Annotated in this window: 57 protein-coding genes (1 of these 57 running past the window's edge); 38 read left to right on the top strand and 19 right to left on the bottom strand. The window is 35.7% G+C overall.

Annotated elements, in window-relative coordinates:
• Window positions 1–211 carry the 5' portion of a pyridoxamine 5'-phosphate oxidase family protein gene (locus tag BAU27_RS12135; protein WP_071745363.1) on the bottom strand. It extends 206 nt beyond the left edge of the window, so 211 of the gene's 417 nt are visible here — the first part of the coding sequence; it begins with the start codon at window positions 209–211; the stop codon falls past the left edge of the window.
• Window positions 212–389: 178 nt separating this feature from the next.
• Here BAU27_RS12135 and cax point away from each other — a divergent pair, with 178 nt between their 5' ends.
• On the top strand, window positions 390–1,445 hold the full coding sequence (gene cax, locus BAU27_RS12130) for a calcium/proton exchanger (protein ID WP_071771002.1): 1,056 nt from the start codon (window positions 390–392) through the stop codon (window positions 1,443–1,445).
• Window positions 1,446–1,526: 81 nt separating this feature from the next.
• Window positions 1,527–2,324, top strand: a complete 798-nt coding sequence (locus BAU27_RS12125; protein WP_002094746.1) for a YfkD famly protein — start codon at window positions 1,527–1,529, stop codon at window positions 2,322–2,324.
• Window positions 2,325–2,360: 36 nt separating this feature from the next.
• On the opposite strand, the gene yfkAB is transcribed toward BAU27_RS12125, so the two are convergent.
• The gene (yfkAB, locus tag BAU27_RS12120; protein ID WP_071771001.1) at window positions 2,361–3,488 is read right to left on the bottom strand and encodes a radical SAM/CxCxxxxC motif protein YfkAB; all 1,128 of its coding nucleotides are present in this window, start codon (window positions 3,486–3,488) and stop codon (window positions 2,361–2,363) included.
• A gap of 213 nt (window positions 3,489–3,701) precedes the next feature.
• Between yfkAB and BAU27_RS12115 the strand changes: the two genes are divergently transcribed.
• The 6 genes from BAU27_RS12115 (at window position 3,702) to truA (ending at window position 9,626) form a co-directional block, all read left to right on the top strand.
• The gene (locus tag BAU27_RS12115) at window positions 3,702–3,884 is read left to right on the top strand and encodes an SE1561 family protein (RefSeq protein WP_000513558.1); all 183 of its coding nucleotides are present in this window, start codon (window positions 3,702–3,704) and stop codon (window positions 3,882–3,884) included.
• Between the two features lie 206 nt (window positions 3,885–4,090).
• Complete coding sequence (gene fumA, locus BAU27_RS12110; RefSeq protein WP_083595978.1) at window positions 4,091–5,611, top strand: class I fumarate hydratase; 1,521 nt, start codon at window positions 4,091–4,093, stop codon at window positions 5,609–5,611.
• A gap of 125 nt (window positions 5,612–5,736) precedes the next feature.
• Entirely contained in the window at window positions 5,737–6,519 is a 783-nt protein-coding gene (gene pdaA, locus BAU27_RS12105; RefSeq protein WP_071770999.1) for a delta-lactam-biosynthetic de-N-acetylase, read from the top strand.
• A gap of 59 nt (window positions 6,520–6,578) precedes the next feature.
• Window positions 6,579–7,442 carry a DNA-3-methyladenine glycosylase family protein gene (locus tag BAU27_RS12100; protein ID WP_071745369.1) on the top strand — a complete coding sequence of 288 codons (864 nt, stop codon included), beginning with the start codon at window positions 6,579–6,581 and terminating at the stop codon, window positions 7,440–7,442.
• 10 nt (window positions 7,443–7,452) lie between these two features.
• Complete coding sequence (gene rlmD, locus BAU27_RS12095) at window positions 7,453–8,832, top strand: 23S rRNA (uracil(1939)-C(5))-methyltransferase RlmD (protein WP_000615190.1); 1,380 nt, start codon at window positions 7,453–7,455, stop codon at window positions 8,830–8,832.
• A 56-nt stretch (window positions 8,833–8,888) separates the two neighbouring features.
• The gene (gene truA / locus BAU27_RS12090; RefSeq protein WP_071770998.1) at window positions 8,889–9,626 is read left to right on the top strand and encodes a tRNA pseudouridine(38-40) synthase TruA; all 738 of its coding nucleotides are present in this window, start codon (window positions 8,889–8,891) and stop codon (window positions 9,624–9,626) included.
• A 51-nt stretch (window positions 9,627–9,677) separates the two neighbouring features.
• Here truA and BAU27_RS12085 read toward each other — a convergent pair whose 3' ends face one another.
• A complete protein-coding gene (locus BAU27_RS12085; RefSeq protein ID WP_071770997.1) occupies window positions 9,678–9,881 on the bottom strand; it encodes a hypothetical protein in 204 nt (67 codons plus the stop codon).
• 80 nt (window positions 9,882–9,961) lie between these two features.
• Window positions 9,962–11,365 carry a sigma-54 interaction domain-containing protein gene (locus BAU27_RS12080; protein ID WP_071770996.1) on the bottom strand — a complete coding sequence of 468 codons (1,404 nt, stop codon included), beginning with the start codon at window positions 11,363–11,365 and terminating at the stop codon, window positions 9,962–9,964.
• Window positions 11,366–11,666: 301 nt separating this feature from the next.
• Here BAU27_RS12080 and BAU27_RS12075 point away from each other — a divergent pair, with 301 nt between their 5' ends.
• From BAU27_RS12075 to BAU27_RS12065, 3 genes are all read left to right on the top strand, one after another.
• Entirely contained in the window at window positions 11,667–11,921 is a 255-nt protein-coding gene (locus tag BAU27_RS12075) for a biotin/lipoyl-containing protein (protein ID WP_071745373.1), read from the top strand.
• A 105-nt stretch (window positions 11,922–12,026) separates the two neighbouring features.
• A complete protein-coding gene (locus BAU27_RS12070) occupies window positions 12,027–13,448 on the top strand; it encodes an amino acid permease (protein ID WP_071770995.1) in 1,422 nt (473 codons plus the stop codon).
• Between the two features lie 108 nt (window positions 13,449–13,556).
• A complete protein-coding gene (locus tag BAU27_RS12065; RefSeq protein WP_071770994.1) occupies window positions 13,557–14,831 on the top strand; it encodes an acetylornithine deacetylase in 1,275 nt (424 codons plus the stop codon).
• Window positions 14,832–14,930: 99 nt separating this feature from the next.
• Here BAU27_RS12065 and BAU27_RS12060 read toward each other — a convergent pair whose 3' ends face one another.
• Window positions 14,931–15,584 (bottom strand): DUF1232 domain-containing protein, encoded by a 654-nt coding sequence (locus BAU27_RS12060; RefSeq protein WP_071770993.1) that lies wholly within the window; start codon window positions 15,582–15,584, stop codon window positions 14,931–14,933.
• Window positions 15,585–15,713: 129 nt separating this feature from the next.
• On the opposite strand from BAU27_RS12060, the gene ytaF reads away from it, so the two are divergent.
• Entirely contained in the window at window positions 15,714–16,325 is a 612-nt protein-coding gene (ytaF, locus tag BAU27_RS12055) for a sporulation membrane protein YtaF (protein ID WP_071770992.1), read from the top strand.
• A 159-nt stretch (window positions 16,326–16,484) separates the two neighbouring features.
• On the opposite strand, the gene BAU27_RS12050 is transcribed toward ytaF, so the two are convergent.
• Window positions 16,485–16,826 (bottom strand): DUF3969 family protein, encoded by a 342-nt coding sequence (locus BAU27_RS12050; protein ID WP_000766602.1) that lies wholly within the window; start codon window positions 16,824–16,826, stop codon window positions 16,485–16,487.
• Window positions 16,827–17,002: 176 nt separating this feature from the next.
• Window positions 17,003–17,932, bottom strand: coding sequence for a glutaminase A (gene glsA, locus BAU27_RS12045; RefSeq protein WP_071745378.1), 930 nt, complete (start codon window positions 17,930–17,932; stop codon window positions 17,003–17,005).
• 323 nt (window positions 17,933–18,255) lie between these two features.
• Here glsA and nagE point away from each other — a divergent pair, with 323 nt between their 5' ends.
• From nagE to BAU27_RS11985, 12 genes are all read left to right on the top strand, one after another.
• Window positions 18,256–19,749, top strand: a complete 1,494-nt coding sequence (nagE, locus tag BAU27_RS12040) for an N-acetylglucosamine-specific PTS transporter subunit IIBC (protein WP_071745379.1) — start codon at window positions 18,256–18,258, stop codon at window positions 19,747–19,749.
• A gap of 264 nt (window positions 19,750–20,013) precedes the next feature.
• Entirely contained in the window at window positions 20,014–21,264 is a 1,251-nt protein-coding gene (locus tag BAU27_RS12035; RefSeq protein WP_071770991.1) for a serine hydrolase domain-containing protein, read from the top strand.
• 135 nt (window positions 21,265–21,399) lie between these two features.
• Window positions 21,400–22,215, top strand: a complete 816-nt coding sequence (locus tag BAU27_RS12030; RefSeq protein ID WP_071770990.1) for a sugar ABC transporter ATP-binding protein — start codon at window positions 21,400–21,402, stop codon at window positions 22,213–22,215.
• A gap of 166 nt (window positions 22,216–22,381) precedes the next feature.
• Complete coding sequence (locus BAU27_RS12025; RefSeq protein ID WP_071745382.1) at window positions 22,382–22,783, top strand: LSm family protein; 402 nt, start codon at window positions 22,382–22,384, stop codon at window positions 22,781–22,783.
• 16 nt (window positions 22,784–22,799) lie between these two features.
• Window positions 22,800–22,994, top strand: a complete 195-nt coding sequence (locus tag BAU27_RS12020) for an LSm family protein (RefSeq protein ID WP_000899472.1) — start codon at window positions 22,800–22,802, stop codon at window positions 22,992–22,994.
• Window positions 22,945–24,555, top strand: coding sequence for a glycosyltransferase family 2 protein (locus BAU27_RS12015; RefSeq protein ID WP_071770989.1), 1,611 nt, complete (start codon window positions 22,945–22,947; stop codon window positions 24,553–24,555). Before BAU27_RS12020 ends, BAU27_RS12015 begins: the two co-directional genes overlap by 50 nt.
• Window positions 24,545–25,789: a nucleotide sugar dehydrogenase gene (locus BAU27_RS12010; protein ID WP_071745384.1), complete on the top strand. Its 1,245-nt coding sequence runs from the start codon at window positions 24,545–24,547 to the stop codon at window positions 25,787–25,789. The genes BAU27_RS12015 and BAU27_RS12010 overlap by 11 nt, the downstream gene beginning before the upstream one ends.
• Entirely contained in the window at window positions 25,786–26,751 is a 966-nt protein-coding gene (locus BAU27_RS12005) for an NAD-dependent epimerase/dehydratase family protein (RefSeq protein WP_071745385.1), read from the top strand. The genes BAU27_RS12010 and BAU27_RS12005 overlap by 4 nt, the downstream gene beginning before the upstream one ends.
• Window positions 26,744–28,288 (top strand): glycosyltransferase, encoded by a 1,545-nt coding sequence (locus BAU27_RS12000; protein WP_071770988.1) that lies wholly within the window; start codon window positions 26,744–26,746, stop codon window positions 28,286–28,288. The genes BAU27_RS12005 and BAU27_RS12000 overlap by 8 nt, the downstream gene beginning before the upstream one ends.
• A 340-nt stretch (window positions 28,289–28,628) precedes the next feature.
• Window positions 28,629–30,878, top strand: a complete 2,250-nt coding sequence (pflB, locus tag BAU27_RS11995; RefSeq protein WP_071745387.1) for a formate C-acetyltransferase — start codon at window positions 28,629–28,631, stop codon at window positions 30,876–30,878.
• A gap of 69 nt (window positions 30,879–30,947) precedes the next feature.
• A complete protein-coding gene (pflA, locus tag BAU27_RS11990) occupies window positions 30,948–31,679 on the top strand; it encodes a pyruvate formate-lyase-activating protein (RefSeq protein ID WP_071745388.1) in 732 nt (243 codons plus the stop codon).
• 504 nt (window positions 31,680–32,183) lie between these two features.
• The gene (locus BAU27_RS11985; protein ID WP_071745389.1) at window positions 32,184–33,350 is read left to right on the top strand and encodes a diglucosyl diacylglycerol synthase; all 1,167 of its coding nucleotides are present in this window, start codon (window positions 32,184–32,186) and stop codon (window positions 33,348–33,350) included.
• Window positions 33,351–33,724: 374 nt separating this feature from the next.
• Here BAU27_RS11985 and BAU27_RS11980 read toward each other — a convergent pair whose 3' ends face one another.
• The 4 genes from BAU27_RS11980 to BAU27_RS11965 form a co-directional block, all read right to left on the bottom strand.
• The gene (locus BAU27_RS11980) at window positions 33,725–33,844 is read right to left on the bottom strand and encodes a YfhE family protein (protein WP_000358484.1); all 120 of its coding nucleotides are present in this window, start codon (window positions 33,842–33,844) and stop codon (window positions 33,725–33,727) included.
• Between the two features lie 110 nt (window positions 33,845–33,954).
• On the bottom strand, window positions 33,955–34,512 hold the full coding sequence (locus tag BAU27_RS11975) for a GNAT family N-acetyltransferase (RefSeq protein WP_000914737.1): 558 nt from the start codon (window positions 34,510–34,512) through the stop codon (window positions 33,955–33,957).
• Between the two features lie 241 nt (window positions 34,513–34,753).
• On the bottom strand, window positions 34,754–35,884 hold the full coding sequence (locus BAU27_RS11970) for an amidohydrolase (RefSeq protein ID WP_071770987.1): 1,131 nt from the start codon (window positions 35,882–35,884) through the stop codon (window positions 34,754–34,756).
• Window positions 35,885–36,004: 120 nt separating this feature from the next.
• Complete coding sequence (locus BAU27_RS11965; protein ID WP_071770986.1) at window positions 36,005–36,910, bottom strand: TIGR01777 family oxidoreductase; 906 nt, start codon at window positions 36,908–36,910, stop codon at window positions 36,005–36,007.
• Window positions 36,911–36,991: 81 nt separating this feature from the next.
• Between BAU27_RS11965 and recX the strand changes: the two genes are divergently transcribed.
• A complete protein-coding gene (gene recX, locus BAU27_RS11960) occupies window positions 36,992–37,804 on the top strand; it encodes a recombination regulator RecX (protein ID WP_071770985.1) in 813 nt (270 codons plus the stop codon).
• A 13-nt stretch (window positions 37,805–37,817) separates the two neighbouring features.
• A complete protein-coding gene (locus BAU27_RS11955) occupies window positions 37,818–38,135 on the top strand; it encodes a YfhH family protein (protein WP_071770984.1) in 318 nt (105 codons plus the stop codon).
• A gap of 64 nt (window positions 38,136–38,199) precedes the next feature.
• On the opposite strand, the gene BAU27_RS11950 is transcribed toward BAU27_RS11955, so the two are convergent.
• Entirely contained in the window at window positions 38,200–38,352 is a 153-nt protein-coding gene (locus BAU27_RS11950; protein WP_000122093.1) for a YpzG family protein, read from the bottom strand.
• Window positions 38,353–38,398: 46 nt separating this feature from the next.
• Window positions 38,399–38,557 (bottom strand): small, acid-soluble spore protein K, encoded by a 159-nt coding sequence (locus BAU27_RS11945; protein ID WP_000517891.1) that lies wholly within the window; start codon window positions 38,555–38,557, stop codon window positions 38,399–38,401.
• A gap of 122 nt (window positions 38,558–38,679) precedes the next feature.
• Between BAU27_RS11945 and BAU27_RS11940 the strand changes: the two genes are divergently transcribed.
• Complete coding sequence (locus BAU27_RS11940; protein WP_000998161.1) at window positions 38,680–38,946, top strand: YfhJ family protein; 267 nt, start codon at window positions 38,680–38,682, stop codon at window positions 38,944–38,946.
• Window positions 38,947–38,971: 25 nt separating this feature from the next.
• Here the strand turns inward: BAU27_RS11940 and BAU27_RS11935 are convergent, their stop codons facing one another.
• Window positions 38,972–39,952, bottom strand: coding sequence for a metal-dependent hydrolase (locus BAU27_RS11935; protein WP_071745393.1), 981 nt, complete (start codon window positions 39,950–39,952; stop codon window positions 38,972–38,974).
• A gap of 149 nt (window positions 39,953–40,101) precedes the next feature.
• Between BAU27_RS11935 and mutY the strand changes: the two genes are divergently transcribed.
• Window positions 40,102–41,199 carry an A/G-specific adenine glycosylase gene (gene mutY / locus BAU27_RS11930; RefSeq protein ID WP_071770983.1) on the top strand — a complete coding sequence of 366 codons (1,098 nt, stop codon included), beginning with the start codon at window positions 40,102–40,104 and terminating at the stop codon, window positions 41,197–41,199.
• A gap of 82 nt (window positions 41,200–41,281) precedes the next feature.
• Here the strand turns inward: mutY and BAU27_RS32330 are convergent, their stop codons facing one another.
• The gene (locus BAU27_RS32330; RefSeq protein ID WP_002094743.1) at window positions 41,282–41,458 is read right to left on the bottom strand and encodes a hypothetical protein; all 177 of its coding nucleotides are present in this window, start codon (window positions 41,456–41,458) and stop codon (window positions 41,282–41,284) included.
• A gap of 125 nt (window positions 41,459–41,583) precedes the next feature.
• Here BAU27_RS32330 and BAU27_RS11925 point away from each other — a divergent pair, with 125 nt between their 5' ends.
• From BAU27_RS11925 to BAU27_RS11910, 4 genes are all read left to right on the top strand, one after another.
• Window positions 41,584–41,865, top strand: coding sequence for a gamma-type small acid-soluble spore protein (locus BAU27_RS11925; RefSeq protein ID WP_071770982.1), 282 nt, complete (start codon window positions 41,584–41,586; stop codon window positions 41,863–41,865).
• A gap of 186 nt (window positions 41,866–42,051) precedes the next feature.
• Window positions 42,052–42,306 carry a YgaB family protein gene (locus BAU27_RS11920; RefSeq protein WP_071745395.1) on the top strand — a complete coding sequence of 85 codons (255 nt, stop codon included), beginning with the start codon at window positions 42,052–42,054 and terminating at the stop codon, window positions 42,304–42,306.
• Between the two features lie 319 nt (window positions 42,307–42,625).
• Window positions 42,626–43,156: a nucleoside tri-diphosphate phosphatase gene (gene ntdP, locus BAU27_RS11915; protein WP_000506627.1), complete on the top strand. Its 531-nt coding sequence runs from the start codon at window positions 42,626–42,628 to the stop codon at window positions 43,154–43,156.
• Window positions 43,157–43,210: 54 nt separating this feature from the next.
• Window positions 43,211–44,971, top strand: a complete 1,761-nt coding sequence (locus BAU27_RS11910; RefSeq protein WP_071770981.1) for an ABC transporter ATP-binding protein — start codon at window positions 43,211–43,213, stop codon at window positions 44,969–44,971.
• Window positions 44,972–44,984: 13 nt separating this feature from the next.
• On the opposite strand, the gene BAU27_RS11905 is transcribed toward BAU27_RS11910, so the two are convergent.
• The 3 genes from BAU27_RS11905 to hemL form a co-directional block, all read right to left on the bottom strand.
• The gene (locus BAU27_RS11905) at window positions 44,985–46,073 is read right to left on the bottom strand and encodes an aromatic acid exporter family protein (protein WP_071745397.1); all 1,089 of its coding nucleotides are present in this window, start codon (window positions 46,071–46,073) and stop codon (window positions 44,985–44,987) included.
• A gap of 345 nt (window positions 46,074–46,418) precedes the next feature.
• Window positions 46,419–50,855 carry a glutamate synthase-related protein gene (locus BAU27_RS11900; RefSeq protein ID WP_071770980.1) on the bottom strand — a complete coding sequence of 1,479 codons (4,437 nt, stop codon included), beginning with the start codon at window positions 50,853–50,855 and terminating at the stop codon, window positions 46,419–46,421.
• Window positions 50,856–51,052: 197 nt separating this feature from the next.
• Entirely contained in the window at window positions 51,053–52,357 is a 1,305-nt protein-coding gene (gene hemL / locus BAU27_RS11895; RefSeq protein ID WP_083595974.1) for a glutamate-1-semialdehyde-2,1-aminomutase, read from the bottom strand.
• 121 nt (window positions 52,358–52,478) lie between these two features.
• On the opposite strand from hemL, the gene BAU27_RS11890 reads away from it, so the two are divergent.
• The 6 genes from BAU27_RS11890 to perR all read left to right on the top strand — a co-directional run bounded on the left by BAU27_RS11890 (window position 52,479) and on the right by perR (window position 56,769).
• Window positions 52,479–53,492: an ABC transporter ATP-binding protein gene (locus BAU27_RS11890; RefSeq protein ID WP_071745400.1), complete on the top strand. Its 1,014-nt coding sequence runs from the start codon at window positions 52,479–52,481 to the stop codon at window positions 53,490–53,492.
• On the top strand, window positions 53,485–54,276 hold the full coding sequence (locus tag BAU27_RS11885; protein ID WP_071745401.1) for an ABC transporter permease: 792 nt from the start codon (window positions 53,485–53,487) through the stop codon (window positions 54,274–54,276). Before BAU27_RS11890 ends, BAU27_RS11885 begins: the two co-directional genes overlap by 8 nt.
• A 4-nt stretch (window positions 54,277–54,280) precedes the next feature.
• Window positions 54,281–55,066 (top strand): ABC transporter permease, encoded by a 786-nt coding sequence (locus BAU27_RS11880; protein WP_071745402.1) that lies wholly within the window; start codon window positions 54,281–54,283, stop codon window positions 55,064–55,066.
• Window positions 55,067–55,138: 72 nt separating this feature from the next.
• On the top strand, window positions 55,139–55,543 hold the full coding sequence (locus tag BAU27_RS11875) for a potassium channel family protein (protein WP_071770979.1): 405 nt from the start codon (window positions 55,139–55,141) through the stop codon (window positions 55,541–55,543).
• A 44-nt stretch (window positions 55,544–55,587) separates the two neighbouring features.
• Window positions 55,588–56,043: a thioredoxin-dependent thiol peroxidase gene (gene bcp / locus BAU27_RS11870; RefSeq protein ID WP_071770978.1), complete on the top strand. Its 456-nt coding sequence runs from the start codon at window positions 55,588–55,590 to the stop codon at window positions 56,041–56,043.
• Between the two features lie 297 nt (window positions 56,044–56,340).
• On the top strand, window positions 56,341–56,769 hold the full coding sequence (gene perR, locus BAU27_RS11865) for a peroxide-responsive transcriptional repressor PerR (protein ID WP_000237831.1): 429 nt from the start codon (window positions 56,341–56,343) through the stop codon (window positions 56,767–56,769).
• Window positions 56,770–56,970: 201 nt separating this feature from the next.
• On the opposite strand, the gene BAU27_RS11860 is transcribed toward perR, so the two are convergent.
• Window positions 56,971–57,327, bottom strand: coding sequence for a YgzB family protein (locus BAU27_RS11860; protein ID WP_071745404.1), 357 nt, complete (start codon window positions 57,325–57,327; stop codon window positions 56,971–56,973).
• Window positions 57,328–57,671 lie beyond the last annotated feature (344 nt).

Here is a 57,671-nt window from a genome sequence, read left to right as displayed (position 1 = left end):
TTTTTCCTTCACGTCCAAGTAGTGCATGTACATTTGGATTTTTTTCAATATCTGCTATTTTTTTTGAATTTCGATCTGTTGCAACATATAGTACAAAATCTTCGTGGAAAAACATCATGAAGGCACTATGTGGCTTATCGTTACGTACAGTAGATAATACACCAGTGCGTTGACCTTGAATAATAGTTGCGATTTTTTCTTTTAAGTGCATGCTTGTAACCTCTTTTCATAATTTGTAATTGTTTCGTCTACACAAAACAATTTAAATATCTTTCATACTGTTTTCTTCAACCCGATTTTTTAAACGTAATTGTGATGAAATCGGACAAGTTAGGAGATGAATAATAATAATATCGAGGAGAAATACATACGATGGAAGGATGGAAAGCATGTTTAATAAAATATTTTTTATAGTAGCGCTGATTGGGGTACCACTTTCTGTACTTGGAAAAACGCTTCATTGGCCTCAAACAATTATGTTCGCCGTGTATTGCATTACGATTATTGCATTAGCGGGTTTTATGGGGAGAGCGACAGAAAGTTTGGCAATCGTTTCTGGGCCCCGGATAGGTGGCTTATTGAATGCAACTTTCGGTAATGCTGTTGAACTTATCATTTCAATTTTTGCACTTCAGGCAGGATTAACAGAAGTTGTTTTAGCTTCCTTAACTGGTTCTGTACTTGGAAACTTATTACTGGTAGGAGGGTTATCTTTCTTTATAGGTGGCCTTAAGTATAAAAGGCAAAGCTTCAATGTTTATGATGCAAGGCACAATTCAGCTTTATTAATATTTGCTGTTGTTGTAGCCTTTGTTATTCCAGAGATTTTTTCAATGAAGATGGATGCTGGAAAGACGTATCAATTAAGTATTGGTGTTTCTATTATCATGATTATTATGTACCTTGCTGCATTGTTATTTAAGTTAGTTACGCACCGTGGTGTATATCAACATAAAAGTGATGAGGTAGCGCATGAGGAAGAGCCAGAGTGGTCCAAAGGTAAAGCGTTACTCATTTTAGCGATAGCAACACTTGCAGTTGCTTATGTGTCAGAGGCCCTCGTACATACTTTTGAAACGGTCGCAAAGTCGTTTGGCTGGTCGGAGTTATTTATAGGGGTTATTATCGTTGCAATTGTTGGTAATGCAGCAGAACATGCATCTGCGATTATTATGGCGTATAAAAATAAAGTGAATATCGCAGTAGAAATTGCAGTAGGTTCTACATTACAAATCGCGATGTTTGTTGCTCCTGTATTAGTACTACTATCCATGTTCTTTGCACAAAGGATGCCTTTAGTATTTACAATACCAGAACTTGTGTCCATGATTACAGCCGTTTTCTTAACGATTGCGATTTCAAATGATGGGGATACAAACTGGTTTGAAGGAGGCACTTTATTAGCGGCGTATGTCATTATGGGAATTGGTTTTTATTTATTATGAAAAATAGGCATAACAATTGTGCCCAGAGAAAACAATAAACAAAGTAGTATATATACCTTTATGTAGGAAGGAGCCAGACAGGTGAAACGAGTATACAGCATATGTCTTTCAACCATGGTCTCGTTTATTTTATTATTTCCTAACAGTAGTTTTGCAAAGACAACGGTAGAAGTAAAAATGCCTTCATCTGTTTTAAATATTTCAAAAGATAATACATTTCCAAATGACGCACAAGATTTACCGCGTTTACAGCCAAGTAAGTTTGCGCAAGAACTATTGAAAACAGCAAATATCAAAATTGAAAACCCTGATTTAATTCGGATGTTTAATGAAACAACAATTTCGAATGCACCACTTGCGGTAGGATATCGAGCAAAAATTTATTTAGGTCAATGGGCATTAAATTATGAATCAATAGATACATCGATTAACTGGGAATATAAGCAAGTGAATCGAAATGTATATGACAATCGCGGAGGGGATCGCTTATACCCACTTCGCTATAAACAAGAAACCCAAAAGACAATCGAAGGTGATTTAACAGCAGATATGAAAGATGCTGCAGATGTGAAAAAAATGATGCTTTTAAAAGCGCTTGAAAAAGTACAATTGCCACTTTCATTTAAAACGACCATTGGTTATGGTACAGGACATGAGCGTGTGTATAATATTAGTCCGAGTCAACTTGGATATTTATACGCTTATACACCAGCAGTAAATGAAAAAGGAAAAGTAACATTTGGCGAAGTCTACCTTGTGTTAAAAGGGAATCAAAAAAGGCTTGTCGTGAAAAATATTACATCTCAAGGAATTGGGGCAGCTATTCCAATTCACGATCATTTGTTTTTTAAATTTATTTCTTCATCGCATTCGCAATAACATGAAAAACGTCAGCTTATAAGCTGACGTTTTTATTTATAATGTAATATTTGCTGTTTTTGATAAGAAATCTTCTGTCGGATAGTAGCTGTTTTTTACAAGAACATTCGGTCCAAGGCATTTTACAGCAGGACAGTGACAGCTTAATGATTTTGCTGTTTTTGAAGCGCTCCATTTTTCATACGCTTCTTGTAACGTATTTGTTTGTATGTTTCCTAGAAGTGGAACATCACCAAAGTCCGTCACAATAATATTTCCATCGAAAATATTTACATTTAAACGAGAACGGCCATCTGGATCATTACGAACTGTGACATTTTTGCTCTCTTGTAATTTCTTAAATGTGGCGACGTCTCGCTCGTCATCGCTACAAGCGTAGAAAGGTAGAGTCCCAAATAACATCCATACATTTTCATCGCGAATTTCTAGTAAATGCTCAATTGCATCACGAATTTCAGCTTTCGTTAAAATTTCTAAATTGCTCGCGAAGTCACTCGGATACATCGGATGAACCTCATGACGCTTACATCCCATTTCTTCGACAATTTGACGATGAATATGTTCCATATGTGGTAGGGTTCTTTTGTTCAACATTGTTTCTGCTGATACGAGTACACCTGCATTTGATAGAGCTTTACTATTTGTAATCATTCTTTCGAATAATTTTGCGCGTTGTTCATAGGTAGGTTTACGCTCCATCATTGCAAATCCGCCTTCAACGAAGTCATCAATTGTTCCCCAGTTATGTGAAATGTGCAATACATCTAAGTAGGGAATAATTTGTTCGTAACGTGCTAAATCTATAGTTAAGTTTGAGTTGATTTGAGTGCGAACGCCTCGTTCATGGGCATATTTTAAGAGTGGTGTTACATAATTGTCGACGGATTTTTTGGAAAGCATAGGTTCTCCGCCTGTAATACTTAAAGAACGTAAATGAGGAATCTCATCTAATCGTTTTAATAAAAGCTCCATCGGAAGCGGATTTGGATCTTTCGGCTGTAATGTGTAACCAACAGCGCAATGCTCGCAACGCATATTGCATAACGTCGTCGTTGTAAACTCAACGTTTGTTAATAGTAGTTTGCCGTACTCTTCAAGGTCCATATACGCTTCCCATGGATCGTAAGAAGGAGTAATCGGCTTCATTATTTGTGATATCGTCATATGAAATACTCCTTTGACTATTGAAATAACAATTTGTCCATTCTCTATAATAGAAGAATATGTGCTTTTTATAAAGTGAAACTTTTTTGTGGAAAAAGAGAGAGGGCTTACATTAGAATGAATTACTGTTACAAAATCGATGAAATTACATGCCCATAGCAATCATTTTTGCGGTATAATAAAAGTAACTCGAATTAAAAGGAGAGTGCCTTCATGGGAAAAGCAATTCAAGATAAAGATACACAATTAGTATATTTAAAAGAGCGTTTAAATATGTTCATTGAAGTAATTGATACAATTGAACCTGAAGAAGTAGAGTTAGAAGATGTAGATCGTCTTCTTGCGATGTTAGATGAATTAGAATTAAAATGTGAGCAATTTAAAAAAGACGAATAATATATTAAAAAGGCTGCCAATACAAAATTGGTAGCCTTTTTCTGTACGGATAATAGAAGGAATATAGAAAAAAAGGTATAATCAAGTTGTGAAAAATTTCATTTATACTTTAATAGCGTGAAATAAATAAAAAGCTGAAGAGCATAACAATGGAATTTTCATCTCATAACGTTTTGGTAGCGTTCACAATTGAGGGGGAAGTAACAATGGAAAAGCTTCAAGAAAGCATGTATCAACTAGTTGTTGAAACGTCAACGAACTTACCGAAAGATGTTCGTCGTGCGATTCAACAAGCGAAAGAGCGAGAAAACGCAGGGACTCGTTCAGCGATGGCACTTGGCACAATTACAAATAACATTAAAATGGCAGATGATAATATCTCGCCAATTTGCCAAGATACAGGGATGCCAACGTTTAAAATTTATACGCCAATTGGTGTGAATCAATTAAAACTGAAGGAAGCTATCTATAGTGCGCTTGAGCGGGCGACAAAAGATGGTAAACTTCGTCCTAACTCTGTTGATTCTCTTTTTGGGGATAATAGTGGAAATAATTTAGGACCGGGAACACCAGTTATTAAGTTTGAGCAATGGGAAAAAGATTACATTGATGCACGTTTAATTTTAAAGGGCGGCGGATGTGAGAATAAAAATATTCAATATAGCTTACCGTGTGAATTAGAAGGGCTTGGACGTGCAGGCCGTGATTTAGAAGGAATTCGTAAATGCCTTCTTCATGCGGTATATCAAGCACAAGGCCAAGGATGTAGTGCAGGTGTAATTGGTGTTGGTATCGGGGGAGACCGCACATCAGGTTACGAATTAGCAAAAAATCAATTATTCCGTACATTAGATGACATCAATCCAGTACCAGAGTTACAAAAACTTGAAGAGTACGTACTAGAAAATGCGAATAAGCTTGGCATTGGTACGATGGGATTCGGCGGAGAAACAACTTTACTTGGTTGTAAAATTGGCGTATATAATCGCCTGCCAGCTAGCTTCTATGTATCTGTTGCGTATAATTGCTGGGCATATCGCCGCCTTGGTGTAAAAATCCATCCTGAAACAGGAGAAATTATGGATTGGCTATATCAAGAAGGTGACGATACACTTCAGCAAGAAGTACAAGAAAAAACAGAGCAACGTGAAATTGTATTGCAAGCACCAATTACAGAAGAGCAAATTCGTGAACTTCGCGTTGGTGATGTTGTAACAATTAATGGCATGATGTATACAGGCCGTGACGCAATCCATAAACATTTAATGGATAACGATTGTCCAGTAGACTTAAATGGACAAGTTATTTATCACTGTGGTCCAGTTGTAGTGAAAGACGAGAATGACAATTGGCAAATTAAAGCAGCAGGACCAACGACAAGTATTCGTGAAGAGCCATACCAAGGGGATATTATGAAGAAATTCGGTATTCGTGCTGTAATTGGTAAAGGCGGCATGGGTGCAAAAACATTAGCAGCATTAGAAGAACACGGCGGCGTGTATTTAAACGCAATTGGCGGTGCGGCGCAATATTATGCTGAATGTATTAAAGAAGTGAAAGATGTTGATTTCTTACAATTTGGAATTCCAGAAGCAATGTGGCATTTACGCATTGAAGGTTTTAAAGCAGTTGTAACGATGGACTCTCATGGTAACAGCTTACATGCTGATGTTGATAAAACTTCACTTGAAAAACTAGCTAGCTTTAAAGAGCCTGTATTTAAGTAAGTAAAAATGTACCTCGAATGATTCGAGGTACATTTTTTGGTATATATAGAAAAACATGTTCAGCATGAAAGAAAGCAGGGAAACAGAAACTACAGGTACGATTATATATGGAAAGGAGACTATTTATGAAATATAAATGGTTATATATAGGTCTCATTTTTTCAATTATGATGGCACTTGTTCCAGTTTCAACATTTGCTTATACGAATACACCACATAACTGGGGAATCCCACGTCCTAAAAATGAAACGGTGCCAGATGCAGGGAAATTATATACAGAATTACTACAAAAAAATGGTGGGTTTTACTTAGGAAATACGAAGAAAAAAGACATTTATTTAACATTCGATAATGGATACGAAAATGGATATACAGGAAAGATTTTAGATGTACTGAAGGAGAAAAAAGTACCAGCAACTTTCTTTGTGACGGGGCACTATATAAAAACACAAAAAGATTTATTATTAAGAATGAAAAATGAAGGACATATTATTGGTAATCATTCTTGGAGTCACCCTGATTTTACAACAGTAAACGATGCAAAGCTTCGTGAAGAATTAACAAGTGTAACGGAAGAAATTAAAAAAGTGACAGGACAAAAAGAAGTGAAATATGTACGTCCTCCGCGAGGTGTGTTTAGTGAACGAACGCTAGCTCTTACGAAAGAAATGGGATACTATAATGTGTTTTGGTCGCTTGCATTTCTTGATTGGAAAGTAGATCAGCAAAGAGGTTGGCAATACGCTCATAATAATGTAATGACTATGATTCATCCAGGATCTGTTTTATTACTTCATGCGATATCAAAAGATAATGCGGAAGCACTTGCGAAAATCATTGATGATTTGCGCGAGAAAGGGTATCATTTTAAAAGCCTAGATGATTTAGTAAACAGCAATCAACCGTAAGCATGTATGCTTGCGGTTTTCTCATGCTATAATGATGTGTAAAAAGGATGGGGAAACGTATGTGGAGCGAACATGTTACGTTAGAATATCCGTACCATTTTGGGGAAGTGCTAAAGCGTTTATCTTTCGACCCGTTAAACGTCATTCAATTAGACGAGAAAGTAATTTATGTCCCGATGTTTATAGACGAAGAACAGATTGTTGTTCGTTTGCAAGGGATTGGTACTGTTCAAAATCCACAGTTTTGGATCTCTAGTCAGGCAGGAGATCAAGAGAAAGTAATGAAACGAATGAGATCCATTTTTCACTGGAATGAACCGTTTCAAAATATACAAAATCATTTTTTAAACACATCATTACGTCCACTATTTGAAACATATGCTTATACTCCAATTATTTTAGAATTCGATTATTTCGCTTGTCTTCTTCGCTGTATTATTCATCAACAAATAAATTTGAAATTTGCTACTGTGCTAACAGAGCAATTTGTAAAACGATATGGGACAGAAAAAAATGGCGTTTTATTTTTCCCAACACCAGAAAGAGTAGCGAATATTCCAATAGAGGAATTGAGGGAGCAGAAGTTTAGTCAGCGAAAAGCTGAATATATGGTAGGATTAGCAAAGCATATCGTAGGCGGTAAATTAGATTTAGCAAGGATAGAAAATGAAACAGAAGAAGAAATATCGGCACAATTGTTACCAATAAGGGGTATTGGAGCATGGACAGTGCAAAACTTTTTAATGTTTGGGCTTGGACGAAAAAATATGTTTCCAAAAGCAGACATTGGAATTCAGCGCGCAGTGCAAGGTGTATTTCAATTAGATGATAAACCTGATGATGCATTTTTAGAAAAAGTGAAACAAGAGTGTGAACCATACTGCAGTTATGCAGCGTTATATTTATGGAAAAGTATAGAGTAGAGGTGTAATAATGATACAAAAGCAACATGAGAGTAAGTTGGAAGTTGGTCAAACGTTTCCTGTGACAATTAAACGTCTTGGGATTAACGGAGAAGGCGTTGGTTATTTTAAGAGACAAGTTGTTTTCATTCCAGGGGCATTACCAGGAGAAGAAGTTGTTGCTGAAGCAACGAAAATTCAGCGTGGCTTCGCTGAAGCAAAAGTGAAAAAAGTTCGTAAATCATCACCACATCGTGTGAAAGCACCGTGCTCAGTATATGAGGAATGTGGTGGCTGTCAATTGCAACATTTAGATTATAAAGAACAATTAAATCAAAAGCGTGATATCGTTGTACAAGCATTCGAGAAGTATATGAATAACAGTCTAGAAGAGAAAATTCGTCCAACGCTTGGCATGGAAAATCCATGGCATTATCGTAATAAAAGTCAATTACAAGTGGGACGCAAAGATGAAAAGGTTATTACAGGGCTATATAAACAAAACTCACATCAGTTAATTGATATTTCTCATTGTATGATTCAACATAAGGCAACGAATGAAGCGACAAAAGTTGTAAGACGTATATTAGAAAAGTTAAATGTTTCTATTTACAATGAGAAAAAACAAAAAGGTTTAGTACGTACAATTGTGACACGTACTGCAGTTCAAACAGGGGAAGTACAAGTCACACTTATTACAACAAAAGAAGAATTGCCAAATAAAGAACAATTTATCGCAGAAGTACAAAAACAGATGCCAGCGGTTAAATCAATTATGCAAAACGTAAACTGGCGTAAAACATCTGTTATTTTTGGCGACAAAACGTTTAAATTAGCTGGAAAAGAAGTAATTCAAGAAACACTTGGTGATTTATCATTTGAATTATCAGCACGTGCATTCTTCCAATTGAATCCAGAGCAAACGGTTGTTTTATATGATGAAGCGAAAAAAGCAGCTGCTTTAACAGGAAATGAGAAAATTGTAGATGCGTATTGTGGTGTTGGTACAATTGGTCTTTGGCTTGCGAATGATGCAGCAGAAGTACGTGGTATGGATGTAATTCCAGAAGCGATTGAAGATGCAAAGAAAAATGCAAAACGCCACGGATTCACAAATACAAAGTATGAAGCTGGTAAAGCGGAACAATGGTTACCAAAGTGGGTAAAAGAAGGATGGCGTCCAGATGTAATTGTTGTCGATCCACCACGTACAGGTTGCGATGATAAATTACTGGAAACAATTTTAAAAGTGAAACCGAAACAAGTTGTTTACGTGTCTTGTAACCCGTCATCGCTAGCACGTGATGTAAATGCATTAATGCAGAGTTATGAAGTGGAATATGTACAACCAGTTGATATGTTCCCACATACTGCTCATGTAGAAAATGTAGTGAAGCTTGTTAGAAAGTAAAGTTTATTAATATTCCCTCATGGTATGAGGGAATATTTTCTATGAAGGAGAATACTATGCACAATTATAAATTAACGATTCAGTATGACGGTACGCGTTATAAAGGGTGGCAACGTCTCGGTAATAATGATAATACGATTCAAGGAAAAATCGAAAGTGTAATATCTGAAATGGTCGGGAAAGAAATTGAAATTATCGGCTGTAGTAGAACAGACGCTGGTGTACATGCTTTGAATCAAGTAGCTAATTTTAAAAGTGATGAAAAGTTAGTGGAACATAAAGTGAAAAAGTATTTAAATCAATACTTAACAAATGATATTAGTATTACGAGTGTAGAAGAAGTATCAGATCGTTTTCATGCTCGTTACAATTCTAAGGCGAAAACATATCTATATAAAATTTGGAATGAAGAGCATACGAACCCATTTATGCGTAAACACAGCATGCACGTGAATAAAAAATTAAATGTGGAAAGCATGAAAGAAGCTGCGAAACATTTAGTTGGTTCACATGACTTTACTGCTTTTTCAAATGCAAAGTCTAAGAAAAAGTCTATGGTTCGTGAAGTGTATACACTTGATGTGATGGAAGAGGCAGGATTTGTACAAATTAGAGTAAGTGGTAATGGATTCCTTCATAACATGGTGCGAAAAATTGTTGGGGCATTAATTGAAGTTGGATTAGGACAATTAGATGCTGAAGCAATTCCAAACATTTTAGAGGAAAAACAGCGTAATCAAATTAATTGCCTTGCTGAGGCGAGCGGTTTGTATTTGGAGAATGTTGAATTTTAATAATAAGTAAAAAATCGAGCTGATAAGGCTCGATTTTTTTGCACTCTGAAATTAAGAAGATTTCTCTCTCTTCATACGCAACTTCAAATTCCAAAAAGAAGCAAGCATAATAGCCGCAAAGGAGCCGCTAATTGTTCCTAGTAGCTTTGCATAAGGGAAGCTACTCATATCACCATTAATGAATAACATCATACATAGAACGGCAGGGAGAAGGTATAAGTAGTGTAATAACTTTAATTTTTTATCATTACTCATATATATAGCCCCTTTCTAGCGTGGTATATGTTTATTATAATATATTTTTCCATTTTTTTACACATAGAGAAAGGTTCATTTCATATGTGTAAATGCAATTTTTTAATTCGATATTGTAAGTTTTGTCTACTCAATCCTAAAAATTTTGCGGCTTGTGAGATATTTCCTTTATTTTCTTTAAGAATTTGATGGATGTAGTTCTTTTCCATTTCTTCTATTGTTTGCTTTAAAGTTTTAGGTGTATCAGCATTGTAATTAGTTAGTGAAGGTTGCATATTGAATTCTTTTTTTATTCGTTCGCGAAAGCGAGTTGGTATATGAAACGCTGTAATGATATTTTCATCTTCTATTAAGTTCATTGAACCTTCAATTATATGTTCAAATTCTCGTACGTTTCCGGGCCAATCGTATGCATAAAAGAATTCTCTTACATGTACATCTACATCGGTTACGCCGAGCCCGAATTGAATATTGTACTTTTCGATAAAGTGCTGAACAAGATATGCAATATCTTCTTTTCGTTCCCGTAAAGGTGGAAGACATAAAGTAACGACGCTTAATCGGTAATATAAATCTTCTCTTAACCGATTATGTGCAATAGCTTCAAGAGGGTCTTCATTAATAGTTGCTATAATACGAACATCAATTTCTTTTTCTTGTGTGCCTCCGATTCTTCGTATTGTTTTTTCTTGTATAGCCCGGAGTAACTTAGCTTGAAGTGCGGGGCTTAACGAGTTGATTTCATCTAATAGCAAAGTTCCGCCGTTTGCTTCTTCAAATAAACCAGGTTTATCTATTGCTCCTGTAAAAGCACCTCGATTCGTACCAAATAGTAGACTTTCCATTAATGTTTCTGGTATAGCGGCGCAGTTTTGTGAAATAAATGGTTTTGTTGAACGCTGGCTTTCATTATGGATGCTTTGCGCAAATAACTCTTTACCAGTCCCCGTTTCCCCGATGATAAGTATGGAGGATGGTGTACGTATTACCCTTTTTGCTTCTGCAATGACCGATTGAATCGCTTTAGAATCACCAATTATGTGATCAAAGGTAAACTTAGTATTTTGTTTTCGAGAAAGATTCGTTTTCATTGTTTGTTTTAAATGGCTTACCTCTTTGGAAATTTCAATAGCACCTTTAATTTTTCCATTTTCTATTATAGGGAAAGTATCGTTAATCGTCGTAATTTCTTGCCCTTTATTGTTAAAATACGTTTGTTTTATATTTTTTTTTGTTTTCCCAAATTTTAATGCCTCTATAAGAGTACTATTTTTATTTTCTTCAAATGCAAATACCTCTAAAGGACTTTTATATAGCACATCTAAGCGGTCCATTGATTCAATTTCCATCATTTTACGGTTATAGATAATCGTTTTACTTTCCTCATTAATAATATGAATCCCAATATCTAGTTCATTGAGTAAATTTTCATATAGCATATTCATTTCAATAATCTTTTTAAAATTGATTTCTTCTGTATGCATGTATTATCTTCTCCTCGTTTCACCCTATGAAGACTGACTTTTTATAATTTTATTAAAATTCTCATAAAACCGCAAAATTTTTTTGCTATTTTCTTTTAAAACTTTTCAAACGATAGAAAAATTTTGCAGTTATGTAGATTTTTTTGTACGAAATCTTAATTTTTATATAGATATTGAGGTTGGTACGTATCTTGCATAAATAATAATGGAAATCTTTAAATTGAAGGAGTGGGGGAATTAGAACTTTTCATAGGGTATGCGACATTTCAGTGCAAATTAATTAAGAGGAGGAATTTATTAAGTGAAGACGGTTATAGAAGGCGTGTATAGTCCTTGTTACGGGAAAGTAGAGAAATTATTTGTTACTGAAAGTTCTTACGTATATGAGTGGGAGAAATTAGCGTTAATTGAAACAAAAGATAAGCAGCAAGTGGAAATCAAAGTGGGAATCAGTGGTTATATCGAATCATTAGAAGTGGTAGAGGGAGAAGCTATCGCTGATCAAAAACTATTAATAACAGTGAGGGATGACCTTTTAATAACGGGTAGCGATTAATAGAAGTAATATGTATTTTGCTCTTTTAAATAATTATTTTTACTATGAAGAATTTTAAAAGCGCTTACATTAAATGGGTTTGCAAAGTGAAAAGGGGGGATTTATATGATGGATCAAAGCCAAGGATTAAAAAGGGAATTGAAAAGTCGGCACATATTTATGATTGCACTCGGAGGGGTTATTGGTACTGGGCTTTTTTTAGGATCCAGTTATACAATTCATGAAGCTGGACCTGGAGGAGCAATTATAGCGTATCTTGTCGGTGGATTTGTTATGTATTTAACGATGCTCTGTCTTGGAGAGTTAGCGGTTGCGATGCCTGATGCAGGATCGTATCAAACATATGCTACAAAACATATTTCACCTGCAGCGGGTTATGTAGTGGGATGGATGTCGTGGCTAAACTGGACGGCTACGATAGGCATTGAATTAATTGCAGTTAGTATATTAATGAAACGTTGGTTTCCAGATGTATCATCATGGATTTGGTGCGTAGTGTTTGCCGTATTGCTCTTTGTTATTAATGCGTTATCTTCAAGAAGTTTTGCGGAGGTTGAATTCTGGTTTGCAAGTATTAAAGTAATTACAATTATTGCATTTATCATTTTAGGCGGGGCAGCAATGTTTGGTTTTCTAGATATGAAAGGAAATGAGCCAGCACCGATGTTTTCTAGCTTTACTGATTATGGTGGACTGTTCCCAAATGGATTATCAGCAATTTTAATTACGATGATTGCAGTTAATTTTTCCTTCCAAGGAACAGAACTAGTTGGTATCGCAGCTGGTGAGAGTGAAAATCCAGAGAAAACGATCCCGAAGGCAATTAATAATACAGTTTGGCGCATACTTGTTTTCTTTGTACTATCTATTTTTATTCTTGCGGGACTATTTCCGTGGCAGCAAGCAGGCGTGATAGAAAGTCCATTCGTAGTTGTATTTGATAAAATTGGTATTCCTTATGCGGCTGATATTATAAATTTTGTTATTATTACAGCGGTACTATCAGTTGCGAATTCAGGATTATATGCAACTTCCCGTATGCTATGGTCGATGTCTAATCAAGGAATGATTAGCCCGATTTTTGGTAAGTTATCTAAAAACGGTGTTCCTATCTATGCATTGATTGTAAGCACGATTGTAGGGTGCCTCTCATTATTATCAGGTATCTATGCGGAAGATACAGTTTATTTGTGGCTTCTTTCCATTGCAGGGTTCGGAGCGATATTAGTTTGGGCATCTATTGCCCTATCTAATCTATTGGCTAGAAGGACATACGTAAAGCAGGGTGGGGATATTAAAGATTTGAAATTTAAAACACCGCTGTATCCATTTGTGCCACTTCTCGCGTTAGTCTTAAATTTAACAGTAATTGTTGGCATGGCTTTTATTCCGGAACAAAGAATGGCATTGTATTGTGGTATTCCATTTATGATTGTTTGTTTACTGTTTTATCGTGCGACAAGAAATAAGGATAGCAAAATAGAACATACTGAAAAAGTAAATACGACAGAAGTAGAAAGTTTATAAATATATTCGAAACTTGTGCTTAATTTAGAGACTGTAGAATTGTAAACAGTCTCTTTTTTTGTGAAAATAAAGCTGGAAACATACTACGTAGGCAAAGGGGAATTAGCAATGAATCAAGAAGTTTCACAGCTATTAGAACAGATTGATTTACGAAAAGAGGAGCTACTAGAACTTACAAAAACTTTAATTTGTTTTGAAACACCAGCACCGCCAGCGAGAAATACAAATGAGGCGCAAGAATTTGTTGCAGAGTTTCTAAAAAAACGACATTTTAGTATTGATAAATGGGATGTATATCCAAATGATCCGAATGTTGTTGGGGTAAAAAAAGGGACGGAAAGTGAGTTATATAAAAGTCTTATTATTAATGGCCATATGGATGTAGCTGAAGTATCAGTAGATGAGGCGTGGGAAACAAATCCGTTTGAGCCGTTTACAAAAGATGGTTGGTTAGTTGGGAGAGGCGCGGCAGATATGAAAGGTGGACTAGCTGGAGCCTTATTTGCAATTCAGCTTTTAGAAGAAGCGGGAATTGAATTGCCAGGTGACCTAATGTTTCAATCGGTAATTGGAGAAGAAGTGGGAGAAGCCGGAACACTTCAATGTTGTAAGCGTGGATATGATGCTGATTTTGCAGTAGTAGTTGATACAAGTAATTTACATATGCAAGGGCAGGGCGGCGTAATTACTGGATGGATTACAGTGAAAAGCCCACAAACGTTTCATGATGCAACACGTAGACAGATGATTCATGCTGGAGGACGTTTATTTGGAGCGAGTGCTATTGAGAAAATGATGAAAATTGTTCAAAGCTTACAGGAGTTAGAGCGTCATTGGGCAGTAATGAAAACGTATGAAGGATATCCATCAGGGGCGACAACAATTAATCCTGCTGTCATTGAAGGGGGGCGTCATGCAGCATTTATTGCGGATGAGTGCCGGTTATGGATAACAGTACACTTTTATCCAAATGAAACGCATGAACAAATAATAGAAGAAATAGAAGAGTATTTAGGAAAAGTGGCAGCAGCAGATCCATGGTTAAGCGAGAACCCACTACAATTTAAGTGGGGCGGAGAATCAATGATTGTTGATCGAGGTGAAATTTTTCCCTCTTTAGAAGTAGATAGTAGTCATCTGGCTATTCAGAAACTAAGTTCTGCACATGAATATATATTACAGAAAGTCGCAACTTTAGATATGTCTGCTACAGTAACTGATGGCGGATGGTTTAGTGAGTTTAACATTCCAGCTGTAATTTACGGACCAGGTACATTAGAAGAAGCTCATTCAATAAATGAGAAAGTTGAAGTTGAGCAGTTAATTGAATTTACAAAAGTAATAACAGCGTTTATATATGAATGGTGTCATACGAAAAAATAGATGAGTATGTTGAAATCGTACAGGTATGTATACTTGTACGATTTTTTAGTGAACCATTTCAGAGTTGAATAGAAACAACTGAAATAGCTCTTTATTTTTCTATGTCTTTCGTTTTAATTCGATTAATTTCTCTTTTGCTAATTCAACAGCAATCGCATCATCTAAATAACCAATTGGAAAGAGATAATCGGGGATAATATCTGTTGATAAAATGAAATACAATAATGCGCCTCCGAGAACCGCACGTTCTTCGTTTGAAATAGTCTCATTGCAAAATTGTTGATACATATCTGTTAATTGTTCAATAAAAGGACCAGCGCTATCAATTTGTTCTAATTTACTTGCGAAACTTTCGTGAATACGTTTTTCACCTTCTGTTGTTTGAGCATAGCGTTCATAGTTTTCAAGTTCTTGTTTTACGCGCGTTGTTGTGTAGTCGAAATCAAATAAGTTAGAGGATTGCAGAGTTTGCTGAATTGTATCAAGAGATGTGTACATATCCGTCTTTTCTTTATTTATGTGAGGAGAATCAGGATACATCGCATCAAATAACAATTGAGGTGGAACTTGAAGACACTCAGCAAATTTTTGTAGATGTTTTTGTTTTGGCGGTTGTTTGCCATTCATAATTCTTGAGATTGTAGCAGGATCGATATTTGTAAGTATTCCTAGCTGTCGCATTGATAAGGCACGTTCTTTTAAAAGTTTTTTTATTAATGTACCAAGTCGATCGTTTGGGTTTTCTTTAGGCATAGTGAAGGCACTCCTTTTTATTGTTGAAAAAATGTTGAGCATTTATTACAAGTATATGAAACAGACAGGCACAGTTGCTCAACATTTTCATAATATACATGGAAATATGAGAAAAGGGGTGACTGTACTATGAGTACGGCAAGTTTATTTTCAATTCTTTTAATTGGAATTGCGTCCAATTTAGATAATGCAGGTGTTGGGATTGCGTATGGCATTCGTAAAATTCGAATTTCGTGGTTTAACAATTTTATCATCGCATTTTTTGGATTTTCATTTACTTTACTAGCTGGATTTTTTGGGAATTGGATTGCATTATATATTTCGGAGTTTACAGCAAACCTTATTGGAGCAATTGTTTTAGGAATAATTGGGGTATTTATTTTATGTCAGCCTTTCTTGAGTCAAAAAGAAACCGTAGAATCTAAGGATGGTAGTGTACTTATGGGGATTTTGCGTGATCCAGAAAAAGCAGATTTTGATGGTTCTAAAACAATTGGTTTTTCTGAAGCAATTGTTTTAGGAGTTGCATTATCTATAAATAATATTGCAGGTGGATTTGATGCTGGAGTAACAAATTTAAATCTTTGGCTTACAGCATGTATTTCTGGGGTGTTTAGTTTTATTTGTATTAGTGGTTTTGCGTATGTAGGAAAACGATTTTTAGCTGAATACTTAGGGAAATGGGCTACAGTTATTGCAGGCGTGTTATTAATTCTTATAGGGATAGATCAGTTATTATAAAAATACAATGTTCGAGCATTTCCTCGGAAATACTCGAATGAATCGCATATATCGACATCGGATATTTTCTTCTTTAAATATAAAGTAGATATCGTATAAAAGTGCATTATGTATAAATATTTGTTAATAAACATTAAAAGCACCTACATAGGTGCTTTTTTAACGTATATCTTCAATTAATTGTTCCGATTCTTCATGCATACTGTACTCACTTAATACTTGGATGCAAAGCCACTTTAATTCTTCGATAGTATGCTCAAGTTCTTCAGGAAGCACATGATGAATGTCTTCAAGTCCCATTCCGAAATGAATAAGCTCTAGTACTTGATCATCGATGTTCCGATCCATTAATAATTCAAGCACCTCTAGATTGAATATGTATCGGTGAGCTTCATCGAGTGAAACAACTTTTAACTTCAAGCTTTCTACAATACTCAATATAAAAAGAAGAATTGTTTTTTCAAGAACAGGTTGTTTTTCCATTTGAAATATCAGTTTCATCTTTTACACCTCCACATATAGCGTTAGGTTGTACTATATTATTCAGGAGGGGGGAGCAAATATGCATAATAAAGCGAAACTTTCATTATTGTTTTTATTTTGTTATTAATGATTGGTGAAACTAAATTTTTCGTGAAATAAAAAATCCTGCTAGTATAGCAGGATAACTTCCGAAATTAAAATATGCTCCAGCCTTCTTGGGCAGAAAGTAATTCAAGAATTTTAAAACCAGCGATACTATTTCCGTTTGCATCTAAAGCGGGTCCGAAAATGCCGATTCCCATTTCGCCTTTTACGCAGCCGAAAATACCGCCCGCTACACCACTTTTTGCAGGGATTCCAACGCGAATTGCAAATTCACCAGATTCATTATACATCCCGCAAGTAACCATAAATGTTTTACAAATTTTTGTAATATGTTTAGGGATAATTTGTTTTTTCTTGTATGGATCGTAGCCATCCATTGCAAAAATTAAGCCAATACGTGCTAAATCGATACAATTTACTTCAACTGCGCATTGACGAGTGTATAAATCCATAAGTTCTTCAATGTCACAATCTATAATGCCGTTTTGTTTCATATAGTAACAAAGTGAACGGTTTAAGTAAGCAGTCTCTAATTCTGAATTGGCAACTTTAGAAGAATAGTTAATTGTAGGATTATCTGTTATTTCACGTGCAAAATGAAGAATACGCTCCATTTTTTCTTCGTTATTTTTTCCTGCCAACATGCTTGTAATAGCTAGTGCACCTGCATTAATCATTGGATTAAGAGGTTTGGAAGGACTTGTCGTTTCTAACTTAATAATAGAATTAAAAGGATCACCAGTTGGCTCCATTCCAACTTTAGAAAATACATATTCTTCACCACGATCTAAAAGGGCAAGTGCAAGTGTAATTACTTTGGAAATACTTTGAAGAGTAAATAGTGTTTGTGAGTTGCCAGCATGGATATATTCTGTTTCTTTATGGAAAATGGCAATCCCTAAATCATCTGGATTTGCATTTCCTAGTTCGGGGATATAAGTAGCAAGCTTTCCTTTTTTCGTATATGGTTTTACTTGTTCTAACAACTGTTGTAAGTTGTTTGTTTCAATGCACTGCATAGTACCAACGCTCCTATTTCGAATTAACTAAGTTTACTTTTCCCGATATGCTCAGAAATAAATAATAACATGAAAAAGTGGAATGATAAAACGAAAGTTATTTGTGCTATAATAAGTTTTTTTGTCTGTATATTGTGTAGCTAACAAGGAGAATTTCCCTTTTATATAACAGTTTGGAAATAGAAAACTTATCCATAAAAAGTTCGAAAATAAAAACTACACATCTATACAACTATATGTTATTATGATTATGTAATAGAAAGCGTTTTCTAAAGCGTAATTATAATGATAACGATTTCATAAATTTGATAGGGGGAATTAAAATGTTGCAGTTTTTACAACGTATTGGTAAAGCGTTAATGCTTCCAATCGCCGTACTACCAGCAGCAGGATTATTGCTTCGTTTAGGACAAGAAGACGTATTTAATATTCCTGTTATGGCACAGGCCGGTGCAGCAATTTTTGATAATTTAGCACTTATTTTTGCAATTGGTGTTGCAATCGGTTTGTCTATTGATGGTAGTGGAGCAGCAGGACTTGCTGGGGCAATCGGATATCTTGTTTTACAAAATACAACGAACGCTCTAAGTAAGGCATATTCAGCAGCGGAGCTGAATGATAAATTAAAAAGTGTTCAGGATTTAGTAGGTTCAGTAGATCCAACTAAATTAGCAGATACAATGACAAAAGTTTCAAAAGCAGCGGCGTTAACGCCAAAAATAAATATGGCCATACTTGGTGGTATTATTGCTGGGGTTGTTGCTGGATTACTATATAACAAATTCCATAAGATTAAATTACCAGAATGGTTAGGTTTCTTTGCGGGGAAACGTTTCGTACCAATCATTACTTCTATTGTAATGCTTCTTTTAGGATTAGTATTCGGTCAAATTTGGCCAACAATTCAAAGTGGTATTGATGCGGTAGCACACGGCATCGTGAACTTAGGGTCAGTTGGTGCTGGTTTATTCGGATTATTAAACCGTTTATTAATCCCAATCGGTTTACACCATGTAATGAACACATACTTCTGGTTTGTACTTGGTGACTTTACAAATGCAGCTGGTGATATCGTTCATGGTGATATTGCACGCTTCTTTGCAAAAGATCCATCAGCAGGTATGTTCATGACTGGTTTCTTCCCAATCATGATGTTCGGTTTACCAGCAGCGTGTTTCGCAATGATTGCGGCTGCTAAACCAGAGAAGCGTAAAATGGTTACAGGTATGCTAGGTGGTCTAGCATTAACTTCATTCTTAACTGGTATTACAGAACCGATTGAATTCTCATTCATGTTCTTATCACCAGTATTATACGGTATTCATGCAGTATTAACAGGTCTTTCTTTATTCATTACAACAACACTTGGCATTCACGATGGCTTCTCATTTAGTGCCGGTGCAATCGATTACGTTTTAAACTTTGGTATTGCAACAAAACCAGTATTGCTAGCGGGAATCGGTTTAATTTACGCAGCAATTTACTTCGTAGTATTCTACTTCTTAATTAAGAAGTTCGATTTAAAAACTCCTGGTCGTGAAGATGACGATGAGTTAGCTGAAGAGGGTGATGCACCAGTTGCAGGTTCAATTGGTGAAACTTACGTAGCAGCTTTAGGTGGAAAAGAAAACTTAACAGTTATTGATAACTGTGCAACACGTCTACGCTTACAAGTGAAAGATGCTGGTCAAGTAAATGAAGCAGCATTAAAACGTGCTGGTGCAAAAGGTGTTATGAAATTAAGTAACACAAGTGTACAAGTTATCGTAGGTACAAATGTTGAATCTGTTGCCGATGATATGAAAAAACACGTATAAATAGTTAGATAAGAGGATATCCAAAAAGATTGATAACACCAGTCTTTTACAGGATATCCTCTTTTATTATGTTGAAATTTTAAAGGGAATCTTACTTTTGTAAATTTTCTTTTTCTTTTTTATACATATAGGTTGGTAATATGTTCAGCGCGTGATAAAGTAGGGATGACATAGAATGGAGTGTCTATAATCTACTGAAATGATTTGAAAAAAGTCTTGTGTAGATGAATTAAATTATCGGTAAATAAGGGGAAAAGGGTAATCATGGATCAGGAAAAAAATACTGTTAGTGGGAAAGTACGTCGTCCGTTTGTATACATAAAAAGAACAATCATTCTCGTCCTACTATGTTCACTTGTATATTTCATGTATACAAAAATTGTTGCGCATAATAAAAAAGAGGAAACTTTAAAAGCAGTAGCAGAAATGAAGAAGCAAGAAGAGATAAAAAAGCAAGAAGAAATGAAAAGACAAGAAGCTGAAAAACAAAGAAAACAAAAAGAACAGGAAGAACAGATAAAGCAGGTGCAAGTTATAGAGAAACCTGCTGAAGGGCCGCCTCAAGAAATTAATGAAAATGCTCAATTGGATCAATATTTACAAAATGCAGGATTTAGCGGGACAGCTGTTATTGTGAAGAACGGGAAAGTTCTTTTGAATAAAGGATATGGTATGGCGAATAAAGAGAAGCAAGTACCGAATAATTCGGAAACAACTTTCTATATTGGTTCTATTTCGAAGGCATTTGTAGCGACTGCTATTATGCAATTAAAAGATCAAAATAAGTTACAAGTAGAGGATACAGTTGCAAAGTATATTCCAGACTTTCCTCAAGGTAATAGCATTCAGTTAAAACATTTATTAACACATACATCAGGCATTCCGGAATATGAGCAGGGAAAAGAGGATATTTCTCATGAAGAACTGATAAAGCGGATAGGAAATCAAAAGCGTATCGGGAGTCCAGGAGAGAAATGGAAGTATTCCGATTCGAACTACTCTATACTTGCTTACATTGCTGAGAAGGTAAGTGGACAGTCGCTCGAAGAATATATAAAACAACATATTTTTGCGACTGCGGGTATGAAACATTCTGGTTTTGGTACAGCGTTGGAACAAACAAGATTCCCATCAACGGGTTATAAAATAGTGAATAATAATATGACAACACCTAATATTCCGAGCATGTCACAACTATATGGTTGTGGTGATATATATACGAGCGCACATGATTTATATTTATTTAATGAAGCACTCTTTTCTGGAAAATTAATTTCAAAAGAGAGTTATAATCAAATGTTTACAGCCGTGAAAAAGGATTATGGATTTGGCTGGTATGTCGATCCAGGAAGCTATTCAAATCATGGTGTAATGCCAGGTTGGAATTGCTTAAATGGTTTTAGTAAAAATGGTAGTGTATATGTTGTTTTATTATCTAACATTCAAAATAACATTAAATCATTTGGTAAAGTGAATAACGATATTTATACGATGTTACGAAATATTGAAGTGTAAAAGACTATCCCTTTTGGATAGTCTTTTTTTATTGAGGAAGTGTATGTGCAATGGGATAATGAAATAAAGTGAAACTTTAATTAGTGGGGGTCTTACTGCCCGTTAATGCGGGATAAATGGAAAAGGGGGAGGGATATGAGTATACATAAGCATCACGCACGTAATGCGAAACGAATTTTCTTTGTATCTGTCATTGTATGGATTATCGTCGCAATTGTATTAGTGATGGAATATAACAAAGGGATGCTATTCACTTCGGAGAAAGAAAATCTAAAATTAATAGGTGTTGTACTACCAGCATTTGGATTATTAATATATAGCTTTACGGAAAAACGAAGATCAAAAATGCTTAAACAGGAAAATTATAATATAGAGACTTCTGAATTATTTGAGCAACAAAAATTTGTTGTTCGCAAAGAGGTAGGGGTATTTCAAGTAATAACGTACTTTGGATTAGATGGAAATACAGTAGGTTTTTTAAAAGAAGAGTATGATTTTGTTATTCAACGTGTATGGCAAGCTGTACTTTCTTTTCTTTTTAAGGGACTACATAAGCAACAATTTTATTTATATAATCACTCGGGAGAAAGATTGTTGCGTGTTCAAAAGAAGATGGGAGTACGTAATTTCTATATTTTTTCTGATGTAGATGGAAAGAAAATTGGAGAGTTGAAACAAGTACTAAGTTTAACAAAGTGGGAATGGATCTTTTTAGGGGTGAATGGTAAAGAATTTGGTAAAGTGACTGGAGACCTTTCAGCAACAATGCAGAAAATAGACTGGCGAGATGGCACGCATATTGATGTGAAAGAAGATGGTATTCCGTTAGAAGCTGCTAAGTATTTCTCGGCAAGTGGTGGTTCACTTGTTACAGCTTCTATAAGTGAACAGGCAGAATTACCACGAGCAGTTTATTATAGTGTCTCTGCGATAGTTACAATTAAAAATTAAAATATATATAAAGATAGATGGGATACCATCTATCTTTTTTGTGTGATTAGAACATATTGTTTCGTTGAAAAATGTATGTCTTACCTATCACAAAAAAGTTTGTTTTGTATACATTAAGATGTATGGATGTATTTTTGTAATTTAAAAATAATAGGAGGAGAAGTGTATGTGTCTGTTCGGTAAGTATTGGAAAAAGTTATCGAGATTGTTTAATAGACAATTAGATTATTTTTTAGATAATAAGTTATTGCCTGCTGTGGAACGACTTTTATTTTCGCAAAACTTCGCAAGGTTTATTCAAAGAAATTCTAAGCAAGCTACGGAAGATTTTATAGAATCAAGTCAATTCCAATCTATTATTTGTAACATTTTAAAAGAATGTAATACATCACCATTTAAAGAAATTGCAAAGCAATATTTAGGTAAAAACGTCGAAATTACTGTGACAGTTGGACAGTTAACGGGTGTTATTGTAGCAGTTGGTGACGATTTCTTAACGCTGCAAGAAGGAATAGGAACTGAAGTTTTATTACCATTTACAAGTATTATATCAATTAAAGAAGTGTAAGAAAGGAGACTTATATATGTTATTTACTGATGAATTGCGTAACCATGTTGGTGAGTTAGTGCAAGTTGTGACAGCTGTAGAAATCGTTGCAGGTATTCTTTTATCTGTGACGGACGGGGCAGTAAGTGTTCGTACTTCTCCTTCTTATGGACCACCGGAAGATGTGCTTGTACGTATTCCTATTATTTCTTATGTTCGCTTGGAAGGGTAAGAGTGATGCAAGCATGAAAGTATCAGTTGTTATTCCGGTGCATAATGAAGCAAGTACTTTATCACAAGTCTTAGTAGAAGTGGGGAAGCTCGAGCCTTATGAAATTATCGTAGTAGATAATGGATCGACAGATGAGACAAAAGAAATAGCCTTCCAACATCATTGCCGCGTGATTTATTATAAACATTCTCTTGGCAATGATGTTGGAAGGGCAATTGGAGCTAGAGAAGCAAATGGTGACATCGTATTATTTTTAGATGGTGATATCGTTATTGATAATATAGAGCTACAACGTTTCGTGAAAGGAATCCAGCGGGGGCATCAAATTGTTGTGAATAATTTAACATGGTCTGTGTATTTAAAGGTGAGACCACATTATACGACAGTTGGAAAATGTATGTTGAATCGTTATTTGAATAAAAAAGAGCTTGTTGTCGGATCATTAATCGCAATTCCACATGCGATGAGTAGAGAAGTTATCGAGAGGCTTGGATGGTGGAATTTAGCAGATCCAGCATTATTTCAAGCGATGGCGATGTCTAGAGGAGTAGATATTGTTGATATGGCTTCGGTCGATGTAATTCACACAAATAAAGTTCGTTCTGTGCATACTGGTACATCACCAGGTTCTCCTTATCCGAAAGCGACTAGTCGTATTATGGGTGATCATTTACGTGCTTTGCAATATGTAATCGAAACATATGGTAAACGTGGCGGTTTTTCGGAGGGAAACAGGGATAGAGAGTTTATAGGGAAGTATAAACCAGTTTTATTAAAGAAGGAACAGGCGAAATATAGTGCGATTATACCAGTGTCAGAAGAAAAAATGACTATAAGATCTGTTATACAAGAAGTGAAAAAAGCAGGTGTAGATGAAATTATAGTTGTTGCAAATGGAGCAGATGGTGAGACGATTAAACAAGCAAAGTTAGAGAATGTCATTGTAGTTGAATTCACGAAGGCGCTTGGACATAATGTAGCACGAGCGATAGGGGCTATGCATGCTACGGCAGATATTTGTTTATTTGTTGATGGTGATTTTGCTATTCCGGCAAAAAAACTAATTCCATTTTTGCATGCTATTGAAGACGGGAATGATGTGGCGTTAAATGATTTACAATGTTTGTTAGATATGTTTCATCCGGCAGATCCAATTAGTATGGGGAAATATTTCGTGAATTTGGTAGCAAAACGACCAGACTTATGGAACAACTCGTTAACGGCAGTACCACATGCTATGCGTAAAAAGGTAATAGAGAAAATTGGATATGATTCTCTTATCATTCCCCCATTAGCTCAAATGAAAGCTATTTTAGAAGAATGTTCTATTACAGCAGTGGAATTTGTAGATGTTATAAAAACAAATCGAGTACGCCCAGAGCAACATGGGTTTGTAAATGGACGTATTCCAGCATTTGACCGTATTTTTGGTGATCAGCTTGAGGCGATTGCGTATTTATTACAATATACGGACGAACGCGGAGGATTTACAGATGGAGAGCGGGATAGAGATATAATTCAACAATTGAGAAAGGAAGAAGAAAATATAGATGGATGCTAGTAGTAAAGTAACTATTATTGGATTAGGATATGTCGGCCTTCCTTTGGCTGTCCTTTTTGCAGAAAGAGGACATGCTGTACTTGGATTAGATAAAGATACTAGGAAGATAGAATTAATAATCAAAGGAGAAAGTTATATTCCTGATGTTTCTTCTAACGTATTACAAAATTTATTGAACGAGAGAAAATTAATAGTAAATACACCAGATAAAGGTGTTACGGAGTTCCAAAATAGTGAGTATGTTATTGTGACTGTGCCAACGCCAATTAATGAGAATAAAGAACCCGATTTAAGTGCCCTCGTTTCAGCCTCTTATTATATACAACAACACCTTCAAAAAGGACAAACCTTCATTTTTGAAAGCTCCACATATCCAGGTACACTGGAAGAAGTTATCATTCCTATTATTTCTCAAACAGGTAAAAAGGTAGGAGAAGATTATTATATTGGGTATTCTCCAGAGCGAATTGATCCAGCGAATAGCCAGTATTCAGTCGAAACAATTCCGAAAGTTATTAGTGGACAAACCGAGCAGTGTAAACAAAAAGTACAGGATTTGTATAGCACTATATTTGATGTAGTCGTTCCAGTTAGCTCTCCGAAAGTAGCCGAGATGTGTAAGCTATTTGAAAATATTCAGCGCTTAGTTAATATTTCATTAGTAAATGAGTTAAATATACTTTGTGAAAGTTTGAATATTAATTTTTATGAGGCGCTTGAAGCTGCATCTACAAAACCGTTTGGATTTACTCCGTATTGGCCAGGACCAGGAATAGGGGGACATTGTATCCCGGTAGATCCTTTGTATTTTCAATGGAGAATAAGAAAGGCTGGAGCAATTAGTCAATTAATTGAGGTAGCACATGTAATTAATGAAGAAATGCCAGAGAAAATAATCGGGAAAGTAAAAGGTGTGGTGCAATCACCAGCAACGATTTTAATTGTAGGAATTGCATATAAGAAAGATGTAAATGATTTGAGAGAATCACCAGCGTTGCCAATTATTCAATTATTAATAAAAGAAGGATACAAGATAGAATATCATGATCCGTATATTTCTACAGCGAAAATTGGAGATACACTATATCAATCCGTCCCATTAGATGAACAAAGAATTAAACAAGCGGATTGTATTTTAATTGTAACGGATCACTCTAATATCGATTGGAATCTATTTAAAGGCATTGAGCGATTAATAGATACACGTGGAATTATAAAGAAGGTGAGTGTATGAGTAAGAAATGTTTGATTACAGGTGGAGCAGGATTCATTGGGTCGCATCTAGCTGAAGAATTGGTGAAAAGAGGTTATGAAGTCACGATTGTGGATAACTTCTATAAAGGGAAAAATAAATATCATGATGAATTAATGAAAGAAATTCGGGTTATTCCAATAAGTGTTTTGGATAAAAGTTCTATTTATGAATTAGTAAATCAACATGATGTAGTATTTCATTTAGCGGCAATATTAGGTGTTAAAACGACAATGGAAAAAAGTGTAGAGCTTATTGAAACAAATTTTGATGGGACGAGAAACATTTTGCAAGCGGCGTTAAAAGGGAAGAAGAAAGTAGTATTTGCATCTACTTCTGAAGTATATGGAAAGGGAGAGCCGCCATTCTTTGAAGAAGGAGATCGTTTATACGGTGCAACTTCTAAAATACGCTGGAGTTATGCAGTTTGTAAAACGTTAGAAGAGACATTATGTTTAGGATACGCATTAGAAGGTTTACCTGTAACGATTGTTCGTTATTTTAATATTTATGGTCCAAGAGCGAAAGATGGTCCGTATGCAGGAGTAATACCACGATTTATTCGTGCGGCTTTGCAAGGTGATGATATTCTCGTGTATGGAGATGGAAAGCAGACACGTTGCTTTACGTATGTAAGTGATGCGGTCGAGGCAACAATTCGCGCAATGGGTGAGAATGTAAATGGTGAAATTATTAATATAGGTTCTGAGAATGAAAAAAATATTAAAGAAGTAGCAGAAGTAATCAAAGAACTAACGAATTCTTCTTCGAAAATTGTACATGTTCCTTTTGAAGAAGTATACCCACATGGTTTTGAGGAAATTCCAAATAGAAGACCAGACGTAACAAAATTAAGAGAACTTGTTCAATTTCAAGCGACAGTAACGTGGGAACAGGGATTGAAAGAAACTATTAAATGGTTTCGTGAAGAAAACAATGGCTAAGTCATTATCGGTTATTATTCCTGTATGTAATGAAGTGGATACGATTTCAGATGTGATTCAATCGGTAAAACCACTAAATCCAGTAGAGATTATTGTAGTAGCAAATGGTTGTAATGATGGCACAGAAGCGATTGCTGAGAGCTTAGGATGTACAGTAATCCAGTATAAAGAGTCACTTGGTAACGACGTTGGACGTGCAGTTGGTGCGAAACATGCGATAGGTGATGTATTACTGTTTGTAGATGGTGATTTTGCTATTCAAACTTCAAAATTACAATTATTCCTTAATCCGATTTTGCATGATCAGGCGGATATCGCTTTAAATAATTTGGACGCATTATTTTTAAAGAATCAAAAACCACATTCTATTACAGTATGGCGCCAACTATTAAATGCAATGTTAGAGCGCGAAGAATTAAAAATTGATTCTTTATTATCTGTACCCCATGCGTTGACGAAAGAAGTCGCTCAAAGTATTGGATATGAATGTTTTGTTAATCCTATTGTGGCTCATTTACGCTTAGCACAAAGTAAATGGAAAATTAGTCGTCATTGTGCAATTGACGTTATTACGCCGAATAAATTTCGTCCACTCGAGCATGTTGCATATGGCACGGATCTTTCTCAATCTGAAAAAAGAATGATAGGTGATCATATAGAAGCTGTAGCAGAGCGGATAGTAGGCAGCGATGAGCGCGGAGGATATTATGATGGGAATAGGAAAAGAGAGAGTGTCTATCATACTTTAAATTTTGAAGGATTTTCTCAAGGATGGGGCGTTACATCTAATTTGTATAAAGGAGAGCAATTATCGGTAATTATTCCTGTACAAGATGAAGAGAAAACAATTGGGAACGTTATAGAAGAGCTTCGTAAAATTGAACCTTTTGAAATCATCGTTGTTGTAAATGGTTCATCCGATAAAACGGCAACAATTGCAAAAGACAAGGGAGCAACAACAATTGTATATAAAGAAGCACTTGGAAACGATGTGGGGCGTTCGCTTGGAACTTATTTTGCAAAAGGAGAAATTGTGTTATTTATAGACGGCGATTTTGTTATTCCTGCTAGTGAGCTATATCCCTTTGCAAAAGCAATTGCAGATGGAACAGATGTCGCATTAAATGATTTAAATCATTATTTAGATTTGAGAGTACCACTGCATTTTGTAACTGCATTTAAATATGCATTAAATGTAGCTTGTAATCGAAAAGATTTAGGTGTAGGCTCTCTTATTGCTGTACCTAATGCGTTTAGCAGGTCGTGTTTGAAATCAATTGGATATAGATCTTTACTGTCACCTTGCGTAGCGCAAGTGAAAGCTATTCTTTCAGGATTCGAAATCGCATGTGTAAGTCGTGTTGAGGTCGATAAGATGAACCGTATTCGCCTTAGTGAACATTTTGCAAAAATAGGTCATCCTCCAGCTGTCTTGCGAATTATAGGTGATCATATAGAAGGGGTAGAGCAATTAATCGCATTAAAGGGCGGTCGTGGTGGATTCTATGATGGAAATAGAAAAAGAGATGTTTTATAGGTAACAAAAAAAGTGTACAACATATGTACACTTTTTTGTTCCGTTATAAAAACTATAACAGATTAGGAGATAAGAGTATTACAGCTCTACAATGGGTATCGTTTTTATATTACAAAATAGGACTCGTATATAAGGATACCAAAAAAATACAATTAAAGAAAGGGTTAATTCTAAAGAGTTTTGTATGAGGTTAACACTATGTATGTAGTAGTTTGCTCAACATTTCACAAACATGTCACAACTATTTCGTCCACTTTCGAAAAAAAGTAGTATTCTAAGTGTGTAAGCTGTTATATAAAAAAACGTAGTCCTGTACTAATCAAAAATGGAGGAGATTAGGATGACTCAAGTATTAGAAAATGTAAAAAACGCGTGGGAAAACTTTAAAGGTGAAAAATGGAAAGCAGAGATTGATGTTCGCGATTTCATTTTAAATAATGTAAACGTTTACGAGGGAGAAGACTCTTTCTTAGCGGAAGCAACTGAAGAAACGAAAAAACTTTGGGATCAAGTAATGGATTTAACAACAAAGGAACGTGAAAACGGTGGCGTTCTTGATATGGATACAAAAATTGTTTCTTCTATTACATCACATGAACCAGGATATTTAAATAAAGATATTGAAAAAGTGGTCGGTTTCCAAACTGATAAACCATTTAAACGTTCTTTACAACCATATGGTGGTATTCGTATGGCGGAACAAGCTTGTGAAGCGTATGGATATGAAATGGATAAAGAACTTAGCAGTATTTTCAGAGACTGGCGTAAAACTCATAATCAAGGTGTATTTGATGCATACACACCAGAAATGAAAGCGGCTCGTAAATCAGGTGTTATTACTGGTCTTCCAGATGCATATGGACGTGGACGTATTATCGGTGACTATCGCCGCGTAGCATTGTACGGTATAGATCGTTTAATTGAAGCGAAAAAAGCTGATTTTAATTTAACTGGCGGTGTAATGAGCGAAGAGACAATGCGTTTACGCGAAGAATTATCTGAGCAAATGCGTGCACTTCAAGAGTTAAAACAGATGGCTGCTTCTCATGGATTCGATATTTCTAAGCCAGCTACAAATGCACAAGAGGCTTTCCAATGGTTATACTTTGCTTACCTTGCAGCAATTAAAGAGCAAAACGGGGCAGCAATGAGTCTTGGACGTACATCTACATTCTTAGATGTTTACATTGAAAGAGATTTAGCAAATGGTACTTTAACAGAAGAAGCAGCACAAGAAATTGTGGACCATTTCATTATGAAATTACGTCTTGTGAAATTTGCAAGAACACCTGATTATAATGAACTATTCTCTGGTGATCCAACTTGGGTAACTGAATCTATCGGTGGTATGGCGTTAGACGGTCGTCCGTTAGTAACAAAAAACTCATTCCGATTCTTGCATACATTAGATAATTTAGGACCAGCTCCAGAACCAAACTTAACAGTTCTTTGGTCCAAACAGTTACCGCAAAACTTTAAAAACTACTGTGCGAAAATGTCTATTAAAACATCAGCAATTCAATATGAAAATGATGACATTATGCGTCCTGATTACGGCGATGACTACGGTATTGCTTGTTGTGTATCTGCAATGAGAATTGGTAAACAAATGCAGTTCTTCGGAGCACGTGCAAACTTAGCGAAAGCATTACTATATGCGGTTAACGGTGGTAAAGATGAAAAGTCAAAAGCACAAGTTGGTCCTGAATACGCACCAATTACTTCTGAAATATTAGATTATGAAGAAGTTATGCATAAATTCGATATGACAATGGAATGGTTAGCTGGTCTATATTTAAATACATTAAATGTAATTCACTATATGCACGATAAATATAGCTATGAACGTATTGAAATGGCACTTCATGATACAAATGTTCTTCGTACAATGGCAACAGGTATCGCTGGATTATCTGTAGTAGCAGACTCTTTAAGTGCAATTAAATACGCAAAAGTAAAACCAATTCGTGATGAAAATGGTATTGCAGTTGATTTCGAAATTGAGGGAGATTTCCCTAAATACGGTAACAATGATGATCGTGTAGATGAAATCGCAGTAAATCTTGTGAAAACATTTATGAACAAGCTTCGCAAACATAAAACATACCGTAATTCTGTTCATACAATGTCAATCTTAACAATCACATCTAACGTTGTATATGGTAAGAAAACTGGTAACACTCCAGATGGACGTCGTACTGGAGAACCATTTGCACCGGGCGCAAACCCAATGCATGGACGTGATACAAAAGGTGCATTAGCGTCACTATTATCTGTAGCTAAATTACCATATGAAGATGCACAAGACGGTATTTCTAATACATTCTCTATCATTCCAAAAGCACTTGGTAAAGAAGATGATGTACAAGTACGCAACTTAGTATCTATGCTTGATGGATATGCAATAAAAGAAGGACATCACTTAAATATTAACGTATTTAATCGTGAAACATTAATGGATGCAATGGAGCACCCTGAAAAATATCCACAATTAACAATTCGTGTATCTGGTTACGCTGTTAACTTTATTAAATTAACTCGTGAACAACAAATTGATGTAATTAACCGTACAATGCATGAAAGCATGTAAGTGAAAAAAGTGTCCCTCCGCTTTTAATATATAGCGGGGGGAGGCTGTTTCAATAAAGGAGGAAGTAACATGGTAAAAGGAAGAATACATTCTGTAGAGTCTTGTGGTACTGTTGATGGCCCAGGGATTCGTTATGTCATATTTACACAAGGGTGTTTATTACGTTGTCAATATTGTCATAATGCTGATACGTGGGAAATCGGTAAAGGTAAAGAAATAACAGTTGAAGAAGTGATGCAGGATGTGACATGTTACCTTCCATTTATTGAAGCTTCTGGAGGCGGTATAACAGTTAGCGGTGGAGAGCCACTATTACAGCTAGACTTCTTGATTGAGTTGTTTAAAAAGTGTAAAGAATATGGTATCCATACAACGATCGATTCTTCTGGCGGTTGTTATTCTGAAGAACCAGAATTCCAAAATAAGCTAGATATTTTAATGGATTATACAGATTTAGTTTTATTGGATTTGAAGCATATTGATTCAAAGAAACATCGTAAATTAACAGGGAAACCAAATGAACACATTTTACAATTTGCTCGTTATTTATCGGATAAAAAGAAACCAATTTGGGTAAGACATGTATTGGTTCCTGGTGTTACCGATGGTGAAGAGGATCTGCAAAAATTATCAAGCTTTATTCAAAGTCTATCGAATGTTAAGAAAGTGGAAGTGTTACCATACCATAAACTTGGTGTTTATAAATGGGAGGCACTTGGACATAAGTATCCACTTGCGGATGTGAATCCACCGACAGAAGAAAATGTTGAGCATGCGAAACATATTTTAAAAGCAGTCTAATCCAAATATTGGATTAGACTTTTTGTTTCTTTATCCCGCTATTTGTGGACAGTAAACGCCCGATTGGTGAAGGCTAATAATCAGTGGGGGATGAATAAAACCCCCACTGATTAAAGTTTCACTTTATAATAAAATCTAGAGTATATATTCAGAACAGAGTATACTGAAGAGAGAATATCCATATTTTTGTAAAGAGTAAGCGGAGAAATTTACATAATTGTAAAGGGAAATCAAAATAGTAAAAAGAATTAAGAAGTAAAAGAGTGAGTATCATGGAATATAGAACATTTGTAAGTTATTGCGAAAGCTCTTATAGGAAAGTATAATGTAAAGATATGAGCACAGATAGGATTAAGGGGTCAATCTTATATGCTTTGCATATCCACGACAGGTACATAGCTAACAGGGGAATATTGGAATCCGAGTATGTAATGTTTAAGGAAAATGTTTTTCCTATTGTCGTATATGCAATATGGAGAAACAAAAAGCTAGGAGTGGATTTGTTTGATAAAAAACCCCAAGGTTTTAATATTAACTGCACATTACGGTAACGGTCATGTGCAAGTAGCGAAAACATTAGAACAAACCTTTCGCCAAAAAGGAATCAAAGATGTAATTGTATGCGACTTGTTTGGAGAATCACATCCAGTTATAACCGATATTACAAAATATTTATATTTAAAAAGCTATACGATAGGAAAAGAATTATATCGTTTGTTTTATTATGGTGTAGAGAAAATTTATGATAAAAAAATAGCATCGTGGTATGCGAATTTTGGAAGAAAGCGTTTGAAGTTGCTATTAGAGGTAGAGAAACCGGATATTGTTATTAATACCTTTCCAATCATCGCTGTACCAGAATTGAAAAAGCAAATAGGTATTTCTATTCCTGTTTATAACGTATTAACAGATTTTTGCGTTCATAAAATATGGATCCATCGAGAAGTAGATCGTTATTTTGTAGCAACCGATCATGTGAAAAAAGTGATGGTTGATATTGGTGTGCCTGCAGAGCAAATTGTTGAAACCGGGATTCCGATTCGTAGTAGTTTTGAGCTAAAGATCAATCCAGAAATTATATATAATAAATATCAGTTATGTAAGGATAAAAAGATTTTACTAATTGTAGCAGGTGCTCATGGTGTGCTAGGAAGTGTAAAAGAACTATGCCAGTCATTTATGTCAGTACCAAACTTACAAGTAGTTGTCGTTTGTGGGAAAAACGAAGCTTTAAAGCAGGAATTATTGGGGCTGCAGGAGCAAAGTTCTGATGCTTTAAAAGTATTTGGTTATGTTGAAAACATTGATGAGTTATTCCGTGTTACTTCTTGTATGATTACGAAGCCAGGTGGTATTACATTAAGCGAAGCAGCAGCATTACAAGTACCTGTCATTTTATATAAGCCTGTCCCAGGACAAGAAAATGAAAATGCGTTGTATTTTGAAAGAAAAGGGGCTGCAGTTGTAATCCGTGATGATAGTGAAGTTTTTGCAAAAACAGAGGCGTTATTGCAAGATGATATAAAGCTTCTCCAAATGAAAGAAGCAATGAAAAGTATTTATCGTCCTGAACCAGCTGGTCATATCGTGGATGCAATTTTGGCAGAAAATCATGCAGAGCCGAGTCGTATACCTATTAAATCACCAGCTCTTGCCGAATCTTTTACTTAATATGAAACCCCTCTTTTAAACTTTTAAAGAGGGTTTTTTTATTATTGTAACAAAAGTAAGCCTGAATTATTAACTTATCCACAAAGGATCGCGCTTTCATTAGACAGTAAAATCGGAATATTAACAACTATATCCACATAGTCCACAATTTTTAGAAAATTATCCACAATTCGTGCGTTTGGTGTTTAGTTAAATAAATGAATTCGCAAAAGATTTTTGGAATTTATGCACAATTCTATGGATTTTGTGGATAAAGTTGTCCACAAAAAAGGTTCCTTATTTATAAGGAACCTTTTTTGCTAATTAATTGGAAAATCTTATGCAATGAAACTGAATAATTAGGGGGGAAAACCTTCTAATTATTCAGTTTCACTTTAAATACTTTTTGAGCGATATCCCGCTGCACGATCTGCTTTTCGAAATTCTCGTTGATAAAGAACTTCTTGTGTACTAGATAATGTGTTTTTCGCTTTGTCACGTTTCTTTTTATCCATTACAAATCACCTCGTGTCTTAAAGTCACTATCTATCGTTTCCAAAGACATGGGGTGATATACATATATGTCAAACTAGTATTGAATAATTATCATTTCAAAAAATTTAGACTATGCTTCTTTTAATTGATGAGCATCTTGGAATGTTGTATCTCGCATTGTAGCAAGTGTATATTGATCTTTTGGAATTTCATATAAGTTATAAACTTCTTCATTTGCATTAATTTCATCATAAACGGCTTTTCTTGTTTCATTTGCTAGATTTACATATTGTAATTTTTCGGCAGCTTTAATAGAACGAATATTTATTTTGCGAATACGCATAAAAATTGTTTCAATATCTAATTCATAGAAAAGTTCGCTAAAAAATGAATCTTTCGCCAATTTATTATAGCCTTTGCCATGGTACGGTTTTCCAAGCCATGTTCCAAGGAATCCGGCTTTTTCTTGCACATCAAATAAAGTAATTGTTCCGATAGGGTTACCCCATTCATCTAAAATTGTGCGTGAAATTAATTCCCCACGCTCTTCAGCTTCAATCGTTTGTTTTGTTAAAAATAAATATTCCTCATAAGAATAAGCCTTTTGACGCACAAAAGGGAAGACAGCTGGATCCACCATTAATTCGTATAGAACGTGGCTGTCGTGTAAGTCGCGTTTTTTCAACACACTAACTCCTCCTCACACGAGGGTAGCATGACGAAAAAGCACCCCACCCTCGAAATTTTTATATCAATCTTTAAAAAATTTCGGGGTGGGAATCGAACCCACTAGAACCAGTTTATAACGCTGGTGGCGCACCATTTGCCTTCCCCATTCATCAATTTGAAAATGATAATCACGACACAAATTGATTATGGTTTCATTCAGTTTATAATCGTATAATACTTTATCTAGTCAAAAAAATAAACTAGTTTTTTTTATTTTTTTTGTAAATTATTTTCCCATCAATCATAGTTAGTACAGGCTTGGCTAAATAATGGAAAGGATGATGTGTCCATAACACGAGATCGGCGTCTTTTCCAACCTCAATGCTTCCAATTCTATCCTCTAAACGTAAATTTCGCGCTGGAAATATAGTGATTCCTTCCAATGCAGTTTTCTCGTCTAATCCTTCCCTTACTGCGACAGCAGCACAAACATTTAAATATTGAATGGGTGTATAGGGATGATCTGTTGTTATAGAAACTTCCACTCCGTTTCTTGATAATATATGGTAAGTATCCCATGTTTTGTTTTTTAGTTCGATTTTAGAACGGCGTGTAAGAGTGGGGCCAACTGAAACCTTCAAATTGTGTTTCGAAAGCTCTTCAACAATAAAGTGCCCTTCTGTACAATGTTCAAGACGTAAATCAAGATTGAATTCTGTTGCAAAGCGTAGAGCAGAAGTAATATCATCTGCGCGGTGAGCGTGGATACGTACTGGTATTTCCCGGCGAAGTGCTTTTAAAATAGGAAGCATTCGAAAATCAGCTTCATGTCCATAGTGTTGTGCTTCGTAGAATGATTCTCGAAGTAAACCCATAATACCCATACGTGTTATTGATTCTTTTGTTCCGTTACTATGAACTTTTTTAGGGTTTTCTCCAAAGGCAATTTTTAAACCAGCAGGTTCTTGAATAATCATATGATCAATACAAGTTCCAGCAGTTTTTATTACACAAGTAGTACCCCCGATAATATTTTGACTCCCAGGCATAACATGAACAGTTGTAATACCATTTTGTACAGCATCCTGAAATGCAATATCAAAAGGATGGATTCCGTCTAAAGAACGGATATGCGGTGTTGAAACTTCAGAGGTTTCATTTGCATCATTTCCAGCCCAACCAGTGCCTTCATCATAGAGACCAAGGTGAGTATGGACATCAATAAACCCAGGTAAGAGATGAAGAGCTCGCGCATCTATAACGGTCATATCTTGAGTAGGCTGAATAGAAGGTTTGACCTCAGCAATTCGTTCGCCTATAACGAGTACATCACCTTGGAACTTTGGAGATGTAATAGGGTACACAATGGCTTGTTTGAGCAATATTTTCATAGGTACCTCATTTCTGTTACTTTACAATGTTAATGGAATTTAAGAAAAAGTAACTGAAAGGTTATTTGTGTAGTAATGCTCTGGATCCTAGACCCCTTGTAAAACTGTGTTTTAGAAGTACTACATTGTATGCGAAAGTATATTTTGTAATGCATGGTTTACTGTCGGAAATGTGTATTGGTACCCATGTTCAATTACTTTAATAGGTAATACATGTTGCCCTTCTAGTACAAGTATACTCATCTCACCCAATAAAGCGTGAAGCATAAATGAAGGGACAGGTAACCAATGAGGCTTTCCCATTATAGTTGCAATGGTTTCTCCAAATGCCTTCATTCTTATAGGTAGGGGGGCTGTAATATTAAGAGGACCATCAATTTCTTCTTTGTGTATGATGAAGTCAATCATGCGAACGACATCGTCTATATGAATCCATGATAACCATTGGTTTCCAGATCCAATTGTACCTCCCATATAGAATCGATAGGGAAGTAGCATTTTTGGAAGAGCTCCTTCGTCTGCACCTAATACGACTCCGAATCTTGAGTAGATTGTTCTTATTCCAAGAGAACATGCTTTAGATGCTTCTTGCTCCCATAAAAATACTGTTTCTGCTAAAAAGTCATTTCCTGGAATTTCTTGTTGCTCGGTAAAAGACTCTGTTTCAGATGTTCCGTAGTATCCAATAGCGCTTGCGTTAATAAATGTGTGTGGTTTTGTACCAAGTGCTTGCAATTGTTTAATGAGTCCTTTTGTTGTTTGAATTCTACTGTTTAAAATTGCTGCTTTTTGTTTCTTTGTCCATCTACTATTAATAGACTCTCCAGCTAGATTAATAACTACATCGATAGAAGAGAGGGGGAAGGTCTGTAAATCCGGTGTCCATTGTACGTATTGAAGGTTAGTGTGTGAAGTTTTAGTAGTTTTTTTTCGAATGAGAATGTAAACAGTATATCCTTTTTGAATAAAAAAACTAGAAAGGTATTTGCCGATAAAGCCAGAGCCACCAGAAATTGCGATTTTCACAATCATTTCCTCCTCATTATATATATTCTTGAAAAACAAAAATGTTCCTCGACTATGTTAAAATAGTAGAGAGGTGAGAGTATGGCTGTCATTACAAAAATAGAAGTGCAAAAACGATCGAAAGAACGATTTAATATTTATATTGATAAAGGTCAAGGTGAAGAGTACGGATTTAGTGTGGATCAAGTAATCTTAATGAAACACGGATTACAAAAAGGCTTAGAAATTGATGAAATAGCGTTAGGAAATATTTTGTACAATGAAGAGGTACAAAAAGCATATTTACAAGCAATCTCCTATTTATCCTATCAAATGAGAACAAAACAAGAAATAGAAGATTTTTTACGAAAAAAAGAAGTGGGACAGGCCATCATCTCTGAAGTCGTTTCGAAATTATTACATGACCGATATATTAATGATAAAGAGTATGCCATTTTATATACGCGAACGCAAAGTAATGTGAATCGAAAAGGTCCCACTGTTATAAAGAGAGAGCTGTTAAATAAAGGTGTTCAGGATCTAATCATTACACATAGTTTACAAGAGTATCCAAAGGAGAAGCAAATTGAAAATGCTTTGGTTCTTATAGAAAAGAAGAAAAGATCTTATCAAAAACATTCCTTTTTACAAATGAAGCTAAAGTTAGACGAAATGCTTGTGCGTAAAGGATATTCTAGAGATGTGATTCAAATTTGTCTAGAAGAATTGAAAGACGAAAAAGATGACGAACAGCAACAAGAAGCGTTACACTATCATGGGAATAAATATTATGAGAAATATAAGAAGTATGATGGATGGACATTCGAAAATAAGATGAAACAAGCGTTATATCGAAAAGGATTCTCTATTGATGAGATAGAGATATTTTTACAAATGAAACGTGAAGAGGGATGAGGGGAATAATAAAATGAATATGCCAAAACGCTACAGTGAAATGACAACGCATGAGCTTAGAGAAGAAATTGGGGCTTTGAAGGAGCAAGCAGTAAAGGCTGAGCAACTTGGAATTGTAAATGAATTCGATGTGTTAATGAGAAAGATAGCCATGGCCCGTGCTTACATGACTGATATAAACAAATTCCATATTGGTGAGACATATGAATTAGTAGAAGAACCTGGTGTATTATTTAAAATCACGTACTTCAATGGGGTATTTGCTTGGGGTTATAAGCAAAACGATAATGAAGAGATTGGGATACCAATCTCCTTGTTGCAAGAAAAATAAAAACCAGAGAGCGAATATCTCTCTGGTTTTCATCTTTGGTAGGCGTTAAAGGAGATAGGAGATTCTAAAATTGGCGTTTTTTACATTCATTGGCCAATATAATGAGAGACTGGGTCTGTTGCGTCTGTCCGTTAACTTGCGCTTTCGCATGTTTCGGACGAGTCCACGTATGGTTAAATAATTCAGAACGACTATCTAAACGATCACGGTAGCTCATCTTTATCACCTCGTGTAGGAAGTTAATTTTTTAGGTTGTACCTGTACTACTCTTCCTGCTGATTTGCAGCACGCATACGTTCTTGTGGGTGCGTGTTAATTGTGCCGTTAGGTCGTTTCGAAGCGAAGCGTGATTTCGCTTTCGGCTGACCGTCGATTTTGCTGTTGTTTTTTGACTCAGACCAAAACTCGGCTTGTTTACCCATTGCGAACGCCCTCCTCATCATCAGTTGATACCTCTTTAAGAAGTATCACTTATAGAATGTGCAAAATAGAAGAAACTATCCTTTAGAAATGAAGGGATAAATAGGTAAAAGGAGACTAGAACATGAATGATATTTATGAAGCATTAACGAAAGAATTATTAGACAAGAATGACAAGCTTTCTTACGGACAAGCTCGTGCGTGGGTTGAATTACTGTGGGAAGATTTTCAAACAACTTATGCGAAATCAGGTCGTTACCAAGGTGAGGAAATGACTGAGCAAGTAGTACGAACATGGATTAATAATCATGGAGCGCGCCTTCATGAAATGCGTACAAATAATCCAAAGTATAGCCATTTAATCAATCAAGAAGATCATTTGAAACATTAAAAAAAAGCGACTTAAGTCGCTTTTTTTAATGTGGAAGCAATTCTAATTTCTTTCGAAGTTTTTCTTCGCTGAAAATCCATCCAGTATATGAACTAATAATATTTAAATTTTGATCGAGTTGAACGATTGCGACGAATGGATAATAATCTTTGCTTCGATACCGCAAATCAATGAATCGAACTTCATAATAGTTATCATAATCGAAAATATCCCAGCGATATACAGGTGAAAAAGATAAGAAAGCAGATATATTTTCATCTCGCACAGCAGCCTGCATAATGGCAGTATTCGGGAACGGTACGCGATCAAATTTATCGTATACAAGGATGTTACCGCGGTGCCATCTTGCGACGTAGTAATGTTCCGTTGTAACGACGGCTAAATGATAATGATAAAATTTGTAAGAAGGAGAAATAATTACTTTCTCTACATTTTTGAAACGTTTGTATACTACACTTTTAATATTTCGATGCATCATAACGCGGCCGATGTAGTAAACAAACATTAATATATACGCTGCTAAAGCAGTATATCCTTTATGTGATCCGACAAGCATACAAGCAATCGCAAGTATATGGATAAAGAAAATGGCAGTATCGAACGTATTAATTATGCCAAGTGCTACCCATTTTTTGGTGAAGGGCCTTAATGCCTGTGTACCATAGGCATTGAAAATATCCACAAAGACATGAAGAAAGACGGCAATAAATGACCAAAGTAGTAGATGCAGATATGGAGCGTCTGAAAAGAAGGCGAACGAGATGCCACTTATAAGGAATGACCAAAGAATTACTGCAGGAATGGAATGAGTAATCCCGCGATGATTTCTTATATATTTAGCGTTATTACGCAATTTTAAAACTGTATCGATATCAGGAATATTGGAACCAGCAATTGTTGCAAGCATCACTGCTTGTGGCCCAACATCACTTTGAGCTATGGTTGGATCTAATGTTGCCAAACTGCCTAGAGTAACGCCCATAACAAGGTGAGTGGCTGTGTCCATAGAAATCCACCTCCGTTTTTTATTAATGTAACTCTTTTTATTCGATACCTCAAGTCCTTTGCCTTCTATTTCCTATGTCATCTTACTTAAATTTTTTCCTAAAATCTTTATAATAGTACATATATGCAAAAAAATGAGGGGGATCAAGTTTGACACTTGAAATATTAAATAAGTTTAACATAGAGCAATTTCAAAATGATTTAATTGGTTGGTTTGAAAAAGAACAACGTGATTTACCGTGGCGAAAAAATAAAGATCCATACCGTGTTTGGGTTTCGGAAATTATGTTACAGCAAACAAGGGTGGAAGCTGTAAAACCATATTACGCAAATTTTATGGGGAAGTTTCCTACGCTTGAAGCGTTAGCAAATGCCGATGATGAAGACGTATTAAAAGCATGGGAAGGCTTAGGTTATTATTCTAGAGCGCGAAATTTACATGCAGCAGTAAAGGAAGTAAAAGAAGTATACGGCGGGGAAGTACCGAGCGATGTAAAGAAAATCGAAAAACTAAAAGGAGTGGGACCATATACAAAAGGTGCCATTTTAAGCATTGCATACGGTATACCAGAGCCGGCGGTTGATGGAAATGTTATGCGCGTATTATCTCGTATTTTATCAGTGTGGGATGATATTGCAAAACCAAAAACGAGAAAAGTGTTTGAAGAGATTGTGCGTGAAATTATTTCAGCTAAAAATCCATCCTATTTTAATCAAGGTTTGATGGAATTAGGAGCATTAATTTGTATACCGAAAAATCCATCTTGTTTACTTTGCCCTGTACGTGAACATTGCCGAGGATACGCTGAGGGTGTTCAAAAAGAATTACCAGTAAAGAGTAAAGCGAAAGCACCTACAATGGTACCGCTTGTTGCAGGAGTACTTCAAACTGAAGATGGTCGTTACGTAATTAATAAGCGTCCGGATACCGGGTTGTTGGCTAATATGTGGGAATTTCCAAATGTTGAACTTGGCGAAGGGATCCGAAATCAGAAGGAGCAGCTTACAGATTATATGAAAGAAAAATTTGAGCTCACGGTTTCCATTGATGAATACGCCATGAATGTACAGCATACTTTTACACATCGTACTTGGGATATATTTATATTTTACGGAAAAGTAACCGGTGATATTGTGGAAACAGATACATTGAAAATTGTATCGAAAGAAGCATTTGAACAGTTACCTTTCTCGAAATCGCATCGTACAATTTACGAAAATTGTGTGGAGAAAATTACAATGCAATAAATGAAAAAACGTGTTCTAGAACTTTGGAACACGTTTTTTTTATTGGGGGAAATTTGTATTTCGAGGCTAAAAATCCATGCTTTTATAATCCGCCACGTGACTCGATTTCTTTCACAATTTCTTTATAAATCGTTTGTCCCTCTACATTTAGATAAGGCATAATTTGCTGAAATGAATGATGAAAATGAGCCAATTCATCTTTGTTCCATTCATTTTTGGAAATCATAGTTAGCTCAGTCATATCACGTCCAGTATACATATTCCCACCTCCATCATATGTAGTTTGAATGAGTGATAAGAGATATATGCGTGAATTTTTTAAAAGAAAATTAAGGATAACTTCTAAGTGAATTGGTTACATTATTGATTGTGGAGGTGAGAAAGATGAGTAAAAAACAACAAGGTTATAATAAGGCAACTTCTGGTGCTAGCATTCAAAGTACAAATGCTAGCTATGGTACAGAGTTTGCGACTGAAACGAATGTACAAGCAGTAAAACAAGCGAACGCACAATCAGAGGCACAGAAAGCACAAGCTTCTGCTGCTCAGAGTGCAAATGCTAGTTATGGTACAGAGTTTGCAACTGAAACAGATGTGTATGCAGTGAAAAAACAAAATGCACAATCAGCTGCAAAACAATCACAATCTTCTAGCTCAAATCAGTAATGATGGAAAAACACTTCTCCGTTCGAGAGAAGTGTTTTCTATGTGTGCGGGTCATTGTAATGAAAATAAAGGGAACGACATAACTTCTAATAAGTCAACAAATGTAGTCAAAGGAGAAAGAAGTGCGCGATTAGAAATATGTAATAGGAATTATAACTGGCGAATGAATTTAAAAGGGGGTAAGTGATGAACGATTTTGATAAGTTGGTAGGAGAGCAGTTGGAAACGATGGATGAGCTTTTAAAGTTACAATCGCATTTAGAGAAGTATCAGCAAATTGAAATGAGTGAAAGGGATACGTGCGATAAAAAAGAATTGCATTTTATCCGTCAAGAAATATATAGAACAGAAATAGCATTAAAACTTTTACATGAAAAATTTGAACAGCAAACGAATAATGTGATTCAATCTTTTGAAACCGAAAAAACAATTTCAAATTAAGGGTGAAATATGTTGTTGATTTTAGGTGAAAAGTCCTTTCTTAAACAGAGGTGAGGGGGCTTTTCTTTTTGTTATATCTTCGTTTGATCTTCTAAAATACGTATTGCTAATTCATAGGAAATGTTCCTTCGTTAAAAGGGTTAGTGATGTGGTATTCAATAATATAAACTTCATTATATTCCTCATGAAAACAAGTGTCCTATCGCTTTAGTTTTAAAATTTTGACAAAAAAGTTATAATAGAAAAAAAGTGAATGCAGTTCAAGGGGTAGTTAAGACAACTTAAGAAAAGCATTTGCGGTTGAAAGAAGGGAGCATATATGGGATTTCCCAAAGAAGGAGAAAAGGTACAAATACATAGTTATAAACATAATGGCTCCATTCATAGAATGTGGGAAGAGACAACAATTTTAAAAGGGACGCAGAGCCTTGTGATCGGAGCAAATGATCGTACAGTAGTTACGGAATCAGATGGTCGAACATGGATTACTCGCGAACCTGCGATTTGTTACTTCCATGCTAATTATTGGTTTAATGTGATTGGAATGCTGAGAGAAGAAGGAGTATATTATTATTGTAATTTAAGCTCTCCTTTTGCATATGACTCTGAAGCATTAAAGTATATTGATTACGACTTAGACATTAAAGTGTATCCGGATATGACATATACCCTTTTAGATGAAGATGAGTATGAAAAGCATAGTCAAATCATGCAGTATCCACCTGTTATTGATACAATTTTAAAACGAAATGTAGCGCATTTAACACAGTGGATTCATCAAAGAAAAGGTCCATTTGCACCGGATTTCGTAGATATGTGGTACGAAAGATATTTAATGTACAGAAATTAAAACAAACCTGCAGGGGATTTCCCGGCAGGTTTGTCCTATTAGAGGGGGGATTATGTGCAAGGTATAAAAAGATATTTACAATTTGTTAAACCATATCGATGGCTTATTGCTATTACAATTGTTATCGGTCTAGTTAAGTTCGGTATCCCGCTTATTATGCCGTGGTTATTAAAGTATATTATCGACGATGTAATTCAAGGCGGGGGTTCACTTCAAGATAAAACGTCCCAATTAATAACGGCGATTGGGATAGCTTTTTTTATTTTTGCAATATTAAGGCCACCGATTGAATATTATCGTCAATATTTCGCGCAACGTATCGCCAATACAATACTATATGATTTGCGGAAACATATTTTTGGTCACTTGCAAAAATTGAGCTTGCGTTATTATTCGAACACAAAAACAGGAGAGCTTATTTCACGTGTAATCCATGATGTAGAGCAAACGAAGGATTTTGTAATTACCGGTTTAATGAATGTTTGGTTAGATACTGCAACAATTGCGATTGCTATTATTGTTATGTTTTCTATGAATATAAAGTTAACGTTTGTTGCTTTATTGATTTTACCTATTTATGTTGTTGCAGTGAAATATTTTTTCGGACGTCTCCGAAAATTGACGAAAGAACGTTCACAAGCGTTAGCAACGATGCAAGGATATTTACATGAACGTATTCAAGGGATGCAAGTGACACGTAGCTTTGCATTAGAAGAGTATGAAAGGGGCCAGTTTGAAAAGAGAAATAATGAATTTTTAACGAAAGCACTAGCGCATACAAGTTGGACGGCGAGAACGTTTTCGGCAGTGAATACGTTAACGGATTTAGGGCCGTTACTCGTTATTGGTTTTGCGGCGTATGAGGTAATTCAAGGGTCATTAACACTGGGGACTATGGTGGCCTTTGTTGGATATATGGATAGTTTATATAGTCCGCTTCGTCGCCTCGTTAATTCATCTACAACATTAACGCAATCTTTCGCCTCGATGGATCGAGTGTTTGAACTGTTAGATGAAAAATACGATATTGTTAATGTACCAAATGCGGTGCAAACGAAAAGGTTAGATGGAGAAGTTATATTTGATAATGTTTCTTTTCGTTATAATGCGGATGAAAAAGAAATATTGCATAATCTGTCATTAATTATGCGACCAGGAGAGAAGGTTGCGCTTGTAGGGGCAAGTGGAGGAGGAAAGTCATCTCTTGCTAGTTTAATTCCACGTTTTTATGATGTTTCTGAAGGTGCAGTTTATATAGACGGGATAGATGTAAGAAAGTATAATATGAGAAATTTACGTAGTCATATTGGAATTGTGCTACAAGATAATTTATTATTTAGCGATACAATCGGGGCTAATATTTTATATGGTAATCCGAAAGCTACAGAGGCGGAAGTGATTTCAGCTGCCAAAGCTGCACAAATTCATAATTTTATTACAGAGTTGCCAGAGGGCTACGATACTGTCGTTGGGGAACGTGGTGTGAAATTATCGGGTGGGCAAAGACAACGTGTAGCAATCGCGCGGGTTTTTCTAAAGAATCCATCTGTACTTATATTAGATGAAGCAACTTCCGCTTTAGATTTAGAAAATGAACGATATATTCAAGAGGCACTGCAAACGTTAGCGGCAGATCGGACAACGATTATAATTGCACATCGATTAGCGACGATTACACATGTCGATACAATTATTTACATTGAAGATGGCGAAATTAAAGAAACAGGTTCTCATGAAGAGTTAATGAAAAGAAGAGGATATTATTATAATTTATATCAGCTTCAACATATAACAGAAACAGCTCCTTTAGCATAAAAGGAGCTGTTTTTTATTCGTCTTCTTTTTTATCGTCGATTTTGAGTTCGGTTTCTGGTTTATGGTATGTGTAGAAGCTATCCACAAGTAAATCTAAATGTTCTACTTCTTCACTATAGTTAATAATTGAAGAAATAAGAGGGAAGAGGTGTAACCATATTTTATATGCTTCCTCATCATCCTTGTTTTGATAATCCATAAAGATATCAATTAATTCTTGTTTAGCTGTTTCAACTTCATCAAGCATTTCAACAGATTGTTGTTTTTTTGCTTTACCAATAAATTTTAATAAAACTTGTTCATGGTAATGCGTTAATGAATCAAGTTCGTTTTGAATAGATTCCTGAAACTCTTCTGGCATATAGCGCAGTTCATTTTCAGTACGGTGTAATGACTTTAGCGTACTTAAAGCACGGCTTGTTGTTGCAAGCATTTGTCTGAATAAAACGAGCTTACGAATTTTTGCGAACTGTACCTTTTTCGTGTAGCTTCTTTCTTCTTTATACAGCAAATAATAATGGTTTAGTTTGATCATTTTTTCTTTCATACGATCAATATCAGTTTTTAACGTTGTAAAGTCAGAAGCTTGCCTGCTGTTCATTCGAATCCATTTCACAATTTCTTCTGTATTATCAACGATACGGTGATAAAGCTTTGTTTCGTATTTTGGCGGCATAAATACTAAATTTACAAGTGAAGCCGCAATAATTCCGATCATAATCGTCGCAAAGCGAAGTAAGGCAAAATTAAAGAAATCTTCGCCTTGATACTCCATAATGGCGATAACTGTAACTAGAGCGATTGATATTGTGTTTTCTAATCGTAATTGTAATGTAAGAGCAATTACTAATATACATGTTAATCCAATAATAAAAGGATTATGTCCAAAAGCAGTAGCAAATACGATAGCGAATACCGCACCAATTACGTTTGCTTGAATTTGTTCAAGTGCCGTTAAATACGAACGGTATACAGACGGCTGAACAGCGAAGATAGCTGAGATTCCCGCAAATACCGGACTCGGTAAGTGAAGTAAAATACAAGCAAATAAAGCTAATGTAATGGCAATACCCGTTTTTAAAATGCGAGCACCAAGTTTCATACCCTTATTGATATCCTTTCTCTTGTCATAATGAATGTACAACATGATACTATACATTCATTACAATATGTTAGCAAGTGATATTTTAGTGATGTTAAAAAGTTTAATAAATAAATTACAATCAGTTTATAATTTCTCCAAATTCTCTTTAAACATCTATTCTTTAATAAAAAAACCTGCTGAAATTCAGCAGGTTTCAAATTGTTATTATAGATTACTATGCGATGCTTGCTTCGTCAATTTTTTTATGAAAATAAATATTGTACATATCCCGCATTAATGCCCGATTGGTGAAGGCTAATAATCAGTGGGAGATGGCCCTCCACTGATTAAAGTTTCACTTTATCATTCAGTTGAGATAGATGGGTCCGCCTGTTCTTTTTTCGGGATAATTTCATAGAAGTGAAGCTGGATATTATCTAATAATGGTGTTAATAAAGCGACTTCTTCATATTGTTCATGCTCATTTAATACACGAATGTAGTCTAATAATAATTCATTTACATCTTGCAAACCATTTTTGCTAATTGGCTGCAATGTTACATTTGCACCTTTAGCGATTCTTTGTTTTAAGGCTTGCTCTGTTAAACCTAAGTTTGGCTCATGACGTAAATAAACAACACCACCAGTCATGCCGGCACAAATCCATGGGCCAGGATCTCCTAAAACAAGAGCACGACCATTTGTCATATATTCAAAAGCAAACCCTTTTATATTGGAATATACGCCTATATTCCCTTGTTCTTTTTCACGGAGTGGTTTTGTAATTCTACCTCCAATTATCATGTCTGCCCCAGAAAGGCGAATACCAGCACGAGCATCAGCGTTACCTTGCACGTATAATGCACCTTTTTGAGCGCCGTATCCAAATCCTTTTCCGACAGAACCGTTATAATATGTTCCATCTTTTCCTTTTGCTTTCGTTATATAAATGCCACCACCAAATGAAGTTTTCCCAATGCCGTCTTGCGCACCGCCGTTTACGTGTATAAATAAGTTCTCGCTATTGTACGCGCCTAATCCGTTTCCAGGAACAGAACCGTTTGTATACTTTAATGTAAGTGGTTCAAGATGAGTGTTTTCATATAATTTACTACGAACACGATAACAGGATTCTAGACCGCCCATTACACGTTGCTCTACGCCGACGCTTACTAATTCTTTTGACTGGAGAGAATTAGTTGATTCAAATTGTTTTTCTTGTACAGATTCCGTTATTTTCACGGATGAATCTTCTATCGTTTGTATTAAGTTTCGTAAGTCTAATAAGTTCTTGCCTCGAATTTGTTCTAATAAATCTGATCGCCCGACAATATCTTGTAAGTTTGTGTAACCGAGCTGCCCTGTTAAACGCTTTAGTTCTGTACCGAAAGTAGTGAATAGGTTTAATAACCCGGCAACTGCGCTTTCTAATTCACGTGGAACGAAACGGCGCAGTCCATGTTCTTTTGCTTGAGCTTCAGATTCAATTTGTGTTGCAATTCCAACATGACAAGTATCTAGATGGCAACCACGGCAAGTTGTACAGCCGATTGCAATCATTGATAATGTACCAAATCCAATTCGGTTTGCTCCAAGAAGCATGATTTTTAAGGCGTCATTTACACTTCGAATACCACCATCTGCCCAAATTTCTACTTTATGTCTCATACCTGCTTCTAGTAACGCATTGTGAGCAGCTTTAACACCGATTTCTACAGGAAGACCTACATGTTGCAATGCGTGAATACGTGCAGCGCCTGTTCCGCCATCAAATCCGCTAATGTTAATAAAATCAGCACCAGCTTTTGCGATACCAACAGCAATTGTTCCAATGTTAGGAACGACAGGGACCTTCACAGCTACTTTTGCAAGGTGATTAGCCGTTTTAATTTCTGTAATCATTTGGGCTAAGTCTTCAATTGAATAAATATCATGGTTGTTAGAAGGTGAAATTAAATCCGAACCAATTGTAGCATTACGTGCTTCAGCGATTTTGGCAGTTACTTTTGAACCAGGCAAATGTCCACCTTCACCAGGCTTTGCTCCTTGACCAATTTTTATTTCAATTAAATTTGATGAATTTAGTAGTTCAGCGTTTACTCCAAATCGACCAGATGCAACTTGTTGTCCGCGTGTATTTGGATATTTGCCAATCATATCTTTAATTTCGCCACCTTCACCGTTCAAACTAATCATATTTAGCTGATCAGCAGCTTCTGCATATGCACGGAAGGCTATTTCATTTTGAGAACCGAATGACATGGAACTAATAATAAATGGTAAATCATGATTGTGTATGCCGATGGACACTTCTTCAGTCGGAATTACATGTTTTGTTTGTTTTGTTTGAATAAGGTGCCTGATTGCGATAGAGTTATTTTCTTCTAATTCACTTAACTTTTCTCGGTAATCATCATAAGAGTTTCCTTTGGCAACATCACCAATTGCTTTCCAAATCCGCGGGAATATATGAAATGATTTTCTCATTCTAACGTGTGGATTGTTATAATCAATGGCACGAATTTTTGCATCTTCAGCAATTGCTTCAAGTGAAAAAGCTAAATCATTTGAACCGAAGAAATTTGTAATTTGTAATGTATTTGCGATTTCCTCATGTAATCCAATAGAGGAGAAGAGGCGACCGTAACCGCGTAATTCATGAATTCCAATCGTTGAAATTACTTTCTCTAGGCCTTTATTAAGTGCGGTATACAAATTAGTAATTGGTGCTTTTGTTCCATCATTTACAGTTGCGAATAATAAATATGGATTAATACCGTCTGCCCCCAATCCATATAGTGTGACGATATCGTGTAAGGAGCGAAGGGCACCGGAACGTATAATGAGAGAGCATTTCCGGCGTAAGTTATTTTCAGTTAATGCTTGATGTACTTTAGCGGTAACTAAATGTGGATCAATCCATAATAGTTCATTTTGATGAGAGTTAGCGTCATCTAATAATAGTAGGGAAGCCCCATTTTTAACGGCTGCTATCGCTTCGGAACTAATTCGATTTAACGCGCTTTGTAAATTTTCTGATGGACTAAATGTAACAGAAATTGTAGAGACAGAGCTATAAGTGGTGAATAGCTGTATAAGTTGTTCGTACGTAATCGTCTGTAAGTCTGCCGCGATAGGCTGAGCTAAATTTCCTTCTAAAATAATTGGAGAAAGCATCTCGATTACAAATGGTTGTTTAGAGTTATCTAATAAACTTGGACGTTCTCCGAGTACAGTACGTGTGGAGAAGTGTTCCACTTCTCGATCACGATCGATGGCTGGATTTGTCACAACGGCTACACTTTCCTTAATGAAATCGGCAATATTTCGTCTATCTGTATCAAGTGCGGCAAGTGGTGAGTCATGCCCAAGTGAACGAATTGGTTCGACACCTTTTGTTGCCATCTGTTCAAGGAGTTGAATATGTTCTCGATCCCAGCCGAAAGCAACGTATTGCTTCGTTTCAACTTGAACAGAATCACATAACCCCTGGATTTCTTTCGTTTCAGGGATAGATAAGTTTACATGATAATTGGTAATATCGATTCGTTTCTTAAAACGGTTATATACTTCAATTTGATAACTGTCGTATTCATAGAGACTAAGCTCATCTTGTTCATTCCATTTTAGTCCAACTTTTTCTCCAGGCGCGAGTGGTTTCGGCTCTGCTACATACTCAGTTGGTGATACAACTCCAGGTTCAGAAGAGAAAATATAGGAGCTCTCTGTCTCTACTTTCCAAACTGGGCGCAATCCAAGAGAATCGACACTGAAAACAGCTTCATCTTTATAACGTGAAATGATGCCAGCTGGACCTTGGGCGAAATGCCCCCAAGCCTCACGTATATAAGTGTATAAGTTTTGTAAGTTTGTTTCGTAAAGTTTTATTTCATTAATAATTGGTGGAAATAATATATCCATTGCTTCAAATAAGCTGTAGTTGTACTGAACGAGAAGGGTTTCTAAGGTGCGGTTTAAATCTTGGGAGTCACTTCCCCCGACAGTAAGTGGTACATGAATCATTTCGGCTTGATCACGTAATTTGGCAATTGTATTAATTTCACCATTATGTCCGAGAATGCTAAATGGTTGTACACGAAAAAAATTAGATAATGTATTAGTAGAATAGCGATTATGTCCTAGTGTCATAGTTGAAGCGATAAGTGGGTGTTGTAAATCGTTGTAATAGGCAACAAGTGTATCTCCAGCACCTAGAACTTTATATACAACGTGATCACGACTTAATGAAGCAACGTGAATCGCTTCATTTTCCTCTATTTTTATCGTTACAGCAAATAATGTTTGCTCAATATTTTTAACTCCATTTTCAGCGATAAGGGCAACTTGCCAAAATAAAGGTTCTTCCTGTTTACCAAGTGGGCCGAGTGCATCGGAATTTATTACATCATCACTTTCGAAAACAATAGTAAAGCTTTCGTTGTTTAATTGCGTGCGAATGTAATTTTTTAAATCAACAATATTTTCTTTTTTGTTTAGAAAAAAATGTCCAACGATAAAGTGGGGATGATCCACAATCGTTGGATTATATCCGCTACTTTTCAGTTTTTCATTCCAAAGTGCTTTTGGTATGTCGATATGAATTCCGATACCATCCCCTTCGCCATTAATAAAACCAGCTCTATGATTCATTTTGACTAGTGATTGTATACAAAGGTCGATGTTTTCTTTGGTAGGAATTCTTCGTTTTTCCATAACGGAAACGATTCCACACGCATCATGTTCTGCATTTCTATAATCTCGAAATAAAGACGGTGTCCATGTATTTTTTTTATTGAGCATCCGTCAATCCCCCCTCTTGTAAAAGAATGAATAATCTTACTATTTAAGGTGTAAATCACCTTGTACACAGAGATAATAACGATCTAAAAGAATATAAAACAGATAATTATGAATAATTATACTATTAATGCGAGATTTATGAAATAGAAAAAGGAAAAAAGAAAGGTGAGCTTTCTTTTTTCCTTGTAATGACAGTATTATTTATTGTCTGCTAAAGCAGCAAATGCTCTTCCAACAGCTTCAATTGTATATTCGATATCTTCTTTTGTATGTTCTGTCGTTAAGAACCATGCTTCGTACTTAGAAGGTGCTAAATTAATACCTTCTTGAAGCATTAGCTTGAAGAATCTACCGAACATTTCCCCATCTGTATTTTTGGCTGCATCGTAATCTTCAATTGTATTTGTCGTGAAGTATACAGTTAATGCACCTTTTAGACGGTTTACTGTAATATCGATGTTATGTTTTGCCGCTTGCTCTAAAATTCCTTTTTCAAGCATTGCGCCAAGTTCATCTAGTTTCTCATAAAGACCTTCTTGTTGAAGTACTTCAAGGCATGCAATACCTGATGCCATAGAAGCAGGGTTTCCTGCCATTGTACCAGCTTGGTATGCAGGGCCGAGCGGAGCAACTTGTTCCATAATTTCTTTCTTACCACCGTAAGCGCCAATTGGAAGGCCGCCGCCGATAACTTTACCAAGTGCTGTTAAATCTGGTGTTACACCAAGTAAGTCTTGAGCACCACCGTACATAAAGCGGAAAGCAGTAATAACTTCATCATAAATTACTAATGCGCCAGCTTCGTGAACAAGTTCGTTTACTTTTTCAAGGAATCCTGGTTTTGGCTCTACAATACCGAAATTTCCAACAATCGGTTCTACAAGAATCGCTGCTACTTCGTGACCCCATTTATCTAATGCCTCTTTTAAAGTTTCTACATTATTAAAAGGAACAGTAATAACTTCTTGAGCGATACTTTGTGGTACGCCAGCTGAGTCAGGAGTTCCGAGAGTAGAAGGACCAGATCCAGCTGCTACAAGTACTAAATCAGAATGGCCGTGGTAACAACCAGCAAATTTCATAATTTTTGTGCGGCCAGTGTAAGCGCGAGCAACACGGATAGTTGTCATTACTGATTCTGTACCAGAGTTCACGAAGCGGACTTTATCTAATGCAGGCATTGCTTCTTTTAACATTTTTGCGAATTTTACTTCTAGTGCTGTTGGTGTTCCGTACAGTACCCCATTTTCAGCGGCTGTTGTAATCGCTTTTGTTATATGCGGGTGAGCATGTCCAGTAATAATAGGACCGTATGCAGCTAAATAATCGATATATTTATTTCCGTCTACATCCCAGAAATAAGCGCCTTTCCCGCGTTCCATTGCAACAGGAGCGCCGCCGCCAACTGCTTTAAAAGAACGGGAAGGACTATTAACACCGCCAACGATATGTTCTAAAGCTTCTTTATGTAATGCTTCTGATTTTGTGAATTTCACTACCATTCATCTCCTTACAAAAATCTATGTATTATTCTAACATGTTTTTCGAAAAGACGTATTGTTTGTGATAGAGAAGGCAGTTGGGTAAACTATTCGTTGTGGCATTTAGGAAGGGGGTCCGATTATGAAATCGGTAATTGAGGTACAAGGGTTACGTAAAGAGTTTACAGCCTATTCAAGTCGTCCGGGTTTAAAGGGTGCATTTCGCGATTTATTAAATCGTAATTATAAAATAGTACCAGCAGTAAATGATGTGTCTTTTACTGTAAAACAAGGTGAAATGGTTGGTTATATCGGTGAAAATGGTGCTGGTAAATCAACAACAATTAAAATGCTTACGGGGATTTTGACTCCGACATCAGGGCAGATTACAGTAAATGGAATGAATCCACATAAACAAAGAGAAGACTTTGTAAGAACAATTGGTGTTGTGTTTGGTCAACGCTCGCAGTTATGGTGGGACATTGCGGTACAAGAATCGTTTCGTTTACTCAAAAAAGTGTATGGTGTATCGGATGCTCAGTATAAGGAACATATGGAGCACGTAATTGAAACGTTAGATATCGGTCCTTTATTGGATAAACCGGTGCGGAAATTATCTCTTGGTCAAAGAATGCGTTGTGAATTGGCAGCAGCATTAATTCATAATCCGCCATTATTATTTTTAGATGAGCCAACAATTGGACTTGATGTTCTTGTGAAACTGAAAATACGAGAATTTTTAAAAGAGATGAATGAACGTTATAAAACAACAATTTTATTAACAACACATGATATTACTGATATTGAAGCTTTATGTGAACGTGTCATCATGCTTGATGAAGGAAACATTATGTATGACGGTTCTTTAAATAATCTTCGTGCGCAGTGGGGAGCAGAGAAGGAAATACATTTTCAATTTATTGCACCAGTTTCCTATCAGGCTTTATCAATGGTTATGCCAGATAGTCATGTCGTTTGGTCAAAAGCGAAAGAGGAAAATGCGTGGGTTGCTAAAATCCCGAATGAAGAAATTATTATTTCAATGCTTATTTCTAAAGTAGTACAAGCTTTTCAAATTAAAGATTTAAAAATTAACGAAGTGTCTACAGAGGAAATTATTCGTAACATTTATGAAGAAGGTATTAAGCATGGGTAAGTATATTGAAATGATTCGTATTCGCTTTTTAATGATGCTTGCTTATCGTACAAATTATTACAGCGGGATTTTAATTTATACAATTAATATCGGTGCGTATTATTTTTTATGGCAAGCAATTTATAGTGGAAAAGAGAATATTGAAAGTTTATCTATTTCGCAAATGACTACGTATATTGCGATCGCATGGATGGCACGTGCTTTTTATTTCAATAATATAGATAGAGAAATTGCGATGGAAATTCAAGAAGGACGTGTAGCGGTAGAACTGATTCGTCCATATAACTATTTAGGGATGAAAGTGATGCAAGGTCTCGGTGAAGGGATATTTCGTTTTGCATTCTTTTCAATTCCAGGTATGGTTATCGTTACCTTATTATTTTCATTGCAAATTACAACGGATTTTCAAACGTGGTTATTTTTCTTCTTATCTTTAATATTTAGTTTTATCATTAATACACAAATAAATTTAATGACCGGAATGCTCACATTCTTCTTATTTAATAATAGTGGAATTATGTATGCGAAACGAGTTGTTATCGATTTATTTTCTGGTTTATTATTACCGATTAGTTTTTATCCGTTATGGGCCCAAAAAGCAATGGTATTTTTACCGTTTCAGGCCATTAGTTATATTCCGAGTATGATTTTTTCAGAAGGTATACAAGGAAGTAAATTGTATGAGGCATTATTATTCCAAGTAATTTGGGCAATTGTACTTATTATTCCAATTGTACTCATGTGGAGAACGGCGAGAAAACGTCTAATTGTACAAGGGGGATGATGAGATGATATATATAAACCTATTTTTGCAATATGCAAGCCAATATATAAAAACAAAATTGGAGTATCGGGGCGATTTTATCGTTGGATTACTTTCTGATTTATCACTGCAGGCTGTTAATTTAATCTTTATTCTCGTTGTGTTTGGACATACGCAAGCATTAAAAGGCTGGAGTAGAGAAGAAGTTATCTTTATTTATGGTTTCTTTTTAGTACCGTTTGCCATTTTCTCAGCTTTCTTTAACATATGGGACTTTAATGATCGTTACATTATTAAAGGAGAAATGGACCGTATATTAACGAGACCGATTCATAGTTTGTTTCAAATTATATTAGAAAGAATGGAACTTGAATCTTTAATTGGAGCGATTACAGGAATTATTGTAATGGGATATGCAGCAGTAGAATTACAGTTATCTTTTTACTGGTATGATTTCTTCTTATTCCTACTAATGGTAGGGGGAGGGGCGCTTGTGTATGGCGGGATATTTGTTACGCTTGCAAGCCTTGGGTTTTGGTCGGATGCGAAAAGTTCGATTATGCCGCTTATGTATAACATAGGGAATTATGGACGCTATCCTGTTGATATTTATAACCGTGTTATTCGCTTTATTTTAACGTTTGTTTTACCGTTTGCATTTGTGGGGGTATATCCAGCAGCATACTTTTTAAGAAAAACAGAGTGGAATAGCTATGCGTTTGCAACACCATTCGTTGGTATTATCTGTTTTACGATTGCAATAACTCTTTGGAATCAAGGGGTAAAAAGGTACCGGGGTGCTGGGAATTAATTATAGAAGCTTGTTTGTTTCTAAGGGATAAATCCAATGGCTGTCTCATACATATAAAATGAGGTGGAGGACATGTTATGGGGATTTATTCTATTAGTTGCAGCAATTGCTATTTTGAGAAGTGTCCAATTGTTATGGAGTTCATATTCAGATTCTAGGCGTTTCTTTTCGCTTTATAATTTAGCCTCCTTATTTTTAATTTATACAACGGTATTGATTGCGTTTGGGTTAAGTTATGTTGTATTAGAAGAAATGGGCTTTGCAGTTTTAAAAGAAGATGGAGAAAGCTTGCATGCTCAATCTTTTCAACTTGTAGAAATTTGCTTATATTTTAGCGCAGTTACTTTATTGTCCGTTGGGTACGGTGATATAGCTCCGATTGGAATAGGGAGATGGATTGCGATTGCAGAAGCGCTAATTGGATATACACTACCGTTTGCTTTTGTAATGAGGTCTGTAATAGACAATGAAAAATAAGATCGCATTTGATATAGTAAAAGAAAAGAATAGGAGTGATAACAATGATCACAGTAGGAGAAATGGCTCCAGAATTTACATTAGAGGGAAGTAACGGGGAACAAGTTCGCTTAGCTGATTTTCGTGGTAAAAACGTAGTTCTATATTTTTATCCGAAAGATATGACTCCAGGGTGTACAACTGAAGCATGTGATTTTCGAGATGCATATGGATTATTTCAAGAGAAAGATACAGTTATTCTTGGTGTAAGTCCTGATTCAGCGAACAGACATCTGAAATTCATTGAGAAGCATGAACTTCCATTTGTGCTTTTAGTAGATGAAGATCATAAGGTAGCGGAATTGTACGATGCTTGGAAATTGAAAAAGAACTTTGGAAAAGAGTACATGGGAATCGAGCGTTCTACATTCCTTATTAATAAAGACGGTGAGCTTGTAAAAGAGTGGCGTAAAGTGAAAGTGAAGGGACATATTGAAGATGTTCTTTCTTATATAAAGTAAATCCATTGGAGAGATAAAATATATAGAAGTAAGGCGAGTGTCTATACATATTTTATCGTCTTACATAAAGTGAAGTGTAGGGCATACCTCCTCAGATGATAGTATTCCAAGTGCGATTATGTCGCACTTTTTTCTATGTAAATGTATAGAAAATGGGGGAAGATACATAAGAATAAGGCTATATACAAAAATAAACCACATACTTATAGTAGAAATATTGACGATTTATAAGAAAAGGAGTACACTCTTTATAAGAATTATAAAATAATAATCCGTATAGAATCGGGGTGCATGACGGTGGTCAAAGAAGAATTAAAAGAAGCGCTAGAAATGCTGAAAAATACGGGTGTACGCATTACTCCACAGCGTCATGCTATTTTAGAGTACCTTGTGGAATCTATGACGCACCCAACAGCGGATGACATTTATAAAGCATTAGAAGGTAAGTTTCCAAATATGAGTGTTGCAACTGTTTATAATAACTTACGTGTATTTAAAGAAGTTGGACTTGTAAAGGAATTAACTTATGGAGACGCTTCAAGTAGATTTGATTATGTTACAAGTCAACATTATCATGTGATTTGCGAAAAATGTGGTAAGATTGTTGATTTTCCTTATGGAGGTTTGGAACAGCTTGAAGAGGAAGCTGCGAAAACGACAGGCTTCGTTATTAATAGTCATCGCTTAGAAATTTATGGCGTTTGTCCAGAGTGTCATAAGGCGTAATATATAATAAAGAAAGAGGCTGACGGCTTTACGTCAGCCTCTTTCTTTATTATATAGGGGAATTGCGTTAGGTTCAGAAGGGTTTAAAATGTTCAGTACACAACCTAATTTAATTAAAGATAAATACAAAAGGTGATTTCTTGGTTAAGAAATCACCTTCTAATGTCTAGTTTTGTAAGGGTGCATTGTACCCATGTATGCCTATGATTTGTAGCTCTTCTTATTATATTTCTCATCAAATTCTTTTCCTTCTAGATTTCGATCCATTGTTAAAGGTTGGTTGCAATGCATACATGCATCGACACGACCGAGCATTTTTGTTGGCTTATCACAGCTTGGACAAATAATTTGTACAGTTTTAGTGGATAACATACCAATCCAAAAGTAAACGACAGTACTAGCGATAACAGCTAAAAAGCCAACCATCATAAATGTTGTCATAATAATAATGTTGTCACGGAAAAAAACTCCTAAGTATGCAATGAAGAGACCGATAAATACTAGACTTAATGCAAAGGTCCGAATTTTATTGATTTTGTTCGAATATTTAATGCCCATTCTCACCACGCTCCTATAATAATAATATAACACAAAAATCAGAATTTTCATTCTCGTATAAACCTAGTGAAATGATAAGGTGTAAAATAAGAAGGAGTATAGCCATGTATAAAGAATACATGGGGAGATAGGATGCTATCGTTCAAGTGTTTTAAAAGTTTTTAACGGGATGTGAAATTTTTTTTGGAAAAGTATTGACCCTGTATATACTGCATGATATATTAATAAACGTCGCTGATGCGGAAACGCAACAAACGACAAAAAAGAAATTGAAAAACTTAGTTGACATCGAAAAACGAAGATGTTAACATAAGGAAGTCGCAAATGAGCGACCAAGTAGTTCT

Source organism: Bacillus sp. NH11B, assembly GCF_001884205.1.
In the GTDB taxonomy this organism is placed as follows: domain Bacteria; phylum Bacillota; class Bacilli; order Bacillales; family Bacillaceae_G; genus Bacillus_A; species Bacillus_A proteolyticus.
This window is presented reverse-complemented; position numbering and strand designations above follow the sequence as displayed.

Bases quoted from the DNA above. Each gene is read 5' to 3' on its own strand.
- nagE (WP_071745379.1), top strand. From the start codon at position 18,256: ATGTTGCAGTTTTTACAACGTATTGGTAAAGCGTTAATGCTTCCAATC.
- BAU27_RS12005 (WP_071745385.1), top strand. From the start codon at position 25,786: ATGAGTAAGAAATGTTTGATTACAGGTGGAGCAGGATTCATTGGGTCG.
- BAU27_RS11950 (WP_000122093.1), bottom strand. From the start codon at position 38,352: ATGAGCTACCGTGATCGTTTAGATAGTCGTTCTGAATTATTTAACCAT.
- BAU27_RS12115 (WP_000513558.1), top strand. From the start codon at position 3,702: ATGGGAAAAGCAATTCAAGATAAAGATACACAATTAGTATATTTAAAA.
- BAU27_RS12070 (WP_071770995.1), top strand. From the start codon at position 12,027: ATGATGGATCAAAGCCAAGGATTAAAAAGGGAATTGAAAAGTCGGCAC.
- truA (WP_071770998.1), top strand. From the start codon at position 8,889: ATGCACAATTATAAATTAACGATTCAGTATGACGGTACGCGTTATAAA.
- BAU27_RS12085 (WP_071770997.1), bottom strand. From the start codon at position 9,881: ATGAGTAATGATAAAAAATTAAAGTTATTACACTACTTATACCTTCTC.
- hemL (WP_083595974.1), bottom strand. From the start codon at position 52,357: ATGGTAGTGAAATTCACAAAATCAGAAGCATTACATAAAGAAGCTTTA.
- glsA (WP_071745378.1), bottom strand. From the start codon at position 17,932: ATGCAGTGCATTGAAACAAACAACTTACAACAGTTGTTAGAACAAGTA.
- ntdP (WP_000506627.1), top strand. From the start codon at position 42,626: ATGGGATTTCCCAAAGAAGGAGAAAAGGTACAAATACATAGTTATAAA.
- cax (WP_071771002.1), top strand. From the start codon at position 390: ATGTTTAATAAAATATTTTTTATAGTAGCGCTGATTGGGGTACCACTT.
- BAU27_RS11885 (WP_071745401.1), top strand. From the start codon at position 53,485: ATGGGTAAGTATATTGAAATGATTCGTATTCGCTTTTTAATGATGCTT.
- BAU27_RS11980 (WP_000358484.1), bottom strand. From the start codon at position 33,844: ATGGATAAAAAGAAACGTGACAAAGCGAAAAACACATTATCTAGTACA.
- BAU27_RS12025 (WP_071745382.1), top strand. From the start codon at position 22,382: ATGTGTCTGTTCGGTAAGTATTGGAAAAAGTTATCGAGATTGTTTAAT.
- pflB (WP_071745387.1), top strand. From the start codon at position 28,629: ATGACTCAAGTATTAGAAAATGTAAAAAACGCGTGGGAAAACTTTAAA.
- yfkAB (WP_071771001.1), bottom strand. From the start codon at position 3,488: ATGACGATATCACAAATAATGAAGCCGATTACTCCTTCTTACGATCCA.
- BAU27_RS11875 (WP_071770979.1), top strand. From the start codon at position 55,139: ATGTTATGGGGATTTATTCTATTAGTTGCAGCAATTGCTATTTTGAGA.
- BAU27_RS12015 (WP_071770989.1), top strand. From the start codon at position 22,945: ATGTGCTTGTACGTATTCCTATTATTTCTTATGTTCGCTTGGAAGGGT.
- BAU27_RS11940 (WP_000998161.1), top strand. From the start codon at position 38,680: ATGAATGATATTTATGAAGCATTAACGAAAGAATTATTAGACAAGAAT.
- recX (WP_071770985.1), top strand. From the start codon at position 36,992: ATGGCTGTCATTACAAAAATAGAAGTGCAAAAACGATCGAAAGAACGA.
- BAU27_RS12000 (WP_071770988.1), top strand. From the start codon at position 26,744: ATGGCTAAGTCATTATCGGTTATTATTCCTGTATGTAATGAAGTGGAT.
- BAU27_RS11945 (WP_000517891.1), bottom strand. From the start codon at position 38,557: ATGGGTAAACAAGCCGAGTTTTGGTCTGAGTCAAAAAACAACAGCAAA.
- BAU27_RS12050 (WP_000766602.1), bottom strand. From the start codon at position 16,826: ATGAAACTGATATTTCAAATGGAAAAACAACCTGTTCTTGAAAAAACA.
- BAU27_RS11860 (WP_071745404.1), bottom strand. From the start codon at position 57,327: ATGGGCATTAAATATTCGAACAAAATCAATAAAATTCGGACCTTTGCA.
- BAU27_RS12035 (WP_071770991.1), top strand. From the start codon at position 20,014: ATGGATCAGGAAAAAAATACTGTTAGTGGGAAAGTACGTCGTCCGTTT.
- BAU27_RS12100 (WP_071745369.1), top strand. From the start codon at position 6,579: ATGTGGAGCGAACATGTTACGTTAGAATATCCGTACCATTTTGGGGAA.
- BAU27_RS11905 (WP_071745397.1), bottom strand. From the start codon at position 46,073: ATGAAACTTGGTGCTCGCATTTTAAAAACGGGTATTGCCATTACATTA.
- BAU27_RS11935 (WP_071745393.1), bottom strand. From the start codon at position 39,952: ATGGACACAGCCACTCACCTTGTTATGGGCGTTACTCTAGGCAGTTTG.
- BAU27_RS11920 (WP_071745395.1), top strand. From the start codon at position 42,052: ATGAACGATTTTGATAAGTTGGTAGGAGAGCAGTTGGAAACGATGGAT.
- BAU27_RS12080 (WP_071770996.1), bottom strand. From the start codon at position 11,365: ATGCATACAGAAGAAATCAATTTTAAAAAGATTATTGAAATGAATATG.
- pdaA (WP_071770999.1), top strand. From the start codon at position 5,737: ATGAAATATAAATGGTTATATATAGGTCTCATTTTTTCAATTATGATG.
- rlmD (WP_000615190.1), top strand. From the start codon at position 7,453: ATGATACAAAAGCAACATGAGAGTAAGTTGGAAGTTGGTCAAACGTTT.
- BAU27_RS11880 (WP_071745402.1), top strand. From the start codon at position 54,281: ATGATATATATAAACCTATTTTTGCAATATGCAAGCCAATATATAAAA.
- ytaF (WP_071770992.1), top strand. From the start codon at position 15,714: ATGAGTACGGCAAGTTTATTTTCAATTCTTTTAATTGGAATTGCGTCC.
- BAU27_RS12020 (WP_000899472.1), top strand. From the start codon at position 22,800: ATGTTATTTACTGATGAATTGCGTAACCATGTTGGTGAGTTAGTGCAA.
- fumA (WP_083595978.1), top strand. From the start codon at position 4,091: ATGGAAAAGCTTCAAGAAAGCATGTATCAACTAGTTGTTGAAACGTCA.
- BAU27_RS11900 (WP_071770980.1), bottom strand. From the start codon at position 50,855: ATGCTCAATAAAAAAAATACATGGACACCGTCTTTATTTCGAGATTAT.
- BAU27_RS32330 (WP_002094743.1), bottom strand. From the start codon at position 41,458: ATGTATACTGGACGTGATATGACTGAGCTAACTATGATTTCCAAAAAT.
- BAU27_RS12010 (WP_071745384.1), top strand. From the start codon at position 24,545: ATGGATGCTAGTAGTAAAGTAACTATTATTGGATTAGGATATGTCGGC.
- BAU27_RS12060 (WP_071770993.1), bottom strand. From the start codon at position 15,584: ATGCCTAAAGAAAACCCAAACGATCGACTTGGTACATTAATAAAAAAA.
- BAU27_RS12065 (WP_071770994.1), top strand. From the start codon at position 13,557: ATGAATCAAGAAGTTTCACAGCTATTAGAACAGATTGATTTACGAAAA.
- BAU27_RS11890 (WP_071745400.1), top strand. From the start codon at position 52,479: ATGAAATCGGTAATTGAGGTACAAGGGTTACGTAAAGAGTTTACAGCC.
- bcp (WP_071770978.1), top strand. From the start codon at position 55,588: ATGATCACAGTAGGAGAAATGGCTCCAGAATTTACATTAGAGGGAAGT.
- BAU27_RS11925 (WP_071770982.1), top strand. From the start codon at position 41,584: ATGAGTAAAAAACAACAAGGTTATAATAAGGCAACTTCTGGTGCTAGC.
- BAU27_RS11955 (WP_071770984.1), top strand. From the start codon at position 37,818: ATGAATATGCCAAAACGCTACAGTGAAATGACAACGCATGAGCTTAGA.
- BAU27_RS11970 (WP_071770987.1), bottom strand. From the start codon at position 35,884: ATGAAAATATTGCTCAAACAAGCCATTGTGTACCCTATTACATCTCCA.
- BAU27_RS12030 (WP_071770990.1), top strand. From the start codon at position 21,400: ATGAGTATACATAAGCATCACGCACGTAATGCGAAACGAATTTTCTTT.
- pflA (WP_071745388.1), top strand. From the start codon at position 30,948: ATGGTAAAAGGAAGAATACATTCTGTAGAGTCTTGTGGTACTGTTGAT.